This is a genomic window from Nostoc sp., from assembly GCF_036919495.1.
Lineage (GTDB): Bacteria > Cyanobacteriota > Cyanobacteriia > Cyanobacteriales > Nostocaceae > Nostoc.
On sequence record NZ_JBALBZ010000114.1, the window covers coordinates 1 to 44,363 of the forward strand.

Below are 44,363 nucleotides of genomic sequence, written 5' to 3' on the forward strand. Positions count from 1 at the left end.
AAGATTTCCTGGACTCAAGTAGAAACAGGTTCGGCAATTACTTGGAAATATCCTAGCTGTGTGTTGGTGGGTGATAACTCTGTGGGTGAGTTTTATTCGGTGGCGCTGACAAATCATCAGCAGCAAGCTGATACGGGTAGTAAGATGATTCACGTAGGTAAGAATACCCGCAGTACAATTATTTCTAAAGGAATCTCCGCAGGTAATTCTAGTAATAGTTACCGGGGTTTGGTGAAAGTTAACCCGACGGCAAAAGGGGCGAGAAATTATTCTCAGTGTGACTCAATGCTGATTGGGGATAATGCCCATGCTAATACTTTCCCTTATATTCAGGTGCAAAATAACGGTGCGAAGGTGGAGCATGAAGCTTCTACTTCTAAGATTGGGGAAGATCAGTTATTTTACTTTGCTCAACGGGGTATTTCTTCGGAAGATGCTATTTCAATGATGATTAGCGGCTTTTGTAAGGATGTTTTTAATCAGCTACCGATGGAGTTTGCGGTGGAAGCTGATAAGTTGTTGAGTTTGAAGTTGGAAGGCAGTGTGGGATAAATGGAAGGAAGGATAAACACAGAGGCATCGGCGTTCTGTGTTTATCTTTTGGAAGAGTAACGAACCGCAAAGGGCGCAAAGGGCGCGAAGAGAGAAGGGAGAGAAGATGATTACTGAAAATAGTGAAGTTGTGCTGTCAGTACGGAATCTGACGGCTAATGTTGATGGGACACCGATTTTGAAAGGTGTAAATCTTGAGGTGCGATCGGGTGAAATTCATGCGATTATGGGGCCGAATGGTTCTGGTAAGAGTACTTTTTCTAAGGTATTGGCTGGGCATCCGGCGTATGAGGTAACTGGCGGTGAGGTGATTTTCCAGGGGCAAAATTTGTTGGAGTTGGAGCCGGAGGAACGTGCAAGAAGTGGTGTATTTTTGGCGTTTCAGTATCCGTTAGAAATTCCGGGTGTGAGCAATTTGGATTTCTTGCGGGTGGCGTACAATTCTCGTCGGAAGGCGCAAGGTTTAGAGGAAATAGACGCTTTTGATTTTGACGATTTGATTGAGGAAAAGCTGGATGTGGTGAAGATGAATCCCAGTTTTCTCAGTCGGAGTTTGAATGAAGGGTTTTCTGGTGGCGAGAAGAAGCGGAATGAAATTCTGCAAATGGCGCTGCTAGAACCAAAGTTGGGAATTTTGGATGAAACTGATTCCGGTTTGGATATTGACGCGCTCCGAATTGTGGCAAATGGGGTAAATCAACTGGCAAGTCCAGAAAATTCGACAATTTTGATTACTCACTATCAAAGATTACTCGATTATATTGTGCCTGATTTTGTGCATGTGATGGCACAAGGGCAGATTATTACAAGTGGTGGTAAAGAACTGGCGCTGGAATTAGAGTCTCGCGGTTATGACTGGGTGCTAGAAGAATTTGCAGCTGCTGAGGTGGGTGTGTAATGAATATTCAAGTATCCCCTAGTCCAATACCTAATTCAAATGCAGTCAGTTTGACATCGATGTTAGATAGAGATGATTATCTGACTGGGTTGTTAAATCAAGTAACAGCGATTAAAATAGAAGGTTGGTTGCAGGAATTACGCCAAAGTGCCGCTAATTGGGTACGCCACTCGATTATCCCGACTACCCGCGAGGAAGAATGGCGATTTACTGATTTGTCGTCTCTGCGAAAGGTGCAATTTAATCTAGAGACGGTAAACTATGAGTCTCTAGAATTTGATATTTTGCCAGAAGCGGCTAACAGTCGTTTGGTGTTTGTTAATGGCGTTTATGCACCGGAGTTATCAGCAGTTTCAGATTTACCATCTGGAATTGTGGTGAGTAATTTGGCTGGCTTACCTGCGGTTGAGCAGGAGGGTGTACAGCAGTATTTAGCTCAAGCTGAGGGAGCGCAGGAAGTTTTTACTGCTCTCAATACGGCTGGGATAACTGATGCAGCTGTGGTGTGGGTGAAGAAGAATGTGGTAGTTGAAACGCCAATTCATTTGGTGTTTATTTCGGCTGTGGGGGAAACTGCGACGATTTCGCAGCCGCGTTGTTTGGTGGTGGCGGAAAGTGGTTCGCAGGTGACGTTGGTTGAGGAGTATACGAACCGCCAAGACGCCAAGAGCGCCAAGGAAGAAGTTTGCTTAACTAATGCGGTTACGGAAATTTGGGTGGGTGACAATGCCGACGTGAGCCACACTAGGGTTGAGCAAGAAGGTGCAGAGGCTTTTCATATTGGGAAAACTGCGATCGCACAGGCTCGTGATAGTCGATATACTTGTCATGCCATAACTTTAGGTGCAAAGTTGTCACGGCACAATTTAGAAATTTTGCAAACTGGTGAGCAGACACAAACTACTCTCAACGGTTTGACGATAATTTCAGGTAAGCAGTTGTCTGATACTCACAGTGCGATCGCACTCAATTATCCTCATGGTACAAGTGACCAATTGCATAAATGTATTGTAGGCGATCGCGCTCATGCGGTGTTCAATGGTAAAGTTTTTGTACCCAAACTAGCGCAGCTGACAAATGCATCCCAGTTGAATCGCAATTTGCTGCTATCGTCTAAAGCCAGAATTGATACCAAACCCCAATTGGAAATTACTGCGGATAATGTCAAATGCGCCCACGGTGCTACCGTTAGCCAATTAGAAGATGACGAAATATTCTATCTGCAAAGTCGGGGAATTGATGAAAACGATGCTCGGAAGTTGTTAATTAACGCCTTCGCTGCTGAAGTTATTAACCAAATACCGATTCCCTCTCTGCGAGAAATCCTTTTAAACACAGTCAATAATCTTAAGTCCCTGACTAATGAGTAATAACTAATCTAACAATGACTTTTACTCCTACCAAAACCCTTGCTGATAAAGTTCGCGCTGACTTCCCGATATTGCATCAGGAAGTCAACGGAAAACCCTTGGTTTATCTCGATAATGCTGCGACATCGCAAAAGCCTTTATTCGTATTAAATACCCTGCGGGATTATTACGAGCAATATAATGCTAACGTGCATCGAGGTGCCCATAGCCTGAGCGCTAAAGCTACCGATGCTTATGAAGGTGCTAGAGATAAAGTTGCCAAATTCATCAATGCTGCATCGCGTCAGGAAATCGTCTACACCCGCAACGCAAGCGAAGCGATTAACCTAGTCGCTTATAGCTGGGGAATGAATAATTTGCAGGCGGGAGATGAAATTATTCTGTCGGTGATGGAACATCACAGTAATATTGTACCTTGGCAATTGGTGGCACAAAAAACGGGTGCAGTACTGAAATTTGTAGAATTAACACCAGAAGAAACTTTTGATTTGGAACAGTTTAAAAAGCTGATTTCCGAGAAAACCAAGTTAGTGTCGGTGGTGCATATTTCTAATGCTTTGGGTTGCATTAATCCAGTGGAAGAAATTGGTGCGATCGCACACAGCTACGGTGCTAAATTCTTAGTTGATGCTTGCCAAAGTGTCCCCCACTTTCCTGTGGATGTACAGAAAATCGATTGTGACTGGTTGGTAGCTTCCGGTCATAAAATGTGCGCCCCAACTGGGATAGGATTTCTCTATGGCAAGTTGGAATTGCTAGAATCAATGCCACCATTTTTTGGTGGTGGTGAGATGATTGCAGAGGTGTATTTAGACCATTCTACTTATGCAGAATTACCGCATAAATTTGAAGCTGGTACACCTGCAATTGGAGAAGCGATCGCACTTGGTGCTGCGATAGATTATCTTAGCAGTATCGGCATGGATAAAATCCACGCCTACGAAGCAGAATTAACGGCTTATTTGTTCCAACAATTAGAGCAAATTCCCCAAATTAGAATTTACGGCCCCAAACCAAATACAAAAGGTGAAGGTAGAGCCGCTCTTGCGTCATTCACAGCCGGAGAAGTCCACGCTAACGACTTATCTACATTATTAGATCAAGAAGGCGTTGCTATCCGTTCTGGACACCACTGCACGCAACCATTACACCGTTACTTAGGTCTTGCTGCAACCGCACGAGCAAGTCTATCTTTCTACAACACCCGCGAGGAAATTGATATTTTCATCAAAGCACTGAAAGAAACTCTCGACTTTTTTGCAGGTTTCCTTGCTTAAAGTTACAAAATATTTAGATACTAATTGTGCCAAATATCAGCAACATATCTTGCTAATAGTTGGCACAATTTAATTATCTGGATTATTTACAGGAGCAACTAAAGTGTCATATAGTGATTTTACTTTAGACAGAGTTAGAAAAACTTTTGGCCTAACTATTTCTGATAAAATTGATATATTTGCATCTGTACATGAAGTAGAGTGTCCACCATTACTTGCAGAAGTATTGCGGGAAAATGTACCTTTAGCTCTTGCTAGTAATACAGAAAAATCCCGTTCAGAGATGATTATTGCGCCTATTTTAATTGCTGTAAGGAAATATTTAAGTAATCAAATAAGTTTATTTTCTGGTATTGACTTTACAGTTGATTCAGCACAAGGTTTAAATGGAAATTGCGATTTTATTATTAGTCGTTCACCAGAGTTACTAATTCTGAATGCACCAGTTGTCACAATTGTAGAAGCTAAAAAAGAAAATATCAATGCAGGATTAGGTCAGTGTGTAGCAGAGATGTTAGCAGCTAAATTGTTTAATGAACGTGAGGGTAATAACATTCAGGCAATTTATGGAACTGTCACGACTGGAACTAACTGGAAGTTTTTGAAACTTATTGGGCAAGTGATTGAAATTGACTTGAGCGAGTATTATATTAATGACATAGGTAAAATTATCGGAATTTTATCTAACATCCTGACAGAAGAAGTATTGTAACTAATTTACGAATTACGAATTACGAATTACGAAGTATTGTAATATGCTTGTTAAGTCAACGCCTGCTGAACAAAGAACAGTGCTACATAACATTAGCTGGGAAACCTTTGAAGCCTTGCTGAGAGATACAGGTGAAGATAGAGGTTCTCGGTTTGCTTATGACTGTGGTGTTTTAGAAATCATGACTCCACTTTTTGAACACGAAAACCCAAAAATCCAATTTGACCGTTTTATTCTAGTCTTAGCTGAAGAATTAGGAATTGAAATTAGAAGTGCTGGTTCAACAACATTGAAGCGGAAAATATCAAAGCGGGGAATAGAACCAGATACTTGCTACTATATCCAGAATGAACTAGCTATTAGGGGTAAGCAAACTTTAGATTTAGAAAATGATCAGTCACCTGACTTAGCAATTGAGATTGACATTACTAGTAGTTCACTTAACAAATTAGAGATTTATTCAACGTTGGGTGTAACTGAGCTTTGGAGATATGATGGGCTAGATTTAAAATTTTATCAGTTGATAGAAGGGCAATATGTCGAGTGTAAGTTTAGTATTGCCTTCCCTATAGTATCAGTGAGTGAGATAAGTAGATTTATTGAGCAGAGTAAAAGTATCGGTGAAATTGCTTTGCTTAAATCATTTCGTGCTTGGGTCAGGGAGAAGTTAGGGTAAATTATACCTCATTCATGAATCTAATTCCTAGCTAGTTTTTTATAAAAAATATTTACGGTTAAATTTACTTTTTAAGTATATTCAGATTCTCAGATAATCTATTAATAGCATCTAATTCTGTACCATATTTTATAATAGCTTCCCATTCTTGAGCTAAATATTCAAGCACTATCCAATTACATTTTTTATTCATCTTAAGAGCCTGAAAACTAGGTCTAGACAATTCCTTTTTAACTTTTTCAACACGAGCTTCTAATTCAGCGATTTCATCAGTAAACTCTTTTTCTTCAATGGGAACTGTTACCCAACCTAGATATGACACCGCTTTCCAACGCCGATGTCCACTGATAATTGTACCTTCTGGTGTAACAATAAGCGGTTTGACCCATTTAGACCTTTCAATATCCTGAGCTAGTTGCTCAATATCTTCGTCGCCGTAAATACCTTCATTTTTTGGATGTGGATGAAGTTCAACAATCCTGCGTTCTTTAATCTGAATGTTTGCCATTTAGTCTAATTACGAAGTCACACTGTGTCTGATGTACTACTCTAATCTAACAGTGGTATTAATGTATCAAAAAGAGCAAAGAATCAAAATATATTGCTTGTTTGAGTCTAAAAGGCGATCGCACCCTCATTCCTTAACGCCATGCAAGTGGAATTACTGCACTGTTTACTAACTGCTAGAACATTTACCGAATCAGGTAAACTTGATGCTTTACTTTATTGTGAATAAAATAAGTAATTTACAATCTAAAATAAGATTATATTGAGCAACTATATTAACAACAACCATGCATCCCATATTAAAAGTCGATATTTCTGAACTAAGTGTATCTGAACGTATACAGCTTGCCGAGGACTTATGGGACAGCATTCTTACTACACCCGATGAAGTTCCTCTCAACGATGAGCAAAAACAAGAATTAGATAGACGCTTGGAGATGCATAGCCAAAATCCAAACCGAGGTTCAACCTGGCAATCAGTGAAGCAAAGACTAGGTTTAACTGAATGAGCTATCAGTTAATAATTAGTCCAGAAGCAGAACTGGATATTGAAGATGCTTTTGAATGGTATGAACAACGTGATTCTGGAGTAGGTTCGGAGTTTGTACGTGCAGTTGATAGCTGTTTAGCATTAATTGGACGCAACCCTTAAGCTTATCCAGTGGTGTATCGACAAGCGCGGCGATTATTAATACGTAGGTTTCCCTATGGTGTTATTTATATTGTAGAAGAAAATGTTATCACTGTAATTGCTTGTTACCACGTCAAACGTAATCCTAAACAATGGCAAAATAGGAATATTTGAACGCTTTTATAATCTCGCCTATAATTACCTGAACCATCTATAATTCCTGTTCTCAAAGAAGCCATTAATAACACTGTAATCAAAGCGATCGCACCCCACAAAATCAACTCAAATAATCTGGATCTATCCCTAACCTTCGCAATTCTTGTGCCAACCTATCGGCGCGTTGTTCAGCAGCGATCGCTCGTTCTTCTGGTGTTAAATATCTGACTCCTTGTTTGTCATACCAATACAACCAATCCCGCGTAATTCCCTGATAAGTTCCCCGTTCATAACCAATTGCTAAACCTATCTCTGATAACCAAACTAGATTTCCTGGCTGTAATACATATTCACCATTTACAAAGCGATAAACTTCTAAAGGTGGTTTTCTTCGGCGTTGGGGATTGTAGACAACATAATACAAAATCTCCATATCCGCATAAAGTTTCTTTTTGCTGGTGTATTCCCCACGCCGTCTGTGAGAAACAACTTCTAATGCCATAATCGGCATCACCTTTTCTTCCCACAACACATAACTTAAACGCAAGTTCTCATCAAAAACTCGCTCGACTCCTAAACTTAAAAACCCATCAGGCACAATCGGCGGTAATTCGGGATCGTAATATATCCCCATATCAACGCCAAAAAACCAATCCATCCGGCTTGTCCACAGCCAAGCTAAGATGGCTTCTAGCAAGCCAGGAATCAAATGTTGTAGTTGATTATCCACAGGTTCATCGTCAGAATCTGGCAGATCCTCGGCGGAGGGTAAGCAGTGCAATGGGTTGTAATTTAACATGGTGGGTGCGTAGGCGTAGCCAGTCGTAGACATCGCAAACTTATAATATTGATGATATCTATCCACCTCTGACAAGCCCCGAAATTTATTTATGAGATTATTAATTTTGAATTTTGAATTCGGAGCGAAGCGATGTGACTTTTTCTTGCGATAATTCCCAAGGGGGACGCGCTTTCCACTGGTTAGTAAAAGAGGGATAGATGACACTCAAGCGATTAGTTTTAATTTTTATACTGACGCCCATAGCAGTTCTGTTAGCAGTTTCGGCTTTATTCAGTAGTTGGCAAGAACCTCAGTTCCAAAGTCGCCTAGAACTATACCAAACTAATATTGCTCTCCAAGCCCAAGCTTGGCAATCAGAAGATAGCAGCAATCGCAATCTCCAGGCGGTTCAGGAAGCAATACTTGGTGAGCAACCCCTGGAGAGCGCCACAAAGCAGTATCAAGAGGCACGTCAATCAGTTGCAGCTAATTTAGACAAAGTTAACAACAAACTTGCACAATTACGCTCTCAACCTGAAATAACTCCCATACCTCCGAAACCTCTACCGGATGTTCCTCCCACTACTAAAACTTCTAAACAGGGACAGCAACAGTTACAGCAGTCCGTCAAGCAATTACAAAAATTACTAGCTGAATTAGACTTGCGCCTGGGAATTTTACAAGCACAACAAGGACAGACGGATACAGCTCTCAAAACTTGGAGCGAATTACAACAACGTTCAGATATCAATCCAGAATTTGGAGAAACCGCATCTGTATTAAGTGGACTGTGGAGCAATCCTCCCCGTCTGCTCCAAAATTCTCAAGAACGGATTCAAAAGAATTTAGAAGGTTGGTTTCGCTCTACTGCTTTGGTTCAGTTATACCAACTCCAGCAACGACAAGACGCTTTATCAGCAGTTAAAGCTGCACAACAGGAATCTGCTGCTCAAGCGGTGATCAAATTAGCAGTTATTGGCACTATCCCCACTTTGGCAGCTTTAACTGGTCTAATACTGCTGATTTTCTTAGTTGCTCAACGCTTGTTGAAAGGAAAAACCTCGTTACTCGCTCAAAATGCTGATATCCCTTGGTCAACACCTTGGGATGGGGAAACGATTTTGCAGGTTTTTATCGTCGGCTTTTTCTTCATGGGGCAAATTTTTGTCCCTTTATTGCTATCGCTGCTCCCTATCCCTCGTCCTGTGGGTGATGTGCGACTTCAGGCTTTTTATGTTTTAGTTAGTTACTTACTGGTAGCATCGGGTGCGTTATTAGTTCTGTATTTTTCTCTCAAGCGCTTTTTTCCATTACCAGAATTTTGGTTTCGCTTCCGTTTTCAAGATAACTGGTTCTTGTGGGGATTGGGAGGCTATTGCACGGCTTTACCTATAGTTGTGGTAGTGTCTTTGATCAATCAACAGCTATGGCAAGGACAGGGTGGTAGTAACCCTTTGTTGCAATTAGCGCTGGAAAGCCAAGATGGTGTAGCACTTGGCATATTTTTCTCCACAGCAGCGATCGCAGCTCCATTTTTTGAAGAAATTCTGTTTCGCGGCTTTTTGTTACCCTCTCTAACTCGCTACTTACCTGTGTGGGGAGCGATTCTTACAAGTGGTTTGTTGTTTGCGATCGCTCACCTCAGCTTGTCAGAAATTCTTCCCCTCACGGCATTGGGGATTGTCTTAGGGGTCGTTTACACGCGATCGCGCAACCTCCTTGCTCCTATGCTCCTCCACAGTCTCTGGAATAGTGGTACATTATTAAGCTTATTTGTTTTAGGTAGCAATTAGCACTAAAAACTTACTGTTGCCAAAAATAGAAATATCTGATTTTATCTGCATAGGTAAGAACAATTACTAGTTATATCTCGTGATTGGTGCGATCGCGTTTCACGCCCCCTGGAGGCGATAGCAAAAAAATCCGGAAATAATACTGATGAACTTGTAAAAAGTGATGTAGCAGTTTTCGCTGATTATTGAGGTTCATTCTTCTCAAGAAAAAGCGAAATTGCCGCACTAGGGTTTGCGATCGTCAAATCTACCAAAAGTTACTAAGGATCGCCAGATTTTCCGGCTATGCCGGAAGACACTTTAGCGTCCCCTCTGGAATAGAAGTACGCTAATTTTGGTTATTTGTCTTGGGGCTTATTTGTACTGAAAAAATTAAAAATATATTTATTAAGCAAGTAAATGTATTTGCTTTGATTACAATAAAGACTTTATTTTTATACCTCACTTATCAAGGAGTAGCACTTAATATGTCAAATTTCAACCCCACTCACCCTACCAAACAACTTCTAGCTGGTTACTGTGCCATTATCCTTGGAGGATTTGGGGTTCATAAATTTATTCTCGGATACGCTCCAGAAGGCTTTATCATGTTGATGATTTCTGTAGTGGGAGGTTCTTTTACCTACGGAATTGCCTTGTTAATTATGCTACTTGTAGGTTTAATTGAAGGCATGATTTATTTGAATAAGCCCCCTGAAGAATTTGTAAATACCTACTTTGTGAAGAAGCAGGGCTGGTTCTAGTGCAAGAAGGCAGTTCATGCTTAGAGGCAGATTATATTTCTTTTTATAAGAAGAATTCAGAAGTCAGAATTCAGTATGAATTTTGTATGAGTGGGTGATAGCGTAGCCTCTTCTCTTCTTCGCCTTAAACTTCTATCCCTTTATGGGTAGAGAATTCTGTATTCTGTTTTCTGACTCCTGATTTATTGATATGCTCATTTTCAAACCTAAACAGCTTAACTGGGCAATATTCTTCTTGTTAGGCATAGGGTATTTCAGCGTTATGTCTCATTTGGAAATCAACTATTTCTTAAAAAGCCTGATTGCGATCATGCCAATGCAAGTAGTAGCTATTATCTATGTGACTTATTTACGCTGGAGCCGTCATTGACCCTCAGAAAGATACGATAAATTAAGAAATTTAATAGGGTTGACATACAGTCGTAGTTCCATATTTAGCCTACGCTCAAATTAGAGACGCTTTTAGTCAGGCGTTGAATTTCTGTAGCGAATCTAAATACTTGCCATGCAACTTGTCCCAAAAACTAAGCTAGCCCCAGAATTTGACCCAATCCTAGAGAAAATTATTCTCGATGTTGGGGGTATGAAGTGTGCGGGGTGTGTGAATGCAGTAGAGCGACAGCTAACCCAACATCCAGGAGTCAAGAGTGCCTGTGTGAACCTGGCCACAGAGGTAGCAGTTGTAGAGTCAGAAACTGGTGCGGTAGATGCAGATGCACTAGCACAGAGATTAACAGCCGTTGGATTCCCGACTCAACCCCGAAAACCTAATGGCATAGTCGCAGGCGAAATATCTCCCTTACCAGATCCAGCAGAACGACAACGCCGAGAAATGCGCTCTTCTGTAAGGCAGTTAGCGATCGCTGCAATCTTACTATTATTGTCGGGAAGTGGACATTTTGGTAATCTTGGTAGCTCAGTGCTACCAGTGCTAAATAACATCTGGTTTCACTGTGGATTGGCGACAGTAGCGCTATTAATTCCCGGCCGCCCGATTTTAGTAGATGGGTGGCTGGGCTGGCGGCGAAATGCGCCTAACATGAACACTCTGGTGGGATTGGGAACGCTGACAGCCTACGTTGCTAGTTTAGTAGCCCTGCTTTTCCCCAAAATGGGTTGGGAGTGCTTCTTTGACGAACCAGTAATGATGCTGGGCTTTATTCTTTTGGGCAGGACATTAGAGCAACAAGCTAGAGGTCGTGCTGCTGCTGCATTTAGGAAATTATTAGCACTCCAGCCACAGGTAGCGCGATTGATTGCCAACCCAGAAAAAGGAGGAATGGGATCTTCTAGCGTAGAGATTCCTGCTGAACAGGTACGTGTTGGTGAATGGGTACAAGTACTGCCAGGTGATAAAATCCCTGTCGATGGTGAAGTGGTAGTTGGTAAAACAACGGTGGATGAATCCATGTTGACTGGGGAAGCCGTGCCAGTAATTAAGCAACCAGGCGATATGGTGACAGGAGGGACGCTAAACCAATCAGGAGCGATCGCTATTCAGACAACCCGGACTGGAAGTGATACAACTTTAGCTCGAATTGTCGCCCTAGTAGAAGCCGCCCAAACTCGGAAAGCCCCAGTACAGAAATTAGCAGATACAGTAGCTGGTTACTTTACATACGGAGTGCTGACAGCATCTGTATTAACATTTGTCTTTTGGTACTTTTTCGGCACTCACATCTGGGCTGATGTCAACATGTCTGGTGGCATGGAAATGATGGGCCATGCTACACATGAAACTCCCCACTCCCCTTTATTAATTAGTTTAAAACTAGCGATCGCAGTTATGGTAGTTGCCTGTCCCTGTGCTTTGGGACTTGCCACACCAACAGCCATTATTGTCGGGACTGCTATGGGCGCAGAACGGGGTCTATTAATCAAAGGTGGCGACGTTTTAGAAAAAGTACACCAGTTAAACACCGTAGTCTTTGATAAAACCGGCACTTTGACCACAGGTAATCCCATTGTCACAGATTGTTTATTAATTGGAGGAGATGAGGGAGTAGGGGGAGATGAGAGAACAAGGGAAGTAAACTCCTCCTCATCCTCCTCATCCCTAATCCAACTAGCAGCAGCCGTAGAAAGCGGTACTCACCACCCCCTAGCAAAAGCGATTCAGCAAGAAGCACAGCAGCAAAAGTTATCTATTCCAGAGGCTGTAGAGTTTCACACGGAACCAGGACTAGGAGTGTCTGCTGTGGTAGAGGGCAAAATTGTACTATTGGGTAACTGGGACTGGTTGAGTTGGCACGGCATTGCCATTAACGAAACTGCACAACAGGTAGCACAGGATTTGGCAACAGATGGTAAAACAGTCGTTTGCGTAGCAGTTGGGGGAACTTTAGCCGGGCTAATTGCTGTTTCTGATACCCTCAGACCAGATGCCCAATCCACCGTAAACAAGTTACGTCAGATGGGCTTACGGGTAATGTTACTCAGTGGCGATCGCCAAGAAGCAGCTAACGCCATAGCTAAACAATTAGGATTAGATAGTGCTGATGTCATAGCAGGTGTCCCCCCAGCTAAAAAAGCAGCAGCAATACAGTCTCTCCAGAAGGAGGGACTGGGGACTAGGGACACAACGATCGGCTCAGTGCATCGCTGGGGACTAGGAAAGATTTTTCCCACTCCGCACTCTCCACTCCCCACTCCCCACTCAGTAGTCGCAATGGTCGGAGATGGAATCAACGATGCTCCAGCTTTATCCCAGGCAGATGTAGGAATTGCTTTACACTCCGGGACAGATGTAGCAATGGAAACTGCTGAAATTGTCCTAATGCGCGATCGCTTAAACGATGTCGTTGAATCTATTCAGCTTAGTCGCGCTACTTTCAACAAAATCCGCCAAAATTTATTCTGGGCTTTTGCATATAATACAGTTGGGATACCCTTAGCAGCAGGCGTTTTGTTCCCTAGTCTGGGTTTTGTCCTTAACCCCTCTGGTGCTGCTGCATTAATGGCTTTTAGCTCTGTTAGCGTCGTCACAAACTCAATATTATTACGGCGATTAGCTCATCACCCGTAAAATTTCCCTTCTCTTGTTAAACTGAGTCGCCCCGTCAGCTTTTACGCACGCAGCCCATAAAGCCTCTTAGGATACTTACCAAAGCTATCATAGCTAGTGGAGTAGAACGAATATGTTCTACTCTTTCAAGGTATTATGCAACTTTAAAGCTTATTTAGATCAGCACCACAGACTTATGGTGCCCGAAAATAGCAAGATACGATACTAAACAAATATTGATTAATCACAGTTCCACCAATTTGTCAATGGCAGCAGAAACCAATGAAAACCATCTATTGATTATTGAAGACGATCAAGGTCGCAAAGAATTTTCTCTGGAGCACCCCGTCTACTCTATCGGTAGAGATCGTGAGTGTAATATCCGTTTGATGTCGCAGTTTGTCTCCCGCCGCCATGCCACATTAGTGAGATTGCCACGAGATCATAATAGTCATAGCTACTATTACCGGATTGTAGATGGCGATGCCAAAGGCAAGCCTAGTTCCAACGGTTTGATGATTAATGGACGTAAGATACCAGCTCACGATCTCAGAAATGAAGACGAGATCGTTTTTGGCCCTCAAGTACGTGCTATTTATTACCTTTTAAGAAACACTCAGCGTTTAGGACAAACGGATTCGAGTGAGTACGATATTACACTAATAAACCCCGGTATGGCCGAGGATTTAGAGGATGTAGAAGAGTGAATTATAACTACCAATAACAGCTAGATAATCCCACGACTTCAAGACGTGGGAGTGTCAATTCAATCACCAAAGCTATCCTGCAAGACTTTCAATCAAATGCCAATGGCGGCTACTTTCAATTGACTGTTTGATGACTTCAAACATTTGTCGGCAGTAATTATCTAGTTGGAGTGGTAGTTCTTCATTTTTAATCACAATACTCATCCGGGTTTCTGTTTCAGTAGATTTTGATTTATCAATCAATACTTCTACTGTGATCAATTTAGGAAAAGGAACATGGCCCGGAACCTCACGAGCGATAATATAATCGCCAGTGTAGTATTGAATATCCAACTGACAGTCCTGTAGAAGTTCTACAAGTAACGGCAACAGATGGTCACTAGCAACAGAAACAGTAAATGAACAGGTATAGCGAGCCATAATAGCCCCACGCCTTGCAACACTCTGTCCATCCTATAATACCGAAGCATGTAAACGAACAGTGATTAAAAAATCAAAGTTTTTGAGTTTTGAGATCGGGCATTACCCACAACGAAAGTGCCGTAAGCTGAAAGTTTGATCAAAAACTTTACAATAGAGGTTTGGCTGAGGTAGAACATGAAAGTAGTAATTACTGGAGCAACAGGATTTGTTGGTAGTCTTTTGGTACAACGACTCCACGCAAAAGGTCATCAAATAGTAGTATTAACTCGGAACACCACCTTTGCTCAAAAGGTTTTTCCATCTGAGGCTTTCCCAAATGTAGAAATTGTTGCCTATACACCAAATACATCCGGTTCTTGGCAAAATGTCATTGCTAGTTGTGATGGCGTAGTTAATTTAGCAGGAGAACCCATTGGTGAAGGACGCTGGACACCAGAACGCAAACAAGAAATCCTCAATAGCCGGAAGCTAGGCACACAAAAAATAGTTGAAGCAATAATCAACGCTAATTCCAAACCAACTGTGTTAATAAATGCTTCGGCTATTGGCTACTACGGCACCAGCGAAACGGCAACCTTTGATGAAACAAGCCAATCTGGTAACGATTTTCTCGCCCAAGTCTGTCAAGTCTGGGAAGCAGAAGCCAGCAAGGTAAAAGATGCTGGTGTGCGGCTAGTAATTCTGCGTTTTGGGATTGTTCTGGGTAATGGTGGTGCCTTGGATAAAATGATTACGCCTTTCAAACTCTTTGCTGGTGGGCCCATTGGCAGTGGTAGGCAGTGGTTCTCATGGATTCACGTAGACGATTTAGTTAGCCTGATTCTGGAAGCTTTAACTAAACCCGAAATAGAAGGTGTATATAATGGCACTGCTCCTAACCCAGCCAGAATGGTAGATTTAAGCCAAACCTTGGGAGAAGTGATGAATCGCCCTTCTTGGCTGCCTGTTCCTGGTTTTGCGATCGAAGCTCTTTTAGGAGACGGGGCTATGGTAGTTTTAGAAGGTCAGCAAGTCCTTCCCAAACGCACTCTCGAAACAGGCTTTGAATACAAATATCCTAATTTGCAATCAGCTTTAACGCAAATTCTTACATAGATCAAAAGGGAGTGGGGAGTGGGGAATAGGAGAAATGACGGATCAGGGGAAGATGCGGTTAAACCAAACCAATGCCCTATGCCCCATGCCCTATGCCCTATGCCCAATCTATTGACTTGATAGAAATTTTTTGGAAACCCAACTGATAATACCACTGAGAATGGCACCACCCATAAGGATGCCGATCGCTGGGTTAAATACGGGTTGCCACAGTTTATGCCACAAATCCAAACCCAAGTTTACTCCTACAGAATCACCGATCGCAGCGATCGCTAACCAGATAAAGCCAAACAAAACCAAAAAAACATCGGCGACTAAAATCGTGTTTAGCCAATTTAACAATTTATCTTTCATCTATCGTTTGATCTAAATTGCCCAAGATTTTAGGACTGTAGCATTGCTAATTAAGTAAGTTAGAAGTGAGGATTGCCTACTGGAATTTAACTCCTCACTCCTCACTCCTAACTCTTAACTTCTCATTCTTCAAACAGCCAATTTTTGACTTTTGTCAAACTCTGCCAATCTGGTTTTCTACTGAAACCGTCTTCAATACTGGTTTTTATTTCATCACGCCATTCTTCATTGACAAAAATTAGCTGCTGTGCTATGTCAATATGTTCTCGTAAACCTTTTTGACCTGTTTCCAGCATTGCTAAGGCCAGATTGACTCTAGCCTGTGGGTCTTGTGGATTTAACTTGACTGCTTTCTGTGCAGCTTTGTAAGCCAAATTAGGTTTGTTATCGAGTAGATATAACCAGGCTAAACAAATCCAAGCAGCACTAGTTTTAGGAGCGCGATCGCACACTTCTTTAAATACAGGGATTAAAGAATCTACCGCCTCTCCTGCTTTATAGCGTTCTAAACCTGTATCAAATAGGGATTCAACTGTATTAGTCATTGGTCATTAGTCATTGGTCATTGATTATTAGTCATTTGTCTTTCGTCCAATGACAGAGGACAAATGACAAATGACAATATTACACCCCAAATGACTTGCCGCAACCGCAAGTTTGGTTGGCATTGGGGTTAGTGAATTGAAAACCACCGCCAATCATGGCATCGCTGTAATCGAGCATTAAACCGTAGAGATATAACAGACTCTTGCGATCGCTGACAATTTTGAAGCCATCATAGTCAAAAACTTCATCCTGTGGGGTGATCTTGCTAGTGTCTTCAAAGTCCATCATGTAAGACATCCCTGAACAGCCACCCTGGCGGACTCCTACCCGTAAGCAGAAGTCTGTGCCTTGCTTGTCCCGGAGGGATTTTACCTGGTGCAATGCGGCTTCGCTCAACAGAATTCCGCGTTGTTGAGCCTGAATTGCTTGTGTCATCTGCTTTTTTAACTCCTTAATTAGTTTAAGCTTTACCCGATATCGGCTGGTTAATGCCTTTGGGTTTGCTATTGGTGTTTTTGTATTCATTCTAGCGGCTTAGATGTCGTTAGATGCCAAATTGTAAACACTCCGTTAAAAGCAGCCAAACATTTTTATTCTAGAATTGAGAGACTCAGTGTGTTTAGAGATTCGGTATTTTTGGAATTCAAGTCTGGCAGCAGTCACCAGAAGCAACTATCTTTCAGGTGCAGCCATAAAAACCTAATCCGAGGCTAGCTATCCCCCAAAGTCTACTTCCAAATTGCTTCTTTTGATTAACTTACTCTATGACAAGTTTTAATCGCTCTACCAGTCGTCGGTTGAAGAAATTAACTCAAATTCCTTCTGTATGGGAGGGCGATCGCCGTCCGTTGTCATCACCAAACCAGCATTCAGACTCAGAGGAAAAGGGAGAATGCATTCTTTGGGTAGATTACTCCCAAGGTGTGGTTCGAGGAATGGACGTGGTAGCTTCAGATATCGGACCAGAAGCAATAGTGCGGACTTTAATGCAAGCAATGGAGCATCCCCACAGTCCGGCAAGACCTGCCAGACCTCAAAGAATTGTAGTCAAAGACCGCGAGATCCAATTTTACCTGCGGGGGGTGCTGCAAGATTTGGATATTGCCATTGACTATGCACCAGAACTGCCTTTAATTGACGAACTGTTTCGCGGGTTCGCTGACATTCTCGATAGTCAAACCCCCGACTTACCCCCACAGTATGCACAAATCTTGCGAGAGAAAGCATTTGCAATTTGGCAAGCAGCACCTTGGGAATTTTTGGAAGAACAGCAAATTTTGTCAATCGAGATTAATAAGTGGGATGTTGGCACACTCTACGCCTCAGTCATGGGAATGCTGGGAATGGAGTATGGGATTTTGTTTTATCGCTCAGAAGAGTCTTTAAAACAGTTTCGCGCCGCAGTTTTAACGGGTGAAGAATCAACGGAGCATCTAGAAGAAGCGTTCCTCAAGCAAGATTGCCTATTTCTCACCTTTGAGAGTGCTGACGAAACCGATGAAGATGAGGATGAAGAAAGTGATTTGGCGGATCTGCCATTATCAGAAATTGATCCCACTTTCGGTAATATCCACCCCTTAGAAGGACTGCGTTCTGTTTTGTATGACGAAGAAGCACTGGTAATCTTCGTTGCGATCGAAAGCTTGATCCGCTTTATTCGCGATCACCGTCGCCACCTTCATGAAGACATTTTCCCTACCCTCAGTCGTCGCTATCGCATTTCTCTGCCGCAGTCGGAATCAACTAAATCTCTGCCTGTTACAGTCTCTACCATGCCGCAGTTAGCAGCAGAATTAGAGGAAATGGCAGGCTTTGATGTCGATGACGAGGAGAGCGAAAACCTTGACTCCCCAAATTTCCAATCATTGCAAGATGACTTAATACCAGAAGATTCCTTCCTCAGCTTAGGTGTGTTGTCCTGGGAAATGTTGGAGTACTTGCGAAAGGGAGTCAGCTACCATCCGGCTGGTGAAATCAAACAAGTGGGTGACGGTTTGCCGGTGATTTTAATTCAAACTTCCCGACCCAAGGCTAAGACTGTAATTGAAAGAATTGAAGCAACAGGCGGACTGAGAGCTATTTGCTTTAATCCAGGTGCCGATCCCTTCGATGGCGATCGCTACGACCTGGGTTTATTACAAACTCAAAATGGCGAATTATTCCTATTTGGTGAATTCTTAGATGAAGACCCTATTCATGTAGAAGCCCGAAAAAAATGGAATCAACGCTGTAAAAATACTAAAGGCTACTGTGGCTTAATCATTGCCAAAGGGCTAACTGGAGCTTCCCGGGGCAATCCTCAGTTACGAGATATGATGGCTTTGTTTGAAGCGCGATCGCTTTCACCTAAAGATTTAGGTATTGGCACTCTTCAATTGATGCCCCAACTTAAATTTGAATAGTTGCACGAATTCCCCCAATTCTCAATCTCAAATTGTAGTTATGAGAAATTACAGCAGTTTTCCTTTGTATGAAGTATAAAGCTACGGATTTTGAGGCAGGAGGTACAAACTCTTTATTTATGATGCATGAATCTTGCATTTTGTACCTCACTTCCTTGCAAAGTGCTGTAAGTTGATGGGTATTTGATTTACATATTGACTAAAATTGCATTCGCCAGAAGAAAAAGGGAAAGCTTTCTTTTTTAACGTTGACCATTCTTCTTTTTACAAACTGAGTCCTGAGTAAAGTAAAAAGTACTTAGGATTTTTGCATTTGTATATAACTCAACCTTTGTCGGCGATCTTTTCACGAGAAATAATGCGTCTTTGTTACATACAGCAGCCATAAATTTATGTATGGGGTTCCCCCTGTCCCCTTTCCTCTTTTTAACTCAATACGCTTGGGTTAAGCCAGAAAATAAATTTGCGTAGGTTGGGTTGAGAAACGAAGACCCAAAGGGGCTTCACCCAGGGTAACCGAACATTTTCGGGCATTTATTGGGTTTCACTTCGTACCCCTACGGGGATCTTGCCACAACCCAAGCGTATTGCCTTTTAACTCTTCAAAATTCCGATTCTAAGAAAGCCAAAGATGGAAAAATCCAGAACAGAGAAAATCTCTGCTCTGGATTTTTCTTTAGCCCAGAGTTCTCTCTGAATTCTGCTATATATCAACAGCAGTAGGTGACCAATAGTTAGAAGCTAACTTTACCTCAATTTCATGAAGTAGCTGTATTTTAAAATTTTTCCAGTCATTTTCTATGAATAATTACTAGTATAAATTAGTACAAAGCGCTAAAAAATTCTCCGCAAAGTTCTGTTTAATAAAATCTACGTGATGTACCTAGATGTCAAAATATTTTTTTAGCCATTTTCTGAGTTTTCCATCTTGTTATATGTCAATATAATTAAGCAAAATTTCAGAACATATCTTTTTCTTTGTAATTTTTTTATAAAGCATGAGAATGAGTTTATCTAGTCTATAAATGAAGATTATTTAAAGTGTATAAACCATAGCTATAATGAATACATAATTGAAAAAGAACGGAACATACAATTGTTTTTATGGATATACTTACTAAATAATAAATGTTTGCAAATTCCAGGTATATTAGCAGTAATTTATTTTTTAACTGTGAAAAATTTACTGCCTAATTTAGGCTACAAAAATTTGAAAAAAATAGTTTGTCTAATCTTTCAATAGATACATACTATGAATGGGAAAAAAGCACTGAGTCTAAGAAAAACTATTTCGCTAGAGAGAAGATAAAAAACATCTCAGATTGCATCCTATTTTTACGACGAGTTAGTGTAAAAGCATGAAGCAAAAATAAAATATTGTCATCGGCAACAGTCAACTAACACCATATCTGTTTGGCGAGCATTATCTGTGTAAAATTACAGATAATGCTGTTAAAATTTACCAAATAACTCAGCTATTTACACCCAGAAAACTGAGTATTATACCCTTTTTGGTAGTTACTACTTTGGCGCAAAGAAGCAATCAGCTTGATCCAGATAGCCAAAATTCATAAACGTTCAAGTAGCTCTTAACTTCGTGGTTAAAGTAATGGGTTTATATGGGTGTTTGTTTTAGAATGAACGCTTATTTGCCTACTTTTAAGTGATTATTCACAACCTCTATAGACGATTGTAACCCGCCTATTAGAAAGCATTTCGGCATGATAATGATTCTGAAGCTTTATTTTATGGTGTTATCTGAGATGTTCTCTCCAAGTGGGTTTGGCGAACTTGGTTAAGAGATAAGGTCAAATACTTCCAATGGAGAATAACCTTGGAAATCTTGATTGAGTCAACAGTAGGTGTCTCAAATTCATTTATAAAATTTCATTGTCAGGCTTTACTCATGATGTTAGTAGCGTTATTATCTTCAAAAGCAACTATGTGGTCTTTATCCTGTCACAAGAGTAACAAATAAAGTGTAGTTTTTTAATTTTTTTAGGAAATGATGAATACTTTGACAAAACGAACATTTTTAATATTAATGATATTACTTGTTTCGTGAGACAAATTCTGATAACCTTATCGGTTCCCTCTTTAATTTAGAATCTTTCGACGATCTAAATATCCAGCAGATAGCATGATAATGACAAACAAAAAATGGGCTGTTAAACGTATAACTGTCAATCTCGCAACACAGGAAGCGGAAAAGCTAGAAAAATATTGTCAACAAACAGGTAGACCCGCAACCGATGTGATTCGCGAACTGATTAGAAGTTTGCCTGCCTCCGATGACGACAAAGATGTAAACAAGTAAGAAGTTACTTTTACGGCTAACCAGATAACTGCTTTGTTACCAAAAAATAGCTATGATATTTTTTTGAGTCCGCCGCTATAGACAAGAGTTTGTCTAGCTGATACAGACGCGTTTTTCTCGCGTCTGGTCAATTGCCGGGATTAAAACGAGCAATCAAAAAGATTTTAGTATCGAAATTGCGATGCTTTAATATGCTGGTGGAGTTGACATTAAGTAGCAAATTCCGACACCAACCCAGTTACAATCTGTAAAGAAACTGAAAAGGAACGACGGAATGCGTGTTGCAATCGTAGGTGCGGGACTGGCTGGGCTAGCAACCGCAGTAGATTTAACTGATGCTGGTTGTGAAGTAGAGATTTTTGAGTCTCGTCCGTTTGTAGGTGGTAAAGTTGGTAGTTGGGTTGATGGCGATGGCAACCATCTAGAAATGGGTTTGCATGTATTTTTCGGCTGCTACTACCAACTATTTGACTTGATGAAGAAAGTGGGGGTGTTAGAAAACTTACGCCTCAAAGAACATACCCACACTTTTATCAATAAAGGAGGCCGCACCGGTGCTTTGGATTTTCGGTTCCTGACAGGTGCGCCTTTCAATGGCTTAAAAGCATTTTTCACGACCTCTCAACTATCGTTACAAGATAAACTGCAAAATGCGATCGCTTTGGGTACTAGTCCCATAGTTCGCGGGTTGGTAGACTTTAATGGGGCGATGAAAACCATCCGCAAATTAGATAAAGTTAGCTTTGCCGACTGGTTCCGCAGTCACGGTGGGAGCAATGGCAGCATCAAACGGATGTGGAATCCCATTGCCTACGCATTGGGATTTATTGACTGCGAAAATATGTCTGCCCGTTGTATGTTAACGATATTCCAGTTATTTGCAGTCAGAACTGAAGCTTCTGTTTTGCGGATGCTGGAAGGTTCTCCATCTGAGTATTTGCACAAGCCCATTCTGGAATATTTAGAAGTTAGAGGCACGAAAGTTTACACCCGTCGGCAAGTTCGGGAAATTCAATTTACTGAGTTAGAGGAACAAACCCGCGTCACTGGTATAGTAGTTGCCCAAGGTGATACATTAGAAACTATCACTGCTGATGCTTACGTCTTTGCCTGTGATGTTCCAGGAATTCAACGCATCCTACCCCACGAGTGGCGTAAGTGGTCAGAATTTGACAATATTTACAAACTAGATGCAGTGCCAGTGGCTACAGTACAGTTACGCTTCGATGGTTGGGTAACTGAACTGAACGATGGAGAGCAACGTAAACAGCTAAATCACGCGGCTGGAATTGATAACTTACTTTACACAGCCGATGCTGACTTTTCTTGTTTTGCCGATTTGGCGTTGACTAGCCCTGCTGATTATTATCGCCCAGGACAAGGTTCATTGTTACAGTTAGTACTGACGCCGGGAGATTCGTTTATTGCACAAAGTAATGAAGCGATCGCACAGCATGTCCTCAAGCAAGTGCATGAACTGTTTCCCTCATCGCGGGAGCTAAATATGACTTGGTACAGTGTAGTAAAACTTGCTCAGTCTCTCTACCGAGAAGCGCCAGGAATGGATGCGTACCGTCCCAACCAAAAAACACCAGTAGATAATTTCTTCCTTGCAGGGAGTTATACTCAGCAAGATTACATCGACAGCATGGAAGGTGCTACTATTTCTGGACGGCGGGCGGCAAAAGTGATTTTGGAGAGTTTGAAGAGATAACTAACCGCGTACTCCTTTAAAGAAGCAAGCTACGCAAAGCATCTCAAAGAGAAGGAAGAAGAGAGAATGTCAGATTGGTTAGAGCATACTGTGCAGGTAGAAGTAGACGCCCCCATAGATTTAGTATGGAGCCTCTGGTCTGATTTAGAGCAAATGCCCCGATGGATGAAGTGGATTGATTCGGTGAAAATTCCGCCAGATAATCCAGATATATCTCTTTGGAAATTAAAGACGGGCAGTCTAGAATTTACTTGGAAATCTCGAATTCTCAAAGTTATTCCCAACCAAATTATCCAATGGGAATCGATTGATGGTTTGCCGAATCAGGGAGCAATTCGCTTTTACGATCGCAACAATAGTAGCATTGTTAAAATGACCATTTCCTACGCTATCCCTGGCATTATTGGCAAAATTATGGATAACTTGTTTTTGGGGCGGGTAGTTGAATCGACAATACAAGCTGATTTGGAAAGGTTTAAAGAATATGCGCTGAATGTTAAAGCTAATTGATATAGATAGCAAAAACAGGCAGTAGGAAACAACCTGTAAAACGTTAACGTACTCTACTTCCTGTTGGTTCTGGAAGTGGATAACCTACAGCTTCGCAAGCAATAATTAGAGACTCTAAGGCTTCAATTCCATTTGCCACCGCCAACTCGTAAGTATCCCCGTGAGTCCGCCAGCGTTGTCCGGCAAAATCAGGGAATCCTACTAAGAAACAATCATCTTCATCAGACCACTGAATAAGCATTTGGTATTTAAGCTTACTCATCTTGTCTTTTCTCCTCTATTTCTTCATCTGATTTTCTGAACTTAGAGGGTTAAAAAACTACCAAGTTGGGTCGCTAAACAAATTAATCGTCAATTCCTCGCGTGGTGGTACTGCGGTGATACAAGCACGGATGATTTCTCCATCTTCTAATTCGACGGTGCAAGCGTGACAAGACCCCATGAGACAACCGGTGGGAATAAATACCCCAGCCCGGTCTGCTACATCTAATAGGGCTTCTCCCACTTCGGCATCTACTGTGACATCATCTGGTAAAAAGCGGATACGAACAATCATTAGATAATAATTCGTAATTCGTAGTTCGTAATTCGTAATTCAGACACACTCAAAGTAGTTTTCACTGCTTTACCCTGTTCTGCAAACAATAGATCCTTCAGAGTCTAGCTTAAGACAAAAACGGAGTTAAGTCTAAATGGCTTTCTACTTCAGTGGCTAGAGCGTCCAAAATCTGCTCTCGCTGTTCTCGGTAGTTGGCAACACCTGTGGGCAAAGATTTTAAACCGCGTTGTTGACGGAGGCGATTTAACCAAGCGCGTCGCCAAGGGCCGTTGTCAAAAAGCCCGTGGAGGTAACTACCCCAGACTGATTGACAACTATCCACTAACCCTAAATTAATATCGTCAAATAGGGCATGGTACGATTGAGGGTCTATACCTTGCTGTTCAATGCGCGATCGCCCTTGGTGAATTTCAAAGCCATTTACTGGCAAGCCCTGTTGCGGATAATTTGAGCTAACTTGGCGCTGGCGGGCGATTTTTTGTCCGGTAATTACGGTTCTGATTGGTAAAAGATTTAACCCTTGATACCTACCTGCTTGTCCCTCTATCCCTTCAGGATCAGCGATGATTTGACCGAGCATTTGATACCCACCGCAGATACCTAAAACCGTTCCCCCAGAAGCCGCATAGTGTTGGATAGCTTCTGCCATACCACTTTTTTGCAACAGTAGCAAATCAGTAATTGTGGTCTTTGTTCCTGGGATAATTACTGCATCAGGATGTCCTAAATCTTGCTTAGGACTAAGATATTTTACTGAAACAGTGCTTTCTGATTCTAGTGGATCAAAGTCGGTGAAATTGGCAATTCTAGGTAAGCGGATGACGGCAATGTTGAGGTCAGTTTGGCCTTTATGGGATTCACGTTCTAGCAAATCAAGGGAGTCTTCTGCTGGAAAAACTTGTTGTAAGTAGGGTATAACACCAACAACGGGGATACCTGTGCGTTCTTCTAACCATTTTATCCCTGGTTCTAGGAGCGATCGCTGTCCTCGGAACTTATTAATTACTACACCCTTAATTAAGGCGCGTTCATCTGGTTCTAATAACTCTAAGGTTCCCACGACATGGGCAAAAGCACCACCCCGATCAATATCAACTACTAACATCGTTGGCGCATTTAAATGTTTTGCCACCCGCATATTAGTTAAATCGCGGTGCTTGAGGTTAATCTCTGCTGGACTACCGGCACCTTCACAAACCACCATGTCAAATTCTGTTCCTAAATGCTGTAGCGATTCTTCAATTGTCCGCCACCCCAGTTCAAAATATTGCTCGTAGTAATCTGAGGCACTTACTTTACCGACAGACCTGCCTTTAATAATTACTTGGGAAGTCATATCCCCTTGAGGTTTGAGTAAAATTGGGTTCATTTCTACCCAAGGCACGACTCCCGCCGCCCAAGCTTGCACTGCTTGGGCATAGCCAATTTCTCCACCATTGGCAGTGACATAAGCATTTAAAGCCATATTTTGACCTTTAAAGGGAGCCACTCGCCAGCCACGCCGCGACAGAATGCGACAAATAGCTGTAGTTAAAAGTGATTTCCCTGCATGGGATGTTGTCCCCACCACCATAATTGACTTCATAGTTGCTATTAGTTAGTTTTCAGGATACAGGGTGAATTTTTAGGAGTTAACAATTATATGGCAATCCGTCCATCAGTTAAAAAACAGGGAAGTAGAGTTGCCGTGAGCGTAGCCGAACGGGAGCAGCTAACAGGAGGAGAATTACTGTATAATTTATTGCCCTTGCAAGAGCAGTACACTTCTCCTCTGCCTCATCTCTTTCCCAGTACCATCAGAAATTTCAATTAGATGATTATGGTAAAGACTTCATGAATAGATGTGACGTTTCCGTATATATTGTTCCCTTTGATTCCCTAATCCTAACTTTTTAGTTTTTTATTCTAAAAAGGTATCCGTAACCAACGAATCACAGCATCAGATAAACGATCGCGCCATGAAGGTATCCGCCAATTTTTTCCCTGATATTGTTCCACCAACTGGCGACCCAAGGGAGTGAGGCGAAAACTATCTGTAATTCCCTGACCATCGACTTCGCGGCGTAATACACCCACTTGGATCAGCCAGCCCAAGGCGTTGTCACAGGCTAATTCTGATAAAGGGCGTTTAGTATAGCCCTGCTTGAGGCCATTTTCCAGTGCGATCGCAGTTAATGACACACTCTCGTGTCCCATGACTTCAAATAAAGATAAATTGAAGGGTGAACACACTAGCGATCGCTCGGCTCTCTCTACTGTGCTTTGAGGATAGACAAAAATATTTGGGTTTTGGGAATCAACAGCAGGCATTGTGTATGGGTAGTAATTTTTCTTCTAATAAAAATTAATATAAGAATATATTTTTTCTTGTAGCAACTACCTCATTTAACCAAAAATTGCTTACTTAAAGTATAGTTATGCTATTTTTTAGTAATTATATTAAATGATTATAAATTAATGTAAAATTTCAAGTGCATCAACAATCTGAAACAGGAAAGGTTAATTATGCCTCTAGCAGTTGGTACGGATGCACCTGCATTTACCGCTAAAGATACAAAGGGCAACACAGTTTCGTTATCTGATTTAAGGGGAAAGACGGTCGTTTTGTATTTTTACCCCAAAGATGACACGCCAGGCTGCACCAAACAAGCCTGTAGTTTTCGGGATGCCCAGGCTCAATATCAAGGTAAAGATATTGTCATCTTGGGAGTCAGTGCAGATGATGAAGTCTCTCATCAAGCATTCACCCAAAAATATGATTTGAATTTTCCCCTACTGGCTGACACCGACAAATCGCTAATCAAAGCTTTCGATGTGGATGGGGGCGGTTATGCCAAACGCGTCACCTACGTAATTGACCCCAACGGCAAAATTACCCATGTTGACACTACTGTAAATACCACCACCCATGCTAGCGATGTTTTAGCTGCACTTGGGCTGTAGTTTTTTACCTGATAACTAAGGATTTTTTAAATAGTTTCAGCCCCGAGCCTCTAGAGGCTTGGGGTTCTTTGCTTGAATTCAGTTACCTGATTGTGGTGTAACCGATGGCGGCGTAGCTGATGGTAGTGTAAACGATGGCAAACTGGGGGTTGGTTGCTGTTGTTCACCTCGAATTAGTTTTTGTTGCCTTGCTTTAAAAGCTGCTGCGGCTGAGTCTAATTGTTCGTTCTGTTGGTTAGAATTCCAGTTGAGAGTCCCGAAATTCGCCCGATGAATCAGGTCAAACATGTTGAAGTTGTCTGAGTTTGAACGGGAGAAAGGATCGGTATTTTGGTCTGTTGTACTATTACTGGGAAAAGCATCGGCTGGGCTGCTGACTTGAGCCGAACTTGGTTGAGCCATGAGCAAGGAAGCAAAGCTAATTCCTGCCACGGTAGCCACAAAGAGTCTAGGAATTTGTAAAAATGATTTTTTCATGGGATTTTGACCCTAAAATTGCTCTATTTTATCTCTTTAAGCAAGAGTTCGCCGCAGTTGGGGTTGAATACTCAGTAAGGCAACAACGGCAAAGCCAAACAATACCAGCAACGCTCCCCCGAAGGTAACATCACCCCAAGGAGCTTGCATGACTACGCTACCTAGTTCCCAACTACTGTGGAGATACAGATAGCGAATGGGTTCGATCGCATAGCTGAGAGGATTCAGTGTAGCCACAACCTGCAACCACTGAGGCATGAAGGATAGAGGAGCCAAAGCTGTACTGGCAAACAATAATGGTAGGTTAGTGACGAAAATCACTGCAATCAATTCAATGTGTCCGGGTAGAGCGAAAGCTAAACCAAGGGAGATTGCTGTTACACCCAAAGCTAAGAGGAAGACAATTAGAGCGATCGCACATAAACCCGTTGCATCTGGTAGTCCAGCCCCAATAAACGCTGCTGCTGCAACAATCACGGCTGCTTGCAGCAAACTTTGGCTGATGATAAAGATTGCTGAAGCAAAGACAATGGAAAACCGTGATGCTAACGGTGCTACCAGCAAACGATTCAAAAAACCGAACTCGCGATCAAACATTACGGGCAAACCAGCATTCAGCGCCCCAGCAAAGGCTGTAAACACAATTACTCCAGCAGCCAAAAATTGACCGTAATTTGTCGTACTGCCGAACAATCCCTTGGGGGCATTTTGAAATAAAGCACCAAATAGCACTAACCACATCACTGGCTGAATAATTCCGGCAACCAATGTGGAGGGACGGCGTTGTAACTGAATAAACAAGCGACGAGTTAAAGCCAACGTCTCTTGTACCAATTCACCGAAAAAGTTAGGTGCAGGATTAGCATCAGCTTGTGGCGATGCTAACGGCTGCCAATTGATATCAGATTTAGGAGTAACGCTCATAGCAATTTTGGATTTTGGATTTTGAATTTTAGATTGGGCATTGGGCACTTGTACTGAGCGTTCGCGTAGCGTCTCGTAGAGAAGCCGAAGTATTGGGAATTGGGAATTGGGCATTGGGCATTGGTCAATATTCTTCTTCCCCTGCTTCCTCTGCCTCCCCTGCCCCATTCCCTATCTCATATTCTGCTTTTTCTCAGCTTTAGGATCGCGAGTGGCAACGGCTGCTAATTCTGCATCCATCAGTGTGCGTCCTGTAGCGGCGAGGTAAACATCATCAAGGCTGGGGCGAGATTGGGCTATGCCAAATATGGGCAAGCCAGCAGTATTCAGCGCTTGCTGTATATTAATCAGAACATCATTCTGAGGTGTCACTACCAAGTTGAGGGAATTACCTTGAGCGCTGTTGATAATCGCTTCTTGCACAAATGGCAAAGTTTGCAAGAGGTTTTTGGCAATTTCTGCTTCCTCAATCGGAGAAAATTCGCGGATTCGCAAAGTGATGCGATCGCCCCCTACTTGATCTTTTAATTGTGAAGGTGTGCCAGCCGCAATTACAACGCCGCGATCTATAATTGCCACGCGATCGGCTAAAGCGTCAATCTCTTCTAAGTAATGGCTGGTAATTACTACCGTCGTTCCAGAGGCGCGTAATTTTCTCAGGAAATCCCACACCACAAAACGCGTTTCTATGTCAAGTCCTACAGTTGGCTCATCCAACACCAGAACATCCGGTGAATGGAGTAACCCAGCAGCCAAGTCTAGGCGTTTACGTAAACCCCCGGAATAGGTTCCTGTCTTTTTATTGGCGTATTCTTGTAAACCAAGTAAATCTAATACAGTCTCAATGCGCTGTTTCGCTACTGCGCCTGGGAGGTGATAAAGTGCGGCTTGCAGTTGCAGCAGTTCTCTTCCAGTCAGCACCTTATCTATAGCGACTTCTTGAGCTACGTAGCCTAATCGTTGTCTTGCCACTCTCGGATTATCTAACACAGAGATGCCAGATACTTCGATTTTGCCAGCATCCGGTGTGGTGAGTGTACATAAAGCACGCAAGGTAGTAGTTTTTCCAGCACCGTTGGGGCCAAGTAAACCAAAAATTTCTCCTGGTTCTACTTGAAAGGAAACATCTTGGACGGCAACTACTTTACCGTAACGTTTTTGCAAATTTTGAATGAAAACGGCGGGAGCCATGACAGCTTATCCCCAACTATACAAATCTCAATAAAGTCTATCTTTATTGTAGAAGGTGAAGAGTCTTGGGAGGACAAAAATTAAATTTTCAGCACTTTCAAAGTTTTGAAGCTTGTGTCATTGCAACCGCTAATAAATCCTCCCATCGCCTGAATTTGCTGTAGATAGTCAAGGACGGGTTCGGTAATGACTTCTCCCGGCATTAATACAGGAATTCCTGGGGGATAGGGACAGACGATTTCAGTACAGATGCGCTGATTGGTCTGTATCAAAGGTAGTATTTCACTGACAGCAAAAAAGGCTTCACGGGGAGAAAAATGTAAAGGATGGCACTTTGTAGTGAAAACATCCTGCCAAAGATCGCTTTTAAGAGTTAAGTTGGTTCGGCGATATTCTTTGGCAAGAGTAGTAAAACTTTGTACTAGTTGCTCAATATCGGCTGGGGTGTTGCCCAAACTAATGATAAAGGTGAGATGTTGCAGTGAAGCGAATTCGGCGGTGACAGCAAATTTTTCATCCAGAATTTCATCTGCCTCAAATCCGGTTAAACCTAAATCAGAAACAGTGACAGTTAATCGCGTTTCGTCTAAAGCCACAAAGCCGGAAGATCCCCCCAACCCACCTTCAAAAGGGGGGCTAAAAAGTTGTAAAACAGATAATCCAGGAATTTGACTGATTTTTGTTCTAGCTTCATTAGCTAGTTGTAAAGTGCGAGACATCAGCATTTTTCCGTGAAGTGCCATTTGCTGACGCGCTGCATCTAAAGAAGCTAAAAGTAAATAACTAGGACTGGTAGATTGTACGAGTTGCAAAGCTTTACTGATGCGATCGCAATCTATCCGATTACCTTGGATGTGCAGCATTGATGCCTGTGTCATTGCACCAAGTACTTTGTGGATGGATTGTACAGTTAAATCTGCTCCTGCTACTAAGGCTGGAGTGGGTAATTCTGGATGAAAGGCAAAGTGGGCGCCGTGTGCCTCATCTACAAGTAGAGGAATATTATATTGATGTGTAATGCTGGCGATCGCACTCAAATTTCCACAAACGCCGTAATATGTTGGGTAAACTGTCAACACTGCTTTAGCATCTGGATGTTGTTGGAGTGCAGATTCTACAGCATTAGGCGTGATGCTATGGGCAATATCTAAAACTGGATCGTATTCAGGATTGAGAAAAATGGGTATTGCACCGGAGAGAATTAAACCAGCGATCGCAGATGAATGGACATTGCGAGGCAAAATGATTTTATCCCCCATGCCACAGGTAGCGAGAATTGCCGCTTCAATTCCACAAGTAGAACCATTGACAAGGAACCATGTTTGTGAAGCGCCAAATGCCTCAGATGCTAGTTGTTGTGCTTCTTGAATAACGCCTTGGGGTGCAAAGAGATTATCTAAATCTGCTAATTCTGTTAAATCAGCGCGAAAGACAGCTTTACCAAGTAAGTCAGCCAAGGGTTGAGAAATTCCCTCACCTTGTTTATGTCCTGGGGTGTAAAAAGGCGCATGGAGTCTAGCTGCATTGGCTTTTAAGGCATCTAATAAAGGTGTTTGGTTTTGATTGAGCATTAAAATAATTCGTAATTCGTAATTAAGCTGTTATGTATATAACTAGGACTTACGCATTGACAGAAAAGCCTAAATGACAGATATGATTTTCAAGGCTTTTAGCTAGATTTTTCAATTATCTTTTTGCGATCGCAATTAACAAAGGATGGTTTGTAAAAGCCTGAAACAACGTATTTACGTTAATATACAAGATGATTCATTTGTACAGTGCGTAAGTCCTAATAACTTGCATTATCAGGGCGGGCAGGATGCCCACCCCACAATCATCTTGAAAAAAGATTAGTGCAAATTAAAGGCGCAACAGCTTAAAAAGAACAAATCGTTAATTTGGTTAACAGTTTAAGGTAGATTGGATAGTACCTGATACAGACGGAATCAGGCTGCGGACAATTTGGGAAACTACCGCTAATAATGTTTATCTACGTTTGATTACTGCATTTCTGAAGTTAAATGAAAAAAATTAAACTTTTGGATACTATTGCTACATTAAAGGCTATTCCCGTTGAGAGATTACAACTATTGGAAGATTATACTTTTATCGAAAGCTTACCCAGAGGGCAAGTTGGGACAATTTTAGAAGTGTATGAGCAAGAAGAAGAATATCATTATTTAGTCAAGTTTGCTGATACCTAAGGCTGTGAATATGCAATGGCAATTTTGAGATCAGATGAAATCTTAGTTTTACATTATGATTTGGCAATTGCCTAATGTTCAGCATGAGGTAATAATTACGAATTACGAATTATTCACATGAGACCTTATCATCAAATTCCGGTTTTTGAGTGTGGTGAACCGATAATAGCGATTCCTTTAGAATTGTTTGCGGTGGAATCTCCCCATCCTTATGAAAAATTAGGTGCGCCCTATGGCGATCGCTCCCCCTATTATCTCCGTCAAAGCGTTATTGAAAATTTGATCCAAGCGCAAAATTATCTTGAACTGTTGCATCCAAACTGGCGTATCCAAATTTTTGATGCTTATCGCCCGATCGCAGTCCAGCAGTTTATGGTAGATTACAGCTTCGCCCAAGCAGTGCAGGATAGGGGATTAACTAATGTGGAATTATCCCCAAACCAACGCCAAGAAATTTGGGAAGCTGTTTATGAAATTTGGGCTGTACCAAGTTTTGATGAAAAAACTCCCCCTCCTCACAGTACGGGTGGGGCTGTAGATGTAACGCTAGTAGATGATGCAGGGAAAATAATAAATATGGGTTCGCCCATTGATGAAATGTCAGAGCGATCGCACCCAGATTATTATGCCAATAGCGATCGCCCAGAAGCCCAAAAGTATCATGCTCACCGTCAGCTATTGCAAGATGTAATGTTAAAAGTCGGTTTTCAACGCAATCCTAGAGAATGGTGGCATTTTTCTATTGGCGATCAAATGTGGGCTTGGCTGAATAATCAATCCAATCCAGCCAAGCCTGTCACAGCACGTTATGGGCGGCTTGTATAGATGCGTTATGCATCTTGAGGATTCAACTCTTTTAACTCGTCGGTAGTGTAAGTACCAATAGGAGTCCAAATTAGATACGGAAGGAGTAACAGCGCCGCCATTAGAGAAATCGGCAAAACGCAGATTGCCAGGATAACACCTGAAATTAAACCGATTAGCCCAAGAACTTCCCCAACTTTGAGACTACGGAACCTCAACATTACAGGTATGTAGGCGACGGTGATAATTTCCACCAAGAGGTACAAAGCCATTAGTAGCCAAGTAATTATGCCTCCTGGATTTTTTTCCCAGACAATATAAGCTGAAGCTGCACCGCAAATAAAAATCACAGTCCAGATAACCGGAATTAGCGGCTCGAAAACTAGCCAACGAGGGCGACTTAAATTTGCAAACCATTTAACATCACGCGGTGTGATGAAGAAACTACCAAGGGCGACGAAGAAAGTTACAGCCCCAATTATTATCCAAGATGGAATCATAATGCACTCCTGCTTGTGTATTTTGTCAAGTCATACACTGCAAGTTTGACAATTTAAGCTATATGTTTAATCATTCCCTGGTGCGAATCTTAGGCATCTTGAGGATTGAGACGGATCATCTGCCAAGTAGTATAAGTACCAATGGGACTCCACAGTAAATAAGGAAGTAGTAATAGTGCTGCCCAACCAGAAAAACCTAAAACTGCAAGTATCAATAAAGCAGAAATGATAAAACCTGTGCCACCAAGAATTGTACCGACTTTCAGGCTGCGAAGCTTAAACATTACAGGTGTATAGGCAATGGTTACAATTTCTAAAAGCAAGTATAAACCCATGATTAACCAGGTTGAGGTGCTTCCTGGATCTTTTTCCCAGACAATATAAGCTGACCAAGCACCGCAAATAAATATTACAGTCCAGATAATGGGAATCGCACCCTCAAAAGTTAGCCATCTCGGCCGTTGTAAGCGCTTGAACCATTGGCGATCGCTAGATGTAATCACGTTAGCTGCTAAGGCAACTAAAAAAGCCACACCCCCAATCACCATCCAAGATTTAATCATGGCCGTTATTCCTTTACAAGCGCTATCTATCGCTTAATATCACTCTTTATAGTGTGATTTTGTCAATTTAGTTGCTAATTACTCATCATCCCTGAGTTTGAAACCTTCACATCGTTTGACAGGATTTTAACAAGTTCCGTAGGTTTAAGTCCCCCGGTTCTATAATCGGCAAGTTTTGTGTTGGGGTTAAATCCCCATTACAAAACTTAATTACAAATTACGAATTACGAATTATTTAAATTATGGGCATTGGGAATTGGGCATTAGACATCTTTGAAAAAGAATGTAGAGACGTAGCACTGCTACGTCTTTACAAGGGTTATGGGTAACGCATATTTAATTTCTGGAGATGTCTCTTGGAATGAGTCTTTGATACTCGTGAACAATGATCAGATTTTGAACCCTGCGGGATCTTGCTACAGCATGACATTTTACACACTTCAGCTTTTATGAGCCGACAGTGACGGGGTAAGACAACACAAAGGGCTTGAAACTAGCTCCAGATTTTGCAGTACCGCTTAACTCCAATTCATAAACTCCTACTTTGGGAAATACGATGTCGGCTCCGGGGATGTTTTTATAATGCTTGGTTGATACATTATGTAAACTGGGCTTTAGCAATGGAGTATCAGTTTCATTGTGAGGTTGAGGGTAGACAGCCAACTGACAGTTACATTGTGTCAGGGGGATTAGTCGCCCGCCTTTACGGGTGAGGACAATCCAGGCATGAGCGGTTTTCCCAGCTTGAGGATTGTCAAAAGGTTCAATATGCAGCATCCCGCCCACATCGTTTGAGACCTTTTCGGTATGGGCATTAACTGGTGTGGCCATCAAAACCGAAATTAATAATAGCCATCCCAAATTCTTCTCTAGGGTAAAGTGGAACATAAAGTTTCTAAGAGTAAGCGAAGTAGACTAGGGTGACTGGGGAAAGGCAATTAAAGCAAAATTCAAAAATTTTTTATCCTATTTTCCACCAGATAAGTAAGTCGGTAAGAATAAATCAAAGTAGGTTAAGTAAGGTAAAAAATCTTGAAATTATTTTGTAGAGAGGACTTTAGTCCTCATAAGAGGGCTAGAGACGCTCACTACAAACCTTTAATTATTAACGCCGCTCTACTTATTTAATAACGATAATTTTAAAAGAGTAGTCGCGTCAAAAGACAACCTGTCAAACTTTGCCCGAAAATTTCTTACTAACTACTAAGACTCAATCCCAACCAAAAACTCGTTGAATCCTAAACTTTTACCTAAATATCTAACTTAAAGCTATATCAGCTTATTTCTTATGATACTTACTAAAACTCACTGGGATGAGTGAGAGTAAATATACTTATTAGCTGAGGTTCAAAGCATGGACTCAATAGGTAAGGTTCAAACTATGGACTCGTCCTGGTCTCTTCCACTGCCGTTGAAAGAGTATGCAATGAGCCGAGTAACTGTCTACTTTTATAGCGACAGATGGGTTCCAATTAAATATTGTTCTTTGGGAAAGGCAATTTTGCTTCACCAGAAGGCAAACTTAGAAGGCAAGGAAATTTTATTATTTCCTACTAATCTAGACCCTAATCAACTCTCAAACTCTTTTAACTAAAATGGATTGAGTAGACTATTTTTAAAACATCTTGGCAACAAATCAATTGGCTATAGAGGCGTACTTATATAGGTACGCCTTTATTTTTAAATGAGAGTGAACTAAGTAAGTGGGTCAAATTATAGCAAGGGACTGGGGACTGGGTGAAAAGTCTTTTTGTGTCTAAGTTTTATCATCTGTTGATGTCCTAATCACCAAGGCTTTTGCTATAAATATAAAATTTCACGCTGCCTCCGACTTCTCTATCCTTACTAATTGGCGGTAGCCTGCGGCAAGCCGCTGACGCTACCGCTTCGCTAATGCGTCTACGTTAAAAAATTTGACTTTGATAAAGAGTTTTAGCCTTAACTGAAGCGTATTTACTTATAAACGAACGTAGTCGCAACTCATCGGCAATAGCCAAGAGAACTCTTTTTCAAGAATCGCAAATCTTGTGGTTTAATGCAGTATTATGGCATAATTCGATTTTATGATTTTAAACTTTAAATTGTAAATTACTTATGCATTGTTCTGCCACCCTAAACCAACTGGTTGAAGTTCTTTTGGCCAGTTCTGTAAACTTATCTGAAAATGATTTAAAACAAGTAAGTTACGGTATACAAACAGATAGCCGTACTCTGAAGCCGGGTGAAGTATTTCTAGCTTTACGAGGCGATAAGTTTGATGGACATGAATTTGTGCAAACTGCGATCGCAAAAGGTGCAATAGTGGCAATTGTGGATTTTGAATACGAAAATCCAGGACTTCCTGTACTACAAGTAAAAGACACCCTCAAAGCATATCAGAAAATTGGCAGATGGTGGCGCGATCGCTTTAACATCCCTGTAATCGGTGTAACAGGTTCCGTGGGTAAAACTACAACTAAAGAATTAATTGCGGCAGTTTTAGGAACAAAGGGGCGAGTTCACAAAACTTTTGGAAATTACAATAACGAAATCGGTGTCCCGAAAACTCTCCTAGAACTTGGTGCAGAAAATGACTACGCCGTGATTGAAATGGCGATGCGGGGTAGGGGACAAATTGCCGAACTGACGCAAATAGCACGTCCAACAATTGGAGTGATTACCAATGTGGGGACAGCACATATTGAATTACTAGGTTCGGAAGAAGCGATCGCTGAGGCAAAATGTGAGTTATTAGCCGAAATGTCTGCTGATAGTGTGGCAATTCTCAACCACGACAATCCTTTATTAATGGCCACAGCAGCAAAATTTTGGCACGGAGAAGTTTTAACTTACGGCTTTTCTGGTGGGGATATCCAAGGACAATTAATTGATAACGACCAGGTGGAAGTTGCCGGAATCCAACTACCTCTACCTTTACCTGGCCGTCACAATGCAACTAATTTCTTGGCAGCTTTAGCAGTGGCAAAGGTGTTGGGAATCGATTGGACAAGCCTTAAAGCAGGTGTAATGGTGGATATGCCCACAGGGCGATCGCAGCGATTTACCTTACCGAACGATGTGGTAATCTTAGATGAAACTTATAATGCTGCACCAGAAGCTATGATTGCAGCCTTGCAATTATTGGCAGAGACACCCGGAAAGCGGAAGATAGCCGTATTGGGTGCAATGAAAGAATTGGGAGAGCGATCGCAGCAGTTGCACCAGCGAGTGGGAGAAACAGTGCGAAAGTTGAATTTAGACGGCTTATTGGTTTTGGTAGATGGACAAGATGCCGAAGCGATCGCTATTAGTGCCGAAGGTATCCCATCGGAGTGCTTTGCAACTCATGCTGATTTGGTTGCTAGGTTAAAGACATTTGTACAAGCAGGCGATCGTTTATTGTTCAAAGCCGCCCATTCTGTGGGGCTAGATCGGGTAGTCAATCAGTTACGTGCAGAATTTTCCAGATGATACCACTAGAAACTCAACGTCTCATACTGCAAGACTTTGTAGAATCAGATTGGCAAGCGGTTCATCAATACGCTAGCGATCGTGAGGTTGTGCGTTATTTGACTTTTGGGCCTAATAGCGAAGAAGATACCAAAAATTTTTTGCAAACAGAGATTTCATTGCAAGGGGAAGAACCCCGTCAGCATTTTGCCTTGGCAGTGACTTTAAAAGCCCAAAAGCAATTAATTGGTACTTGTCGAATTTCTACTCTAGATACTGATAACAAAATAGGCTCTATTGGATATTCTTTTACTAAAGAATTTTGGGGATAAGGATATGCAACTAAACCTTTAAAAGCAATTGTATCATTTGGTTTTCAGGAGTTAGAGTTACATCGTATCTTTGCTAATTGTCGCCCAGCAAACATTGCCTCGGCGAGAGTTTTGCAAAAAAAAGGAAGGGACTTCCAGGAAATAAAATTAGTATGTATTCTTTTTTACTTTTGTCTGCGATCGCACCCTATCACTAAAAACAAACCCCGTGCTACTGGAGGGCTACGGAGTCAAATTCGGGATGGCGGGGATTGGGGGCAAGTGGTTAGTCCCGATCAAAATTCCTATCCAAGTGCCGTAACATGCTCTTTAGGGCAGAGATTTTTAAAGTGTTGAAGATATTAAAGAGGTTTGGGAATATCGGAAGTGTTGGGAAGCTTGGGAAGGTTGGTTTAGGGGTTATAAAGATTAGTAAATAATTTTCGTAATTCTGGAGTTTGTATTTAAATTTTTAATTATAGGTTTACATCTACCATTGCGAGAAATTTTATGAAACTTTTAAATTCTGTAGGTTCTAGTTTATTCTTTTTGAGCGCTTTGCTGTTGCCCGGTACAACAGCTACATCTCCTGCACAGGCGCAAAATGCGTTATTATGCTCCAGAGGGACTGTTTGTATCTATCCAGAGGGTGCTAGCATATTATCAGGACCCACTGTTTCATATTACCGCTACGGTACTACCAAACTCTATAATCAGTACAATGAACATTACGTCTACAACAACCAGACCGGAGGTGCTTTGGCCGCGCTATGTAAAAACTCGAATGGAACCAATTGTCCGATTGTTATAGCTGCGGGTAGATCTCTAAAAATCAATTTAACTCCATACAATTCCATCAAACTTATAAAGCCGTAGTTAAGAGGATGTTTGAAAAGTGCTGTTGTTGGTATCAAAAGTTCTAGATCCTCCTAAATCCCCCGATAAATTGGGGGACTTTGATTCCGGTTCCCCTTTTTAAGCGGGTTAGGGGGATCTCAAGTGCCTAAAGTCACAGCGAACACTTTTCAAACAACCTCTAAAGATCAAGAACACTTAAGTAGATCAGTTGTTGCATTATAACTGATCTTCAAGCTTGCGGCAAGCTATGTTCGCTTTTGGTCAAACAGTTATGCAAATCATGTATTGAAACATTGTAGGCTTTGAATCATAGGTTCTACAGCGAGCATGAATGGAGAGGCGTCAATTAGGTAAGGTAGAGCCTAACCTATTTTTGTACCTCAAAGCGATCGCTTTTCCTCATCTCTGGTGATTTATTAGTGGGTTTAACCCGCCAATATAGCAAATTTTTTGAAGTAATTAAACTCGGATGTCTGGTTGCCGTTAGCATCATAAATATAGCTTGTGATCTGATCGGCGATACCGTCGCCGTTGTTGTCACGAATAAAAGATGTCTTGTTGCCATTGGCATCATAAATAGAGCTTTCAAAATAATCAACTATGCCGTCGCCCTTGTAATCAACGCTCCGGGATGTCTGGTTGCCTTTGGCATCATAAGTATAGTTCGTGATAAAATTAGTCTCGCCGTAAAAGCTTTCGGATATCTTGTTGCCTTTAGCATCATAAGTATATTTTGTGACCTCATCATTGATGCCGTCATTGTTGCTGTCACGACTAAAGGATGTCACGTTGCGGTTGGCATCATAAGTATAGGTTCTGACATAATCAATGATGCCATCATTGTTATTGTCATCCCTTTCGGATGTCTTGTTGCCATTAGCATCATAAGAAATGTAGGTATTAGATGTACGATTGTTCTGGGTGACAGTTTTGGATATTAGGTTGCTTTTGGCATCATAAGTATAAATTTCCAATATATCAACTATACCGTCGCTATAAAAGTCTCCACGTCTGGATGTCACCTTGCCGTTGATATCATAAGTAAAGGTGTTGTTCCCAACATCTTCGATGCCGTCGCTCTCAAAGTTTTGAAATGTCTGGTTATAGCTGTATTTAATAACTGAGTTTATTGTTCCATCACTGTTATTATCTATGTTCTCAGATATCACATTGCCATTGGCATCGTAGGTGTAAGTTGTAGTTGAGGTCATTAAACTTCTGTTCCTCTATTAATATCTCTATGAGTACACTTGAATACTATAGAATGGGTAATCGAAACTCATTGCGAGTTGTGAAGTATACTTATACTACATCAATAATCTAAAATATGGCAGGCGATGTCTAACGACAAGGCGAAAAAGCGTCTAAGCACTGCTTTAGCCGATCAGAAGGTGCGAGGTTTGTAATTATTGGCAGACACACGCAAAAAGGGCAAAATTGCCCTATTGGGTGCTATGAAAGAATTGTAAAAAGTGATGTCTAATGACAAGCCGAAGAAGCGTCTATGCACTAGCGAGTTGAAGAAATAGTGCCATCAAGACTATGTGTAGATTTCAAGCGTTGTTGGAAAGACTAGGGTTATTACTGTAGCGTCTTTGAAAAAGAATTGCTGCCAAATTAGTCACTAAACAGGTGATTGCTAGCCACAGCAAGATATAAGTAGGAGCCATCACCACGCCAATTAGGAACCAAGTATATACGTGCAGTATCATTACAGAAGCGAAAAAGCTAGCAATTCCAGCAGATTGCCATACTTGATACGATGGGCGACGTAACGCTACCAGGCTCATCGTTAAAATTGTGACAAGTAAGTTCGCTGGTACGAGAAATGCACAAATACTAACGCAGTTGCCACGAGAGAACTCAACTAAGGTGTTTAAATCGAGCATTAATTTCTTGGGATAGGTGTTAGCGTTTTAATAATTTAATTTATTGTATTTTAAAATAACTAAATTAACATTAATATATGAGTGAGTAATCACATTGCAAATATAACATAAATTAAACTATTGAGTTACGTTTTGATACTCCCAATAGTTAGTTAATTATAAAGATTTTGGATCAGTAGGGTGGAAAATACCCACCCTAGCTGAATTAACCCGGTAAAATCACCGTATCGATAACGTGTACCACACCATTATCAGCTTCGATATCTGCTGCTAAAACTGTGGCATTTTTAACTTCAAAACCATCAGAAGAATTAATTTTAATAGGTGAACCTTCCACAGAATTAACCGTACCGAGTTCTGCCAAATCAGTCTTTAGGAGCTTTCCTGGAACGACATGATACTTTAAAATCCGCGTTAGCTGGGGAATATTCTGTAACAGAGTTTGGATAGTTCCCGCAGGTAATTTGGCAAAAGCATCGTCATTTGGTGCAAAGACTGTGAACGGCCCAGGACTTTTTAATGTTTCTACTAAACCAGCAGCTTGTACAGCTGCCACCAGTGTTTTAAAAGACTCAGCCGTAACTGCAATATCAACAATATCAGCCATATATTTTACCTAGAATCTCTGCAAAAGATTTTAAAGGATAATAAACCTATTTGAAGTTTTATTAAACAAAATAAATTTAAAATCAGGCGTTAAAAAAGAGGCAGGGGAGCAGGGAGCAGGGGAGACAAGGGGAGGATGAGGGAGTGAGGGAGATAAGGAAGCAGGGAGCAAGAAGCAGAGAGCAGGGGGAAATATTCCTCTCCTCTGTACCCTTCCCCCTGCCCCTCTGCCTTTTCCCCATGCCCAATGCCCATTAATTATGATTAACTTTCCAGTTTGCTAAATCAGTTAAAGAGCGATCGCGGTAACGTCCATAACGCTCCTGCTTACTTTTGATTTTCGCACCCAGTTCGGGAAAAATCCCAAAGTTGGGCGGCATTGGTTGGAAATGCTTCGGCGAAGCGGAACTAATGAATTCCAATAACGCACCCATCATTGTTGTTGGTGGTAAAACCAAAGCTTCTTTACCCAAGGCTAGCCGCGCTGCATTAATTCCCGCCAAGCAGCCACCCGCAGCCGCCGCAGTGTAGCCTTCAGTACCTATCAACTGTCCAGCAGCTAACAATGTGGGGCGTTCTTTAAATTGCAGAGTCGGATGCATTAGCTGAGGAGCATTAATAAAAGTGTTGCGGTGCATCACTCCCAAGCGCACAAACTCCGCCTTTTCCAAACTTGGGATTAGCTGAAATATTCGCTTTTGCTCACCCCAACGTAGGTTAGTTTGGAATCCTACCATATTCCACAGTTGACCGGCTTTATCTTCTTGTCGTAACTGCACCACAGCATAAGGACGTTCCCCTGTGCGAGTATCTGACAACCCCACTGGCTTTAGGGGGCCGTAGCGCATGGTATCTTCCCCACGCTGTGCTAATTCTTCAATGGGTAAACAAGCTTCAAAAAATTTCGCTGTTTCCCGTTCAAAACCTTTGAGTTCTGTTTGTTCTGCTTTACAAAGTTCTTCTCGAAACCGCAAGTACTGCTCTTTATTCATTGGGCAGTTGAGATAAGCTGCTTCACCTTTGTCATAACGTGATGCCATAAAAGCAACGTCACGATTAATGGATTCTCCCACAATAATCGGACTAGCGGCATCGAAAAAGCTCAGGTATTCCATCCCGGTAAAGCGGCGCAAATCTTCGGCTAAGTCGGGGCTGGTTAAAGGCCCAGTTGCCAAAACCACAATTCCTTCAGGAATTGCAGACACTTCACCCCGACGAAATTCAATTAAAGGATGGCTGGCTAAAGTTTGAGTCAAATCTTGCCCAAATTGTCCCCTGTCTACCGCTAGCGCTCCACCCGCAGGTACAGCGTGTTCATCAGCTTTAGAAATGACGATAGAACCGAGTTGGCGTAATTCTTCGTGCAATAATCCAGCTGCGCGATCGCTTGCCATTGCCCCAAAGGAATTACTACACACTAATTCTGCCAAATGTTCTGTATTATGAGCAGGGCTGAAGCGTTTTGGACGCATTTCATGGAGAATTACCGGCACTCCAGCTTGGGCTATTTGCCACGCTGCTTCAGTTCCAGCTAGTCCACCTCCAATTACTTGTATCGGTTGTTGTTCCATAGTTAAATTTTTAGTTCCTATATCATAAGTATCCATCAGCATCACAAAAGTAAAATTAAATAAAAAGTCATACTAACTATATAATCAGCGTAAAACATGGTGGAGCAACAACACCAGATAATCTCTACTATGTTTGTATTTCTGTAACCTTCAAAAAAGAAATGATTTGGAGTCAACAATTATAAATTATCTGTATCAATTCCCTTTTCTTTGAGTTTAGCTAACAATTCTTGATAGCGATCGCGCTCTCTTTCTAATTCTTGTAAAGCCGCTTCCTTTGTCTGACATTCCCGTTCTGCACGTTTGCGTTCTTGTTCCCGTAACTGGTCAATTTCTACAGGTGACAAAAACTTTTGTCCAGTGGAAGAAAAAATTTCTAGAGTTTCCGGTGTTAATGTAAAACGGATTTGCAAACGCGGACTTACCCAGCCATTCATCTCTTCGATAACTTCCTCCCGATTACCTAAGCGATGGCGAGCTAAACCCCTTGCGTAGAAAGCAAATTCATCCTCAGAATATATTTCACCTGCACCTGCTGCTTCAATGTGCTTTGCTTCATTAAAATCTACAAATGCACCTTGCTCATCTCCTAAGTCATAACACGCATTACCCCGCACATAGTAAGCAGCCGTTAAATTGGCATCTACATAAAGAGCCTTAGTTAAATGCTCAATGGCTTGAGTATTAATACCCTGAAGATATTGCAGAATTCCCAAATTGTAGTAAGAAATAGCAGAACGTTCTATGCTGGCTATTAGACTGAAGTCTTCTAGCGCACCTTGATAGTTACCAGAGTAAAAACGTGCTGTACCTCGTCCAAAATAGGCTCGTACATATTGTGGATCTAATTGAATTGCACGATGGCAATCTTCAATTGCAGCTTGATTATCTCCTATTGCTGCACGAGCAACACCACGTTCAGCATAAGCCTGAGCATATTGAGGACTCAATCGGATTGTTTCATTAAAGTCTTCAATTGCATTTTGGTAATCCTTTGTCAGTGAACGAGCCACTCCACGGCTAAGATATGATGTCAAATCTTCTGAATTTAGTAAAATTGCCTGACTATAATTTTCAATGGCTCCTTGATAGTCACCAGAATTATAAAGTATATAACCAAGGCTGGAATATCCAAAAGCAAATATTAAATTGAGCATTGGTTTATAAAAGTTTATGACACTGGTATTATTCCCAAATCTAGGAATTAAACATCACAACCTTTGCTCTGCTGTTTTGCAACTGCACACAATTTGCCACAAACTATTATGGAAATTTCCGATCGCGCACTTCTACAGCATAATCTTGCACGGCTTTAGTAATCGTTTCTCGCAAGTTTGTATAAACTTTGGCAAATGGTGGATGCTTTTCGGCAAGTCCGAGGACATCTGAGGTAACTAAAACTTGTCCATCGCAGTGAGTTCCTGCACCAATACCAATTGTCGGAATGCTTAATTTTTGTGTAATCTGCATTGCCAAATCTGCGGGGATATGCTCTAACACTAGAGAAAATACACCAGCTTGTTCCAGAGCGATCGCTTCAAGTAAAATCCTCTCACTCGCTTCTTGGGTTTTCCCTTGTTGTCGCAAACCGAGTTGATGTACTGATTGCGGTGTCAAACCGACATGACCCATTACCGGAATTCCAGCTTGAACTAAACGAGCAATAGTTTCTGCGATCGCTGGATAGCCACCTTCCAATTTTACCGCTTGAGCGCCCGTTTCCTTCAGTACCCGCCCAGCTGAGTGCATTGCTTGCTGGAGACTTTCTTGATACGTCAAAAATGGTAAATCTACAACCACTAATGCGCGTTTAACCCCTCGACGCACAGATTTGGCGTGGTATATCATCTCATCCAAAGTTATCGGCAGTGTTGTTTCATACCCTAAAACTACTGCCATAGAGTCGCCCACAAGGATTAAGTCTACACCAGCCGCATCGATGAGTTGAGCGATCGCATAATCCCAGGCGGTCAACGCCACAATTGAACGTCCCTGTTGTTTCCATTGAATTAATTGCTGGGTAGTGATTGCCATTTTTTTAGTGCTGAGTCCTGAGTCCTGAGTTAGGAGTGATGAATTAGGAGTGATGAGTGAAGAGTTAGGAGTAAATAGTTCAGGGTTTAATTTAATTCATAACTTCTAATTCCTAACTCTTAACTCCTAACTTGTTACTTCACTACGCGACTGAAAGCAATATGGGGTTTTGCACTGTCGGTTTTGGGCATTAACCAAGCTAGACCTTCACTAGTGCCTATCCATAATTTATTGGCGATGTCAGGTGCAAGGGCAAGAACCCGACTAGAAGGAAGTCCAGCAACTTCTGCATCTAACACAGCTCCTGTATTTGGATTTAATCGTAACAAACC

47 protein-coding genes and 2 pseudogenes are annotated in these 44,363 nt (G+C 41.7%); 24 read left to right on the top strand and 25 right to left on the bottom strand.

Annotated elements, in window-relative coordinates; translation table 11 throughout:
• The 6 genes from V7K25_RS15955 to V7K25_RS15980 form a co-directional block, all read left to right on the top strand.
• Positions 1-552 (top strand): SufD family Fe-S cluster assembly protein (locus tag V7K25_RS15955; protein ID WP_335159525.1); only part of this gene is annotated, 552 nt, incomplete at its 5' end.
• Positions 553-658: 106 nt separating this feature from the next.
• On the top strand, positions 659-1,450 hold the full coding sequence (sufC, locus tag V7K25_RS15960) for a Fe-S cluster assembly ATPase SufC (protein WP_335159527.1): 792 nt from the start codon (positions 659-661) through the stop codon (positions 1,448-1,450).
• Positions 1,450-2,820, top strand: a complete 1,371-nt coding sequence (gene sufD, locus V7K25_RS15965) for a Fe-S cluster assembly protein SufD (protein ID WP_335159529.1) — start codon at positions 1,450-1,452, stop codon at positions 2,818-2,820. The genes sufC and sufD overlap by 1 nt, the downstream gene beginning before the upstream one ends.
• 14 nt (positions 2,821-2,834) lie before the next feature.
• Positions 2,835-4,097, top strand: a complete 1,263-nt coding sequence (locus V7K25_RS15970; RefSeq protein WP_335159531.1) for a cysteine desulfurase — start codon at positions 2,835-2,837, stop codon at positions 4,095-4,097.
• A gap of 103 nt (positions 4,098-4,200) precedes the next feature.
• Complete coding sequence (locus tag V7K25_RS15975; RefSeq protein WP_335159533.1) at positions 4,201-4,809, top strand: hypothetical protein; 609 nt, start codon at positions 4,201-4,203, stop codon at positions 4,807-4,809.
• A 43-nt stretch (positions 4,810-4,852) separates the two neighbouring features.
• On the top strand, positions 4,853-5,485 hold the full coding sequence (locus tag V7K25_RS15980) for a Uma2 family endonuclease (protein WP_335159535.1): 633 nt from the start codon (positions 4,853-4,855) through the stop codon (positions 5,483-5,485).
• A gap of 64 nt (positions 5,486-5,549) precedes the next feature.
• Here the strand turns inward: V7K25_RS15980 and V7K25_RS15985 are convergent, their stop codons facing one another.
• Entirely contained in the window at positions 5,550-5,993 is a 444-nt protein-coding gene (locus V7K25_RS15985) for a ParB N-terminal domain-containing protein (protein ID WP_335159537.1), read from the bottom strand.
• 286 nt (positions 5,994-6,279) lie between these two features.
• On the opposite strand from V7K25_RS15985, the gene V7K25_RS15990 reads away from it, so the two are divergent.
• Together V7K25_RS15990 and V7K25_RS15995 are read left to right on the top strand one after the other, a co-directional pair.
• On the top strand, positions 6,280-6,501 hold the full coding sequence (locus tag V7K25_RS15990) for an addiction module protein (RefSeq protein WP_335159539.1): 222 nt from the start codon (positions 6,280-6,282) through the stop codon (positions 6,499-6,501).
• A pseudogene (locus V7K25_RS15995) lies at positions 6,498-6,797 on the top strand (type II toxin-antitoxin system RelE/ParE family toxin). Before V7K25_RS15990 ends, V7K25_RS15995 begins: the two are co-directional and overlap by 4 nt.
• 103 nt (positions 6,798-6,900) lie before the next feature.
• Here the strand turns inward: V7K25_RS15995 and V7K25_RS16000 are convergent.
• Complete coding sequence (locus V7K25_RS16000; RefSeq protein ID WP_335159574.1) at positions 6,901-7,578, bottom strand: Uma2 family endonuclease; 678 nt, start codon at positions 7,576-7,578, stop codon at positions 6,901-6,903.
• Positions 7,579-7,778: 200 nt separating this feature from the next.
• Here V7K25_RS16000 and V7K25_RS16005 point away from each other — a divergent pair, with 200 nt between their 5' ends.
• Positions 7,779-9,353 (top strand): CPBP family intramembrane glutamic endopeptidase, encoded by a 1,575-nt coding sequence (locus V7K25_RS16005; RefSeq protein ID WP_335159541.1) that lies wholly within the window; start codon positions 7,779-7,781, stop codon positions 9,351-9,353.
• A 70-nt stretch (positions 9,354-9,423) separates the two neighbouring features.
• Here V7K25_RS16005 and V7K25_RS16010 read toward each other — a convergent pair whose 3' ends face one another.
• Positions 9,424-9,549, bottom strand: coding sequence for a hypothetical protein (locus V7K25_RS16010; RefSeq protein ID WP_335159543.1), 126 nt, complete (start codon positions 9,547-9,549; stop codon positions 9,424-9,426).
• A 271-nt stretch (positions 9,550-9,820) separates the two neighbouring features.
• On the opposite strand from V7K25_RS16010, the gene V7K25_RS16015 reads away from it, so the two are divergent.
• From V7K25_RS16015 to V7K25_RS16025, 3 genes are all read left to right on the top strand, one after another.
• Positions 9,821-10,096, top strand: a complete 276-nt coding sequence (locus tag V7K25_RS16015) for a TM2 domain-containing protein (RefSeq protein WP_335159545.1) — start codon at positions 9,821-9,823, stop codon at positions 10,094-10,096.
• 505 nt (positions 10,097-10,601) lie between these two features.
• Complete coding sequence (locus tag V7K25_RS16020) at positions 10,602-13,121, top strand: heavy metal translocating P-type ATPase (protein ID WP_335159547.1); 2,520 nt, start codon at positions 10,602-10,604, stop codon at positions 13,119-13,121.
• 245 nt (positions 13,122-13,366) lie between these two features.
• Entirely contained in the window at positions 13,367-13,807 is a 441-nt protein-coding gene (locus V7K25_RS16025) for an FHA domain-containing protein (protein WP_438822884.1), read from the top strand.
• 72 nt (positions 13,808-13,879) lie between these two features.
• Here the strand turns inward: V7K25_RS16025 and V7K25_RS16030 are convergent, their stop codons facing one another.
• Positions 13,880-14,227 (bottom strand): hypothetical protein, encoded by a 348-nt coding sequence (locus V7K25_RS16030; RefSeq protein ID WP_335159548.1) that lies wholly within the window; start codon positions 14,225-14,227, stop codon positions 13,880-13,882.
• Positions 14,228-14,404: 177 nt separating this feature from the next.
• Here V7K25_RS16030 and thyD point away from each other — a divergent pair, with 177 nt between their 5' ends.
• Positions 14,405-15,325: a thylakoid membrane protein ThyD gene (gene thyD / locus V7K25_RS16035; RefSeq protein ID WP_335159549.1), complete on the top strand. Its 921-nt coding sequence runs from the start codon at positions 14,405-14,407 to the stop codon at positions 15,323-15,325.
• A 108-nt stretch (positions 15,326-15,433) separates the two neighbouring features.
• Here the strand turns inward: thyD and V7K25_RS16040 are convergent, their stop codons facing one another.
• The 3 genes from V7K25_RS16040 to V7K25_RS16050 form a co-directional block, all read right to left on the bottom strand.
• Positions 15,434-15,679: a hypothetical protein gene (locus V7K25_RS16040; protein ID WP_109009489.1), complete on the bottom strand. Its 246-nt coding sequence runs from the start codon at positions 15,677-15,679 to the stop codon at positions 15,434-15,436.
• A gap of 122 nt (positions 15,680-15,801) precedes the next feature.
• Positions 15,802-16,224, bottom strand: coding sequence for a tetratricopeptide repeat protein (locus V7K25_RS16045; RefSeq protein WP_229468417.1), 423 nt, complete (start codon positions 16,222-16,224; stop codon positions 15,802-15,804).
• Between the two features lie 79 nt (positions 16,225-16,303).
• Complete coding sequence (locus tag V7K25_RS16050; protein WP_179069217.1) at positions 16,304-16,660, bottom strand: iron-sulfur cluster assembly accessory protein; 357 nt, start codon at positions 16,658-16,660, stop codon at positions 16,304-16,306.
• Between the two features lie 329 nt (positions 16,661-16,989).
• Between V7K25_RS16050 and V7K25_RS16055 the strand changes: the two genes are divergently transcribed.
• The 4 genes from V7K25_RS16055 to V7K25_RS16070 all read left to right on the top strand — a co-directional run bounded on the left by V7K25_RS16055 (position 16,990) and on the right by V7K25_RS16070 (position 23,168).
• On the top strand, positions 16,990-18,627 hold the full coding sequence (locus tag V7K25_RS16055; protein WP_335159550.1) for a DUF6930 domain-containing protein: 1,638 nt from the start codon (positions 16,990-16,992) through the stop codon (positions 18,625-18,627).
• A 2,140-nt stretch (positions 18,628-20,767) separates the two neighbouring features.
• Positions 20,768-20,944, top strand: coding sequence for a CopG family transcriptional regulator (locus V7K25_RS16060; RefSeq protein WP_229552760.1), 177 nt, complete (start codon positions 20,768-20,770; stop codon positions 20,942-20,944).
• Positions 20,945-21,218: 274 nt separating this feature from the next.
• On the top strand, positions 21,219-22,658 hold the full coding sequence (gene zds, locus V7K25_RS16065; protein ID WP_335159551.1) for a 9,9'-di-cis-zeta-carotene desaturase: 1,440 nt from the start codon (positions 21,219-21,221) through the stop codon (positions 22,656-22,658).
• Between the two features lie 66 nt (positions 22,659-22,724).
• Positions 22,725-23,168, top strand: a complete 444-nt coding sequence (locus V7K25_RS16070; protein WP_334877973.1) for an SRPBCC family protein — start codon at positions 22,725-22,727, stop codon at positions 23,166-23,168.
• 43 nt (positions 23,169-23,211) lie between these two features.
• Here the strand turns inward: V7K25_RS16070 and V7K25_RS16075 are convergent, their stop codons facing one another.
• The 3 genes from V7K25_RS16075 to cobQ all read right to left on the bottom strand — a co-directional run bounded on the left by V7K25_RS16075 (position 23,212) and on the right by cobQ (position 25,312).
• Complete coding sequence (locus V7K25_RS16075; protein WP_335159552.1) at positions 23,212-23,430, bottom strand: type II toxin-antitoxin system HicB family antitoxin; 219 nt, start codon at positions 23,428-23,430, stop codon at positions 23,212-23,214.
• Positions 23,431-23,487: 57 nt separating this feature from the next.
• Complete coding sequence (locus V7K25_RS16080) at positions 23,488-23,724, bottom strand: 2Fe-2S iron-sulfur cluster-binding protein (protein WP_334705923.1); 237 nt, start codon at positions 23,722-23,724, stop codon at positions 23,488-23,490.
• A gap of 109 nt (positions 23,725-23,833) precedes the next feature.
• Positions 23,834-25,312 (bottom strand): cobyric acid synthase CobQ, encoded by a 1,479-nt coding sequence (gene cobQ, locus V7K25_RS16085; protein ID WP_335159553.1) that lies wholly within the window; start codon positions 25,310-25,312, stop codon positions 23,834-23,836.
• 57 nt (positions 25,313-25,369) lie between these two features.
• Here cobQ and V7K25_RS16090 point away from each other — a divergent pair, with 57 nt between their 5' ends.
• Positions 25,370-25,540: a hypothetical protein gene (locus tag V7K25_RS16090; RefSeq protein WP_335159554.1), complete on the top strand. Its 171-nt coding sequence runs from the start codon at positions 25,370-25,372 to the stop codon at positions 25,538-25,540.
• Positions 25,541-25,632: 92 nt separating this feature from the next.
• On the opposite strand, the gene V7K25_RS16095 is transcribed toward V7K25_RS16090, so the two are convergent.
• Positions 25,633-26,037 carry an Npun_F0494 family protein gene (locus V7K25_RS16095; RefSeq protein WP_335159555.1) on the bottom strand — a complete coding sequence of 135 codons (405 nt, stop codon included), beginning with the start codon at positions 26,035-26,037 and terminating at the stop codon, positions 25,633-25,635.
• Positions 26,038-26,232: 195 nt separating this feature from the next.
• Here V7K25_RS16095 and V7K25_RS16100 point away from each other — a divergent pair, with 195 nt between their 5' ends.
• Positions 26,233-26,670, top strand: coding sequence for a peroxiredoxin (locus tag V7K25_RS16100; protein WP_335159556.1), 438 nt, complete (start codon positions 26,233-26,235; stop codon positions 26,668-26,670).
• A gap of 78 nt (positions 26,671-26,748) precedes the next feature.
• On the opposite strand, the gene V7K25_RS16105 is transcribed toward V7K25_RS16100, so the two are convergent.
• The 4 genes from V7K25_RS16105 to V7K25_RS16120 form a co-directional block, all read right to left on the bottom strand.
• Positions 26,749-27,147: a hypothetical protein gene (locus V7K25_RS16105; protein WP_335159557.1), complete on the bottom strand. Its 399-nt coding sequence runs from the start codon at positions 27,145-27,147 to the stop codon at positions 26,749-26,751.
• 36 nt (positions 27,148-27,183) lie between these two features.
• Positions 27,184-28,071 carry an ABC transporter permease gene (locus tag V7K25_RS16110; protein ID WP_335159575.1) on the bottom strand — a complete coding sequence of 296 codons (888 nt, stop codon included), beginning with the start codon at positions 28,069-28,071 and terminating at the stop codon, positions 27,184-27,186.
• Between the two features lie 171 nt (positions 28,072-28,242).
• Positions 28,243-29,262, bottom strand: a complete 1,020-nt coding sequence (locus V7K25_RS16115; RefSeq protein WP_335159558.1) for an ABC transporter ATP-binding protein — start codon at positions 29,260-29,262, stop codon at positions 28,243-28,245.
• An 80-nt stretch (positions 29,263-29,342) separates the two neighbouring features.
• Complete coding sequence (locus V7K25_RS16120; RefSeq protein ID WP_335159559.1) at positions 29,343-30,833, bottom strand: aminotransferase class I/II-fold pyridoxal phosphate-dependent enzyme; 1,491 nt, start codon at positions 30,831-30,833, stop codon at positions 29,343-29,345.
• A 468-nt stretch (positions 30,834-31,301) separates the two neighbouring features.
• Between V7K25_RS16120 and V7K25_RS16125 the strand changes: the two genes are divergently transcribed.
• Both V7K25_RS16125 and V7K25_RS16130 read left to right on the top strand, forming a co-directional pair.
• Complete coding sequence (locus tag V7K25_RS16125) at positions 31,302-31,466, top strand: hypothetical protein (RefSeq protein WP_335159560.1); 165 nt, start codon at positions 31,302-31,304, stop codon at positions 31,464-31,466.
• Between the two features lie 117 nt (positions 31,467-31,583).
• Positions 31,584-32,291, top strand: coding sequence for a M15 family metallopeptidase (locus V7K25_RS16130; RefSeq protein ID WP_335159561.1), 708 nt, complete (start codon positions 31,584-31,586; stop codon positions 32,289-32,291).
• A 5-nt stretch (positions 32,292-32,296) separates the two neighbouring features.
• Here the strand turns inward: V7K25_RS16130 and V7K25_RS16135 are convergent, their stop codons facing one another.
• From V7K25_RS16135 to V7K25_RS16145, 3 genes are all read right to left on the bottom strand, one after another.
• Positions 32,297-32,770: a TspO/MBR family protein gene (locus V7K25_RS16135; protein WP_335159562.1), complete on the bottom strand. Its 474-nt coding sequence runs from the start codon at positions 32,768-32,770 to the stop codon at positions 32,297-32,299.
• An 89-nt stretch (positions 32,771-32,859) separates the two neighbouring features.
• Positions 32,860-33,333 (bottom strand): TspO/MBR family protein, encoded by a 474-nt coding sequence (locus V7K25_RS16140; RefSeq protein ID WP_335159563.1) that lies wholly within the window; start codon positions 33,331-33,333, stop codon positions 32,860-32,862.
• 447 nt (positions 33,334-33,780) lie between these two features.
• Positions 33,781-34,221 (bottom strand): hypothetical protein, encoded by a 441-nt coding sequence (locus tag V7K25_RS16145; protein WP_335159564.1) that lies wholly within the window; start codon positions 34,219-34,221, stop codon positions 33,781-33,783.
• Positions 34,222-35,427: 1,206 nt separating this feature from the next.
• Between V7K25_RS16145 and V7K25_RS16150 the strand changes: the two genes are divergently transcribed.
• From V7K25_RS16150 to V7K25_RS16160, 3 genes and pseudogenes are all read left to right on the top strand, one after another.
• Complete coding sequence (locus V7K25_RS16150; protein WP_335159565.1) at positions 35,428-36,783, top strand: UDP-N-acetylmuramoyl-tripeptide--D-alanyl-D-alanine ligase; 1,356 nt, start codon at positions 35,428-35,430, stop codon at positions 36,781-36,783.
• Positions 36,780-37,430 (top strand): annotated as a pseudogene (locus V7K25_RS16155) (GNAT family N-acetyltransferase). Before V7K25_RS16150 ends, V7K25_RS16155 begins: the two are co-directional and overlap by 4 nt.
• Before the next feature lie 153 nt (positions 37,431-37,583).
• Entirely contained in the window at positions 37,584-37,949 is a 366-nt protein-coding gene (locus V7K25_RS16160; RefSeq protein ID WP_335159566.1) for a hypothetical protein, read from the top strand.
• Positions 37,950-38,356: 407 nt separating this feature from the next.
• Here V7K25_RS16160 and V7K25_RS16165 read toward each other — a convergent pair whose 3' ends face one another.
• From V7K25_RS16165 to V7K25_RS16195, 7 genes are all read right to left on the bottom strand, one after another.
• The gene (locus V7K25_RS16165; RefSeq protein ID WP_335159567.1) at positions 38,357-39,142 is read right to left on the bottom strand and encodes a hypothetical protein; all 786 of its coding nucleotides are present in this window, start codon (positions 39,140-39,142) and stop codon (positions 38,357-38,359) included.
• 342 nt (positions 39,143-39,484) lie between these two features.
• On the bottom strand, positions 39,485-39,820 hold the full coding sequence (locus V7K25_RS16170) for a hypothetical protein (protein WP_335159568.1): 336 nt from the start codon (positions 39,818-39,820) through the stop codon (positions 39,485-39,487).
• A 205-nt stretch (positions 39,821-40,025) separates the two neighbouring features.
• A complete protein-coding gene (locus V7K25_RS16175; RefSeq protein WP_335159569.1) occupies positions 40,026-40,427 on the bottom strand; it encodes a fasciclin domain-containing protein in 402 nt (133 codons plus the stop codon).
• Positions 40,428-40,680: 253 nt separating this feature from the next.
• On the bottom strand, positions 40,681-41,997 hold the full coding sequence (gene trmFO / locus V7K25_RS16180; RefSeq protein ID WP_335159570.1) for an FADH(2)-oxidizing methylenetetrahydrofolate--tRNA-(uracil(54)-C(5))-methyltransferase TrmFO: 1,317 nt from the start codon (positions 41,995-41,997) through the stop codon (positions 40,681-40,683).
• A gap of 179 nt (positions 41,998-42,176) precedes the next feature.
• Positions 42,177-43,154, bottom strand: a complete 978-nt coding sequence (locus V7K25_RS16185) for a tetratricopeptide repeat protein (RefSeq protein WP_335159571.1) — start codon at positions 43,152-43,154, stop codon at positions 42,177-42,179.
• 106 nt (positions 43,155-43,260) lie between these two features.
• Positions 43,261-44,031 (bottom strand): 3-methyl-2-oxobutanoate hydroxymethyltransferase, encoded by a 771-nt coding sequence (gene panB / locus V7K25_RS16190; RefSeq protein WP_335159572.1) that lies wholly within the window; start codon positions 44,029-44,031, stop codon positions 43,261-43,263.
• 134 nt (positions 44,032-44,165) lie between these two features.
• A partial coding sequence (locus V7K25_RS16195; RefSeq protein WP_335159573.1) for a two-component regulator propeller domain-containing protein occupies positions 44,166-44,363 on the bottom strand: 198 nt, incomplete at its 5' end.

Coding starts and splice junctions, on each gene's coding strand:
- V7K25_RS16130 (WP_335159561.1), top strand. CDS start 31,584: ATGAGACCTTATCATCAAATTCCGGTTTTTGAGTGTGGTGAACCGATA.
- thyD (WP_335159549.1), top strand. CDS start 14,405: ATGAAAGTAGTAATTACTGGAGCAACAGGATTTGTTGGTAGTCTTTTG.
- V7K25_RS16120 (WP_335159559.1), bottom strand. CDS start 30,833: ATGCTCAATCAAAACCAAACACCTTTATTAGATGCCTTAAAAGCCAAT.
- V7K25_RS16045 (WP_229468417.1), bottom strand. CDS start 16,224: ATGACTAATACAGTTGAATCCCTATTTGATACAGGTTTAGAACGCTAT.
- V7K25_RS16185 (WP_335159571.1), bottom strand. CDS start 43,154: ATGCTCAATTTAATATTTGCTTTTGGATATTCCAGCCTTGGTTATATA.
- V7K25_RS16175 (WP_335159569.1), bottom strand. CDS start 40,427: ATGGCTGATATTGTTGATATTGCAGTTACGGCTGAGTCTTTTAAAACA.
- V7K25_RS16105 (WP_335159557.1), bottom strand. CDS start 27,147: ATGAAAAAATCATTTTTACAAATTCCTAGACTCTTTGTGGCTACCGTG.
- V7K25_RS16150 (WP_335159565.1), top strand. CDS start 35,428: ATGCATTGTTCTGCCACCCTAAACCAACTGGTTGAAGTTCTTTTGGCC.
- V7K25_RS16135 (WP_335159562.1), bottom strand. CDS start 32,770: ATGATTCCATCTTGGATAATAATTGGGGCTGTAACTTTCTTCGTCGCC.
- V7K25_RS16030 (WP_335159548.1), bottom strand. CDS start 14,227: ATGGCTCGCTATACCTGTTCATTTACTGTTTCTGTTGCTAGTGACCAT.
- V7K25_RS16050 (WP_179069217.1), bottom strand. CDS start 16,660: ATGACACAAGCAATTCAGGCTCAACAACGCGGAATTCTGTTGAGCGAA.
- V7K25_RS16060 (WP_229552760.1), top strand. CDS start 20,768: ATGATAATGACAAACAAAAAATGGGCTGTTAAACGTATAACTGTCAAT.
- V7K25_RS16115 (WP_335159558.1), bottom strand. CDS start 29,262: ATGGCTCCCGCCGTTTTCATTCAAAATTTGCAAAAACGTTACGGTAAA.
- sufD (WP_335159529.1), top strand. CDS start 1,450: ATGAATATTCAAGTATCCCCTAGTCCAATACCTAATTCAAATGCAGTC.
- V7K25_RS16070 (WP_334877973.1), top strand. CDS start 22,725: ATGTCAGATTGGTTAGAGCATACTGTGCAGGTAGAAGTAGACGCCCCC.
- V7K25_RS15990 (WP_335159539.1), top strand. CDS start 6,280: ATGCATCCCATATTAAAAGTCGATATTTCTGAACTAAGTGTATCTGAA.
- panB (WP_335159572.1), bottom strand. CDS start 44,031: ATGGCAATCACTACCCAGCAATTAATTCAATGGAAACAACAGGGACGT.
- V7K25_RS16010 (WP_335159543.1), bottom strand. CDS start 9,549: ATGAACCTCAATAATCAGCGAAAACTGCTACATCACTTTTTACAAGTT.
- V7K25_RS16055 (WP_335159550.1), top strand. CDS start 16,990: ATGACAAGTTTTAATCGCTCTACCAGTCGTCGGTTGAAGAAATTAACT.
- V7K25_RS16000 (WP_335159574.1), bottom strand. CDS start 7,578: ATGTTAAATTACAACCCATTGCACTGCTTACCCTCCGCCGAGGATCTG.
- V7K25_RS16095 (WP_335159555.1), bottom strand. CDS start 26,037: ATGCCTGCTGTTGATTCCCAAAACCCAAATATTTTTGTCTATCCTCAA.
- V7K25_RS16100 (WP_335159556.1), top strand. CDS start 26,233: ATGCCTCTAGCAGTTGGTACGGATGCACCTGCATTTACCGCTAAAGAT.
- V7K25_RS16160 (WP_335159566.1), top strand. CDS start 37,584: ATGAAACTTTTAAATTCTGTAGGTTCTAGTTTATTCTTTTTGAGCGCT.
- V7K25_RS16075 (WP_335159552.1), bottom strand. CDS start 23,430: ATGAGTAAGCTTAAATACCAAATGCTTATTCAGTGGTCTGATGAAGAT.
- V7K25_RS15980 (WP_335159535.1), top strand. CDS start 4,853: ATGCTTGTTAAGTCAACGCCTGCTGAACAAAGAACAGTGCTACATAAC.
- V7K25_RS16015 (WP_335159545.1), top strand. CDS start 9,821: ATGTCAAATTTCAACCCCACTCACCCTACCAAACAACTTCTAGCTGGT.
- cobQ (WP_335159553.1), bottom strand. CDS start 25,312: ATGAAGTCAATTATGGTGGTGGGGACAACATCCCATGCAGGGAAATCA.
- V7K25_RS16170 (WP_335159568.1), bottom strand. CDS start 39,820: ATGCTCGATTTAAACACCTTAGTTGAGTTCTCTCGTGGCAACTGCGTT.
- V7K25_RS16110 (WP_335159575.1), bottom strand. CDS start 28,071: ATGAGCGTTACTCCTAAATCTGATATCAATTGGCAGCCGTTAGCATCG.
- V7K25_RS16090 (WP_335159554.1), top strand. CDS start 25,370: ATGGCAATCCGTCCATCAGTTAAAAAACAGGGAAGTAGAGTTGCCGTG.
- zds (WP_335159551.1), top strand. CDS start 21,219: ATGCGTGTTGCAATCGTAGGTGCGGGACTGGCTGGGCTAGCAACCGCA.
- V7K25_RS16005 (WP_335159541.1), top strand. CDS start 7,779: ATGACACTCAAGCGATTAGTTTTAATTTTTATACTGACGCCCATAGCA.
- V7K25_RS16080 (WP_334705923.1), bottom strand. CDS start 23,724: ATGATTGTTCGTATCCGCTTTTTACCAGATGATGTCACAGTAGATGCC.
- V7K25_RS16020 (WP_335159547.1), top strand. CDS start 10,602: ATGCAACTTGTCCCAAAAACTAAGCTAGCCCCAGAATTTGACCCAATC.
- V7K25_RS15985 (WP_335159537.1), bottom strand. CDS start 5,993: ATGGCAAACATTCAGATTAAAGAACGCAGGATTGTTGAACTTCATCCA.
- V7K25_RS16145 (WP_335159564.1), bottom strand. CDS start 34,221: ATGTTCCACTTTACCCTAGAGAAGAATTTGGGATGGCTATTATTAATT.
- V7K25_RS16140 (WP_335159563.1), bottom strand. CDS start 33,333: ATGATTAAATCTTGGATGGTGATTGGGGGTGTGGCTTTTTTAGTTGCC.
- V7K25_RS16040 (WP_109009489.1), bottom strand. CDS start 15,679: ATGAAAGATAAATTGTTAAATTGGCTAAACACGATTTTAGTCGCCGAT.
- V7K25_RS16025 (WP_438822884.1), top strand. CDS start 13,367: ATGGCAGCAGAAACCAATGAAAACCATCTATTGATTATTGAAGACGAT.
- V7K25_RS15970 (WP_335159531.1), top strand. CDS start 2,835: ATGACTTTTACTCCTACCAAAACCCTTGCTGATAAAGTTCGCGCTGAC.
- sufC (WP_335159527.1), top strand. CDS start 659: ATGATTACTGAAAATAGTGAAGTTGTGCTGTCAGTACGGAATCTGACG.
- V7K25_RS16165 (WP_335159567.1), bottom strand. CDS start 39,142: ATGACCTCAACTACAACTTACACCTACGATGCCAATGGCAATGTGATA.
- trmFO (WP_335159570.1), bottom strand. CDS start 41,997: ATGGAACAACAACCGATACAAGTAATTGGAGGTGGACTAGCTGGAACT.